Origin of the sequence: Actinoplanes sp. NPDC049598 (assembly GCF_040675435.1) — a bacterium.
In the GTDB taxonomy this organism is placed as follows: Bacteria; Actinomycetota; Actinomycetes; order Mycobacteriales; family Micromonosporaceae; genus Actinoplanes.
Map to the genome: position 1 here is coordinate 115343 of NZ_JBFAOX010000008.1, position 57083 is coordinate 172425.

50 protein-coding genes and 1 pseudogene (2 of these 51 running past the window's edge) are annotated in these 57083 nt (G+C 70.5%); 29 read left to right on the forward strand and 22 right to left on the reverse strand.

Annotation, left to right across the window (positions count from 1 at the left end; genetic code table 11):
• Positions 1 to 246: the final stretch of an SDR family NAD(P)-dependent oxidoreductase gene (locus AB0J66_RS19855; RefSeq protein ID WP_364662391.1), read on the forward strand. Its footprint begins 501 nt before the window's first position; 246 of the gene's 747 nt are visible here — the last part of the coding sequence; its start codon lies beyond the left edge, outside the window; it ends in the stop codon at positions 244 to 246.
• A 62-nt stretch (positions 247 to 308) separates the two neighbouring features.
• Here the strand turns inward: AB0J66_RS19855 and AB0J66_RS19860 are convergent, their stop codons facing one another.
• A complete protein-coding gene (locus tag AB0J66_RS19860; protein ID WP_364662394.1) occupies positions 309 to 764 on the reverse strand; it encodes a hotdog domain-containing protein in 456 nt (151 codons plus the stop codon).
• 149 nt (positions 765 to 913) lie between these two features.
• On the opposite strand from AB0J66_RS19860, the gene AB0J66_RS19865 reads away from it, so the two are divergent.
• Positions 914 to 2518: a thiamine pyrophosphate-binding protein gene (locus tag AB0J66_RS19865; RefSeq protein ID WP_364662397.1), complete on the forward strand. Its 1605-nt coding sequence runs from the start codon at positions 914 to 916 to the stop codon at positions 2516 to 2518.
• Positions 2519 to 2583: 65 nt separating this feature from the next.
• On the opposite strand, the gene AB0J66_RS19870 is transcribed toward AB0J66_RS19865, so the two are convergent.
• Entirely contained in the window at positions 2584 to 3918 is a 1335-nt protein-coding gene (locus AB0J66_RS19870; protein ID WP_364662400.1) for a glycoside hydrolase family 71/99-like protein, read from the reverse strand.
• 264 nt (positions 3919 to 4182) lie between these two features.
• Between AB0J66_RS19870 and AB0J66_RS19875 the strand changes: the two genes are divergently transcribed.
• The 11 genes from AB0J66_RS19875 (at position 4183) to AB0J66_RS19925 (ending at position 13880) form a co-directional block, all read left to right on the forward strand.
• A complete protein-coding gene (locus AB0J66_RS19875) occupies positions 4183 to 5055 on the forward strand; it encodes a branched-chain amino acid ABC transporter permease (protein ID WP_364662402.1) in 873 nt (290 codons plus the stop codon).
• Positions 5052 to 6065 carry a branched-chain amino acid ABC transporter permease gene (locus AB0J66_RS19880; RefSeq protein ID WP_364662405.1) on the forward strand — a complete coding sequence of 338 codons (1014 nt, stop codon included), beginning with the start codon at positions 5052 to 5054 and terminating at the stop codon, positions 6063 to 6065. Before AB0J66_RS19875 ends, AB0J66_RS19880 begins: the two co-directional genes overlap by 4 nt.
• Positions 6062 to 6799 carry an ABC transporter ATP-binding protein gene (locus tag AB0J66_RS19885; protein ID WP_364662407.1) on the forward strand — a complete coding sequence of 246 codons (738 nt, stop codon included), beginning with the start codon at positions 6062 to 6064 and terminating at the stop codon, positions 6797 to 6799. The genes AB0J66_RS19880 and AB0J66_RS19885 overlap by 4 nt, the downstream gene beginning before the upstream one ends.
• On the forward strand, positions 6792 to 7532 hold the full coding sequence (locus tag AB0J66_RS19890) for an ABC transporter ATP-binding protein (protein WP_364662410.1): 741 nt from the start codon (positions 6792 to 6794) through the stop codon (positions 7530 to 7532). The genes AB0J66_RS19885 and AB0J66_RS19890 overlap by 8 nt, the downstream gene beginning before the upstream one ends.
• Positions 7533 to 7541: 9 nt before the next feature.
• Entirely contained in the window at positions 7542 to 8711 is a 1170-nt protein-coding gene (locus tag AB0J66_RS19895) for an ABC transporter substrate-binding protein (protein WP_364662413.1), read from the forward strand.
• Between the two features lie 52 nt (positions 8712 to 8763).
• Positions 8764 to 9354: a TetR family transcriptional regulator gene (locus AB0J66_RS19900; RefSeq protein WP_364662416.1), complete on the forward strand. Its 591-nt coding sequence runs from the start codon at positions 8764 to 8766 to the stop codon at positions 9352 to 9354.
• 70 nt (positions 9355 to 9424) lie between these two features.
• On the forward strand, positions 9425 to 10630 hold the full coding sequence (locus tag AB0J66_RS19905; protein WP_364662419.1) for an MFS transporter: 1206 nt from the start codon (positions 9425 to 9427) through the stop codon (positions 10628 to 10630).
• Between the two features lie 18 nt (positions 10631 to 10648).
• Positions 10649 to 11431 carry an SDR family NAD(P)-dependent oxidoreductase gene (locus tag AB0J66_RS19910; RefSeq protein WP_364662422.1) on the forward strand — a complete coding sequence of 261 codons (783 nt, stop codon included), beginning with the start codon at positions 10649 to 10651 and terminating at the stop codon, positions 11429 to 11431.
• 158 nt (positions 11432 to 11589) lie between these two features.
• On the forward strand, positions 11590 to 12354 hold the full coding sequence (locus AB0J66_RS19915; protein WP_364662424.1) for an enoyl-CoA hydratase/isomerase family protein: 765 nt from the start codon (positions 11590 to 11592) through the stop codon (positions 12352 to 12354).
• An 80-nt stretch (positions 12355 to 12434) separates the two neighbouring features.
• A complete protein-coding gene (locus AB0J66_RS19920) occupies positions 12435 to 13034 on the forward strand; it encodes a TetR/AcrR family transcriptional regulator (protein WP_364662427.1) in 600 nt (199 codons plus the stop codon).
• Between the two features lie 33 nt (positions 13035 to 13067).
• The gene (locus AB0J66_RS19925) at positions 13068 to 13880 is read left to right on the forward strand and encodes an SDR family NAD(P)-dependent oxidoreductase (RefSeq protein WP_364662430.1); all 813 of its coding nucleotides are present in this window, start codon (positions 13068 to 13070) and stop codon (positions 13878 to 13880) included.
• A gap of 19 nt (positions 13881 to 13899) precedes the next feature.
• On the opposite strand, the gene AB0J66_RS19930 is transcribed toward AB0J66_RS19925, so the two are convergent.
• Positions 13900 to 14829: a hypothetical protein gene (locus AB0J66_RS19930; RefSeq protein ID WP_364662433.1), complete on the reverse strand. Its 930-nt coding sequence runs from the start codon at positions 14827 to 14829 to the stop codon at positions 13900 to 13902.
• Between the two features lie 160 nt (positions 14830 to 14989).
• Between AB0J66_RS19930 and AB0J66_RS19935 the strand changes: the two genes are divergently transcribed.
• Both AB0J66_RS19935 and AB0J66_RS19940 read left to right on the forward strand, forming a co-directional pair.
• Positions 14990 to 16513 (forward strand): GMC family oxidoreductase N-terminal domain-containing protein, encoded by a 1524-nt coding sequence (locus AB0J66_RS19935; protein ID WP_364662436.1) that lies wholly within the window; start codon positions 14990 to 14992, stop codon positions 16511 to 16513.
• 81 nt (positions 16514 to 16594) lie between these two features.
• Positions 16595 to 16858 (forward strand): hypothetical protein, encoded by a 264-nt coding sequence (locus tag AB0J66_RS19940; RefSeq protein ID WP_364662439.1) that lies wholly within the window; start codon positions 16595 to 16597, stop codon positions 16856 to 16858.
• On the opposite strand, the gene AB0J66_RS19945 is transcribed toward AB0J66_RS19940, so the two are convergent.
• Entirely contained in the window at positions 16828 to 17880 is a 1053-nt protein-coding gene (locus AB0J66_RS19945; protein ID WP_364662442.1) for a methyltransferase, read from the reverse strand. The genes AB0J66_RS19940 and AB0J66_RS19945 overlap by 31 nt on opposite strands.
• Before the next feature lie 161 nt (positions 17881 to 18041).
• Between AB0J66_RS19945 and AB0J66_RS19950 the strand changes: the two genes are divergently transcribed.
• A complete protein-coding gene (locus AB0J66_RS19950; RefSeq protein ID WP_364662445.1) occupies positions 18042 to 18623 on the forward strand; it encodes a nucleosidase in 582 nt (193 codons plus the stop codon).
• A gap of 66 nt (positions 18624 to 18689) precedes the next feature.
• Here the strand turns inward: AB0J66_RS19950 and AB0J66_RS19955 are convergent, their stop codons facing one another.
• The 7 genes from AB0J66_RS19955 to AB0J66_RS19985 all read right to left on the reverse strand — a co-directional run bounded on the left by AB0J66_RS19955 (position 18690) and on the right by AB0J66_RS19985 (position 25351).
• Positions 18690 to 20492 carry a right-handed parallel beta-helix repeat-containing protein gene (locus AB0J66_RS19955; RefSeq protein WP_364662448.1) on the reverse strand — a complete coding sequence of 601 codons (1803 nt, stop codon included), beginning with the start codon at positions 20490 to 20492 and terminating at the stop codon, positions 18690 to 18692.
• 250 nt (positions 20493 to 20742) lie between these two features.
• Positions 20743 to 21873 carry a helix-turn-helix domain-containing protein gene (locus AB0J66_RS19960; protein WP_364662451.1) on the reverse strand — a complete coding sequence of 377 codons (1131 nt, stop codon included), beginning with the start codon at positions 21871 to 21873 and terminating at the stop codon, positions 20743 to 20745.
• 107 nt (positions 21874 to 21980) lie between these two features.
• Positions 21981 to 22811 (reverse strand): alpha/beta hydrolase, encoded by an 831-nt coding sequence (locus AB0J66_RS19965; RefSeq protein ID WP_364662454.1) that lies wholly within the window; start codon positions 22809 to 22811, stop codon positions 21981 to 21983.
• Between the two features lie 59 nt (positions 22812 to 22870).
• A complete protein-coding gene (locus AB0J66_RS19970; RefSeq protein ID WP_364662457.1) occupies positions 22871 to 23791 on the reverse strand; it encodes a sigma-70 family RNA polymerase sigma factor in 921 nt (306 codons plus the stop codon).
• Positions 23788 to 24033, reverse strand: a complete 246-nt coding sequence (locus tag AB0J66_RS19975; RefSeq protein WP_364662460.1) for a hypothetical protein — start codon at positions 24031 to 24033, stop codon at positions 23788 to 23790. The genes AB0J66_RS19970 and AB0J66_RS19975 overlap by 4 nt, the downstream gene beginning before the upstream one ends.
• Entirely contained in the window at positions 24030 to 24647 is a 618-nt protein-coding gene (locus AB0J66_RS19980) for a sigma-70 family RNA polymerase sigma factor (RefSeq protein ID WP_364662463.1), read from the reverse strand. The genes AB0J66_RS19975 and AB0J66_RS19980 overlap by 4 nt, the downstream gene beginning before the upstream one ends.
• A gap of 134 nt (positions 24648 to 24781) precedes the next feature.
• Entirely contained in the window at positions 24782 to 25351 is a 570-nt protein-coding gene (locus AB0J66_RS19985; RefSeq protein WP_364662465.1) for a sigma-70 family RNA polymerase sigma factor, read from the reverse strand.
• 387 nt (positions 25352 to 25738) lie between these two features.
• Here AB0J66_RS19985 and AB0J66_RS19990 point away from each other — a divergent pair, with 387 nt between their 5' ends.
• The 3 genes from AB0J66_RS19990 to AB0J66_RS20000 all read left to right on the forward strand — a co-directional run bounded on the left by AB0J66_RS19990 (position 25739) and on the right by AB0J66_RS20000 (position 31525).
• Positions 25739 to 27382 carry a GDSL-type esterase/lipase family protein gene (locus tag AB0J66_RS19990; protein WP_364662468.1) on the forward strand — a complete coding sequence of 548 codons (1644 nt, stop codon included), beginning with the start codon at positions 25739 to 25741 and terminating at the stop codon, positions 27380 to 27382.
• A 211-nt stretch (positions 27383 to 27593) separates the two neighbouring features.
• Positions 27594 to 29621 carry a BTAD domain-containing putative transcriptional regulator gene (locus AB0J66_RS19995; protein WP_364662471.1) on the forward strand — a complete coding sequence of 676 codons (2028 nt, stop codon included), beginning with the start codon at positions 27594 to 27596 and terminating at the stop codon, positions 29619 to 29621.
• Between the two features lie 32 nt (positions 29622 to 29653).
• Positions 29654 to 31525, forward strand: a complete 1872-nt coding sequence (locus AB0J66_RS20000; protein ID WP_364662474.1) for a BTAD domain-containing putative transcriptional regulator — start codon at positions 29654 to 29656, stop codon at positions 31523 to 31525.
• A gap of 15 nt (positions 31526 to 31540) precedes the next feature.
• On the opposite strand, the gene AB0J66_RS20005 is transcribed toward AB0J66_RS20000, so the two are convergent.
• The 4 genes from AB0J66_RS20005 to AB0J66_RS20020 all read right to left on the reverse strand — a co-directional run bounded on the left by AB0J66_RS20005 (position 31541) and on the right by AB0J66_RS20020 (position 35389).
• Positions 31541 to 32254, reverse strand: a complete 714-nt coding sequence (locus tag AB0J66_RS20005; protein WP_364662477.1) for a flavodoxin family protein — start codon at positions 32252 to 32254, stop codon at positions 31541 to 31543.
• Positions 32255 to 32383: 129 nt separating this feature from the next.
• Positions 32384 to 33514 (reverse strand): beta-propeller fold lactonase family protein, encoded by a 1131-nt coding sequence (locus tag AB0J66_RS20010; RefSeq protein WP_364662480.1) that lies wholly within the window; start codon positions 33512 to 33514, stop codon positions 32384 to 32386.
• 109 nt (positions 33515 to 33623) lie between these two features.
• Positions 33624 to 34508: an alpha/beta hydrolase gene (locus AB0J66_RS20015; protein WP_364662482.1), complete on the reverse strand. Its 885-nt coding sequence runs from the start codon at positions 34506 to 34508 to the stop codon at positions 33624 to 33626.
• A gap of 47 nt (positions 34509 to 34555) precedes the next feature.
• Entirely contained in the window at positions 34556 to 35389 is an 834-nt protein-coding gene (locus AB0J66_RS20020; RefSeq protein ID WP_364662485.1) for a sulfurtransferase, read from the reverse strand.
• 178 nt (positions 35390 to 35567) lie between these two features.
• Here AB0J66_RS20020 and AB0J66_RS20025 point away from each other — a divergent pair, with 178 nt between their 5' ends.
• From AB0J66_RS20025 to AB0J66_RS20050, 6 genes are read left to right on the forward strand one after another with little or no spacing between them, the layout of a single operon-like run.
• A complete protein-coding gene (locus AB0J66_RS20025) occupies positions 35568 to 35969 on the forward strand; it encodes a nuclear transport factor 2 family protein (protein WP_364662488.1) in 402 nt (133 codons plus the stop codon).
• Between the two features lie 30 nt (positions 35970 to 35999).
• The gene (locus AB0J66_RS20030; RefSeq protein WP_364662491.1) at positions 36000 to 37043 is read left to right on the forward strand and encodes an aldo/keto reductase; all 1044 of its coding nucleotides are present in this window, start codon (positions 36000 to 36002) and stop codon (positions 37041 to 37043) included.
• Positions 37043 to 37993, forward strand: a complete 951-nt coding sequence (locus AB0J66_RS20035; RefSeq protein WP_364662494.1) for a hypothetical protein — start codon at positions 37043 to 37045, stop codon at positions 37991 to 37993. Before AB0J66_RS20030 ends, AB0J66_RS20035 begins: the two co-directional genes overlap by 1 nt.
• The gene (locus AB0J66_RS20040; protein ID WP_364662497.1) at positions 37990 to 38856 is read left to right on the forward strand and encodes an alpha/beta hydrolase; all 867 of its coding nucleotides are present in this window, start codon (positions 37990 to 37992) and stop codon (positions 38854 to 38856) included. Before AB0J66_RS20035 ends, AB0J66_RS20040 begins: the two co-directional genes overlap by 4 nt.
• Before the next feature lie 2 nt (positions 38857 to 38858).
• Entirely contained in the window at positions 38859 to 39248 is a 390-nt protein-coding gene (locus AB0J66_RS20045; RefSeq protein WP_364662499.1) for a nuclear transport factor 2 family protein, read from the forward strand.
• Positions 39249 to 39288: 40 nt separating this feature from the next.
• Positions 39289 to 39897 carry a GNAT family N-acetyltransferase gene (locus tag AB0J66_RS20050; protein WP_364662502.1) on the forward strand — a complete coding sequence of 203 codons (609 nt, stop codon included), beginning with the start codon at positions 39289 to 39291 and terminating at the stop codon, positions 39895 to 39897.
• A gap of 19 nt (positions 39898 to 39916) precedes the next feature.
• Here the strand turns inward: AB0J66_RS20050 and AB0J66_RS20055 are convergent, their stop codons facing one another.
• Positions 39917 to 40381: a nuclear transport factor 2 family protein gene (locus AB0J66_RS20055; RefSeq protein ID WP_364662505.1), complete on the reverse strand. Its 465-nt coding sequence runs from the start codon at positions 40379 to 40381 to the stop codon at positions 39917 to 39919.
• A gap of 90 nt (positions 40382 to 40471) precedes the next feature.
• On the opposite strand from AB0J66_RS20055, the gene AB0J66_RS20060 reads away from it, so the two are divergent.
• Positions 40472 to 41029 (forward strand): TetR/AcrR family transcriptional regulator, encoded by a 558-nt coding sequence (locus AB0J66_RS20060; protein ID WP_364662508.1) that lies wholly within the window; start codon positions 40472 to 40474, stop codon positions 41027 to 41029.
• 68 nt (positions 41030 to 41097) lie between these two features.
• Here the strand turns inward: AB0J66_RS20060 and AB0J66_RS20065 are convergent, their stop codons facing one another.
• From AB0J66_RS20065 to AB0J66_RS20090, 6 genes and pseudogenes are all read right to left on the reverse strand, one after another.
• Positions 41098 to 41538, reverse strand: coding sequence for a cupin domain-containing protein (locus tag AB0J66_RS20065; RefSeq protein ID WP_364662511.1), 441 nt, complete (start codon positions 41536 to 41538; stop codon positions 41098 to 41100).
• A gap of 138 nt (positions 41539 to 41676) precedes the next feature.
• A complete protein-coding gene (locus AB0J66_RS20070; protein WP_364662514.1) occupies positions 41677 to 42357 on the reverse strand; it encodes an alpha/beta hydrolase in 681 nt (226 codons plus the stop codon).
• A pseudogene (locus AB0J66_RS20075) lies at positions 42356 to 42532 on the reverse strand (alpha/beta hydrolase); the annotation flags it as partial. The pseudogene AB0J66_RS20075 and the gene AB0J66_RS20070, both read right to left, overlap by 2 nt.
• A gap of 113 nt (positions 42533 to 42645) precedes the next feature.
• Positions 42646 to 44271, reverse strand: coding sequence for an amidohydrolase (locus AB0J66_RS20080; RefSeq protein ID WP_364662517.1), 1626 nt, complete (start codon positions 44269 to 44271; stop codon positions 42646 to 42648).
• Positions 44272 to 44323: 52 nt separating this feature from the next.
• Positions 44324 to 45292, reverse strand: coding sequence for a class I SAM-dependent methyltransferase (locus AB0J66_RS20085; protein WP_364662520.1), 969 nt, complete (start codon positions 45290 to 45292; stop codon positions 44324 to 44326).
• 35 nt (positions 45293 to 45327) lie between these two features.
• Positions 45328 to 46128 (reverse strand): GNAT family N-acetyltransferase, encoded by an 801-nt coding sequence (locus tag AB0J66_RS20090; RefSeq protein ID WP_364662523.1) that lies wholly within the window; start codon positions 46126 to 46128, stop codon positions 45328 to 45330.
• 124 nt (positions 46129 to 46252) lie between these two features.
• On the opposite strand from AB0J66_RS20090, the gene AB0J66_RS20095 reads away from it, so the two are divergent.
• The 3 genes from AB0J66_RS20095 to AB0J66_RS20105 all read left to right on the forward strand — a co-directional run.
• Entirely contained in the window at positions 46253 to 47269 is a 1017-nt protein-coding gene (locus AB0J66_RS20095; protein WP_364662526.1) for an AraC family transcriptional regulator, read from the forward strand.
• 74 nt (positions 47270 to 47343) lie between these two features.
• Entirely contained in the window at positions 47344 to 48726 is a 1383-nt protein-coding gene (locus AB0J66_RS20100; protein WP_364662529.1) for an FAD-dependent oxidoreductase, read from the forward strand.
• Between the two features lie 136 nt (positions 48727 to 48862).
• Positions 48863 to 57083, forward strand: partial view of a hypothetical protein gene (locus AB0J66_RS20105; protein WP_364662532.1) — the 5' portion only. 92 nt of this gene lie beyond the right edge of the window; 8221 of the gene's 8313 nt are visible here — the first part of the coding sequence; the start codon lies at positions 48863 to 48865; its stop codon lies beyond the right edge, outside the window.

Genomic DNA, 57083 nt, shown 5'->3' on the forward strand with positions numbered 1-57083 from the left:
AAATCGTGGGCGGCGGAGTTCGGCCCGAGTGGTGTGCGGGTCAACGCGGTCAGTCCTGGCCCGACCCGTACCGAGGGGACCGCGGCCATGGGAGAGGGTCTCGACCAGCTCGCCGCCGCGGGCCCGGCCGGGCGTCCGGGAACGGCGGAGGAGATCGCCGAGGCGATCGTCTTCCTCGCGACCGACGCCGCGTCGTTCGTCCACGGCGCGGTTCTGCCGGTCGACGGCGGGCGCATCGCCGTCTGACCGGCGCGACGCCGGCCCGTCCGCCGCCGCGTGCGGGGGACGGGCCGGGTTTCGGTCCGGGGTCAGGCGGGCCGGTCGGCGGGCTGCTGCAGGGCGGCGTAGTTGGCCCGGGCCCGGGAGCTCCACGGCGCGGGCCGGCCGGTCCCGGGGCCGAGATTGACCATGGTGCGGTGTCCCTGGGCGTGCAGCGTGGTGCCGTCCTCGGCGAGCAGCCGGAAGTCGTACCGCATGCTGGTCGTGCCGATGTGGGACACCCAGAAGTGGACCAGCACCGGCCCGAACCGCCGGACCGGCACGGCGAACGTGACGCCGAGATCACGGACGACCTGGACGGTGTCTCCCAGAGATCCGTCCGCGTCGTACCGGATGCCCTTGCCGGCCCAGTATCCGAGGATCGCGCGGTCGACGAGGGCCGGGTAACGGCCGTGGTAAAGCATGTGCTGCGGGTCGAGATCGTCGAAGGAGACATCGACCGATCGGACGGCGCCGTAGCCGGGTGTGAAGGTGTCCGTGCTCATGCCGGGTCCGTCGGCGCGGCCGGTCCCAGGTTCAGCGCTGTGACCAACCCGGTCCGGCCCCGGCATGACCGGAATCTCACCGGTGAACCCTTCTGCCGTCCCGCCGACGAGCGGGAGGGATGCCAGAGGGCGCCCGGGAAGGACATCTCGTGAAACTCCATCTCGCGCTTGCGCGGTCCTTGCGGCAGTACGGGGTCGACACCATGTTCGGCCTCATGGGGGACGCGAACATGTTCATGGCCCACAGTTTCGTGCACGACACCGGCGGCCGGTACGTGGCGGGCGTCCACGAGTCCACGGTCATGTTCATGGCCGTCGGGTTCGCCGAGCGGACCGGATTGCCCGGTGTGGCTACCGTGACCCATGGGCCGGCTCTGACCAATACGGTGACCGGCCTGGTCGAAGGGGCCCGGGGCCGGATCCCGTTGCTGCTGATCGCCGGCGACACCGCCACGACCGCGCGCGCCAATGTGCAGGACATCGATCACCGGAGCGTGGTCCGGCCCACCGGGGCCGGCTTCGAGCAGGCCCGCACACCGCAAACCGCGATCGGCGACCTGGCGATCGCGATACGCCGGACGATGCTGGAGCGCCGTCCGGTGGTCTTCAACGTGCCGTCGGAGTTCATGTGGGCCGAGGTCGACGGCGAGGCCGTCGAGCTTCGTCGCCCGGCCCGGCAGGCGGTGCGGCCGGACCCGGATGCCCTGCGGGCGGCGGCGCGGGCGATCAGGGCGGCGCGCCGGCCCCTGGTGCTGGCCGGCCGGGGTGCGGTGGCCGCCCGGGACGAGATCCTGCGGCTGGCCGACCGCCTCGGCGCACCGGTCGGCACCACGCTCAAGGCCAAGGAACTGTTTCGCGACGAGCCGCACGACGTCGGCATCATTGGCGGACTGGCGGAGCCGGCCGGCCGGGCGGCCGCCGAGCAGGCCGATCTGGTGGTCGCGTTCGGCGCCGGTCTCAACTCCTACACCACCCGCCGGGGAAGCCTGTTGACGGGGCGACCGGTGATCGCCGTGGACGTCCGGCCCGAGGGGCTGCCGGCCGAGGTGGCGGTGCCGGTGGCCGGCGACGCGGCCGCGGTTGCCGGTGAGCTGCTCGCGGCGGTGGACGAGTTCGAGATTCCCGCCGGCCGTTTCCGCGAGAACCTCGCCGACGAGCTTGCGCGGGCCGGCCGGGCGCCCCGCCCCCGCACGGCCTCGGGAACCGTGGACATCGAAACAGCCTTGCTGAAGCTGGACTCTGTGCTGCCCGCCCCCCGCACGGTGGTCAGTGACGGTGGGCGTTTCATGATGGAGTCGCTGCGCCACATCCGAGTGCACCATCCGGCACAGTTCGTGTGGGCCGGCAATTTCGGGTCGATCGGCACCGGCATGGGCGCGGCCATCGGCGCGGCGGTGGGCCGGCCGGACCACCCGGTCGTGCTGGTCAGCGGCGACGGCGGTTTCATGCACGGCGGGGCCGCCGAGTTCGCCACCGCCGTTCGCGAGGGTCTCGATCTGATCGTGATCATCTGCAATGACGGTGGTTACGGGGCGGAGCACGTCCAGTTCGTCGAGCGCGGACTCGATCCGGCGATGTCCCTGTTCGCCTGGCCGGATCTGGCCCGGGTGGCCGAGGCGATGGGCGGGGACGCCATCACGGTGCGCCACCTCGACGATCTCGAGGTGGCGGCCAAGGCGATCGACCGGCGGACCCGTCCGTTGGTCATCGACCTGCGGGTCGACGTCGACCACATCACCGGAATGCAGCACTGACATCGCCGGGTGCGGGACCCGGGCGGATTCCGCCCGGGTCCCGCATCACACCGGTGCGAAGCCGGTCATCGCCGATGCCGGTGCCCACCTCGGGTCGGCCGGGCGGACGGCTGCGCCGAGGGCGAACTCGCGGCACTGCTGATGACCGGCGGGGTCGGGCGTACAGCGGTGAGGGGGATCTGGCCCTTGAGCATCTTGCCGCCGTCCGCGGTGATGCGCAGGTAGTAGTCGGCCGAGCAGGCGGTGCCGTCCTCGTCGAGGGCACGGATCCCGCTGCCGGTCGGGACGAACGCCGCCGACTCGGCGGTCTTCGCGATCTGGTTGCCCTCGTTGAACTCGTCGAACATCGACACGTACAGGCCCTGCGATCCCAGCCGGATCATGTTGTAGAGACTGCGCCAGTAGTAGTCGCCATGCCGGCGTGCGCCCGCCTGCAGGTCGCCGGGCAGCACGCACGGCAGGTAGTCGATGCCGTGGGCCTGGCAGTCCGCGTAGTCGCCGACGTTGGCGTTCTGGTAGTAGGAGTCGAGCTCGGCCGGCGAACCGGCCCGTCCGACCATCCACGGTGAGATCGCGTCGAACGCGTGATAGGCGTCGGAGAAGCCCGGCCGGGAGTCGTTGATGCCCTCTCGCCACCACGTCGGCACGCCGCCGATGACGTACACGCCCTGGCTTTTGAACCAGGTGATGACGTCGAGAGCCTGGGCCGCGGTGAACGGTCGTCCGCTGTCGTTGAAGCCGAAGCCCCAGATGCACACCACGGGCTTGCCGTTCTGCCGGGCGTAGGCCGGTGACGCCGTCATCGCCGACATCTTGGTGGTCCAGTCCGTCCGGATCTGCGATTGCACGGACGACCAGCCGGTCACGTCGTACATGATGTAGAACTTGCGGCCGGTCGCCTCGGCCGCCGAACGCACTTTGGCCGCCATCGCGTCGCGGGTGGCACCCTCGTCGCCGAACGGGTTGAACCGCTGCAGAGCCGCGGTGTCCACACCGTACTTCTGCATCCAGCCGAAGTGGGTTCGCACGGTCTGGTCGTCGTAGGAGGAGAACAGCTGGGCCGGTCCGCCGTTGCCCAGTCTCGCGTAGGCGGTGGTGTATCCCTTCGTGAAATCGCGCATGTCGGGCCAGGACGCCAGCGTGGTGTTCGACGGCGACGGGGGCTGGGACCGGTCGGCGCCGTAGTGCCACCAGCCGCCGATCGGTGCGCCGTCGCCCGGACAGGCGAACCAGCCCTGGTAGCCCACCGTGATCTTCCCGACGACGTCGCCGGCGGGTGAGGCGCCCGCGGCCGGAGCGGCGACGGTGTCCGCGTGGGCGCGCAGTGTGACACCGGCCGCAGTGGCGACGGTGCCCGCCACGGCGGAGCCCAAGAGGGCCCGGCGCGACAGCTTCTTCATGACCGTTCTCCTTCGTCCACAGGACCCACGGCGCGTAGGCATCCCTTCGAGAGGGCGCAGACGAGTGGCCCGCGTTCACCGCTTAACCATCCCCTAAGGATGCGCAAAGCCGGTTTTGAGGCGAGGCGCCCGGTACGCCGTCCCGAGCGCTGTGACTGCGTGTGACGCACGCGACGAGCGGTTCCGTGAATGTCGTCGCTTCTGTTCCGACACTACCGGCGGCACGGAAGGCAGCCGTGCCACCACCGTCAGGGGAGGCAGCGAGTGCACCATGTGCTGAGCTACGTCGTCATCGGCCTGGCCGGCGGTTGCCCGTACGCGGTGGTGGGTCTGGGAATCTCGCTGGTCTATCAGGTCAGCGGTGTCATCAACTTCGCGCAGGGCGACTTCGTCATGCTGGGCGGTCTGACCTACGCCGTGGCCGGCGAGGCCGGTTTGCCGGCGGTCGTCGCCGCGGTCGTCGCCCTCGCCGTGACCGCCGCCTGCGGTGCGGTGCTGCAGGTGGCCGTCCTGGCGCTGGCGGCCGGCGCCGGTCCCGATCGGCTCATCACTCTGACGATTGGCGCCTCGATCCTGATCCAGGGGCTGGCCCTGCTGTGGTTCGGGGCGGATCAGCACTTCGCCGCCCCGTTCTCCGGCGACCGGGAGGTGCGGCTCCTCGGCGTCACCCTGTCCGATCAGTATCTGTGGTGCGCCGCCGTGACGCTGTCAGCCGTGGTCGCCGTTCGCCTTCTGCTGTACCGCTCGTCGTGGGGACGCGGGATACGGGCCGTCGCCGCCGACCGCCAGACGGCCCGACTGGTCGGCGTCTCTCCCTTGTGGATGGCCACCGTCACCCTGGTGTTGGCGGCCGTGCTGGCCGGCCTGGCCGGCATCGTCATCGCACCGCTGCAGCCGCCGGACGCGGCCGTCGGTCTCGCGCTGGGGCTGAAGGGCTTCACCGCCGCGGTTCTGGGCGGGCTCTCGTCACCGATGGGCGCCATCACCGGCGGCCTCGTCGTCGGCGTCGTCGAAGCGGTCGTCACCGGTGTGGTGAGCAGCGGCTACCGCGACGTGATCGTGTACGGGCTGCTGGTGGCCGTTCTGCTCCTGCGGCCGACCGGTCTGCTCGGCCGCGCCGTCGCGGAGCGGGTATGACGACCATGCGGAGCCGGACCGGGCCGGTCATGGGCTTCGCCGTCTTCGCCGCCGTGTTGCTGTCGGTGCCCGCGGTCTTCACTCGCGTGCCGCTCTACACCATGTCCACCGCCGTGCTCATGGTCCTGCTCGCCCTGGCCGCGCTCGGTCTGGTCCCGCTGGCCGGCCGGGCTCGGCAGGTCTCGCTGGGACAGGCCGCCTTCTACGGCATCGGTGGTTACACCTCGGCCATCCTGACCACTCGTTACGGTCTCGGAGGGTGGTGGGCGCTGGTGGCCGGAGCTCTGCTCTCGGCCGCGGTGGCGTGGCTGCTCGGTTCGTTGATCTTCCGAGCGCAGGGCCACTACCTGAGTCTGGCGACGCTCGCCTTCGGGCTGGCGTTGGCTGCCCTGGCCACCCAGTTGCCAATGACTGGGGGCAACGCCGGGATCACGGGAGTGCCGGCCCTTTCGGTTCTCGGCATCGAGCTCTCCGACGACCTGTCGATGTACTACGTGTTCGCCGGGATGCTGTTGGTGGCCACCGTCGCCGTGCAGGTGCTGCTGCGCTCGTTCTGGGGCGCCGCGCTCACCGCGGCCGGAGACAGCCCGGTCGCGGCCGCTGCCAGCGGCGTCGACGTCGCCGGGCTGCGCCGTACCGCCTTCGTGGTGGCGGCCGTCCTGGCCTCCGTCGCCGGTAGCGGCTACGCCTGCTGGTACCGCTACGTCGATCCGGGCGTGCTGGGACTGCTGTCCTCGGTGGAGCTCCTGGTCATCGTGAGCGTGGGCGGCCGGGACAGCGTGTGGGGCGCCCCGCTCGGCGCCCTCGGCGTCGTCACGCTCACCCAGCTCTCGAAGGAGCAGATCGGGCCGGCGTCGGGTGCGAGCTTCGAACTGACCGCCTACGGGGTGATTCTGATCCTGAGCCTGCTCCTGCTGCCGCGGGGCCTGGCCGGGCTGCCGGCGATCCTGCTCGGCCGGTGGCGCCGCCACCGGCTCACCACCGGCCGGATCCCCCGGGAGGCTCGATGACCGCCGCCCTGCTCGAAGTCAGCGACGTCAGCGTCCGGTTCGGGGGCGTGTGGGCCCTGCGAAATCTCTCGGTACGCCTCGACGGCGGCGGCATCGTGGGGCTGATCGGGGCCAACGGCGCGGGCAAGACCACGCTCATCAACGTCGTGACCGGCGCCGTGCGGCCCGCACAGGGCCGGGTGCTTCTCGACGGGCACGACCTGACCGCGATGACCGCTCACCGCGCGGCCCGGCTGGGACTGGCCCGGACGTTTCAGAACATCCAGCTGTTCGGCTCGCTCAGCGTTCTCGACAACGTGCTGATGCCGTACCGGATCCGCCACCGCTCGACGCTGCGCCAGGGCCGGGCCCGAGCGCTCGCACTGCTGGAGCAGGTGGGTCTGGCCGACCGGGCGGACGGGCGCCCCTACGAACTCGCGTACGGCCAGCAACGGCGCCTCGAACTGGCGCGGGCCCTGGCCATGGCACCTCGGCTGATCCTGCTGGACGAACCGCTGGCCGGCATGGCCGGCCGGGAGAGCGAGGAGATGCTCACCCTCTTCGGCCGCCTGCGCGAGCAGCGGGTGACCCTCCTGCTCGTCGAGCACGATGTCGCCAGTGTCCTGCGGATCAGTGACCGCGTGCTCGTGCTGGACCACGGGAGGCTGCTGGCCGACGCCCCCGCGGCCGAGGTCGTCGCCAACCCGGCGGTGCGTACCGCGTATCTGGGTGATGCGATGGGCGCCGATGACTGACCCGATCCTGCACGTCAGCGGGCTGGTCGCGGGCTACGGCGGCCTCGAGGCCCTGCACGGGGTCGACCTGCACGTCGCCGCCGGCGAGATCGTCTGTCTCATCGGCCGCAACGGGGCCGGCAAGACCACGCTGCTGAAAACGATCGCCGGGCTGCTGCCCGCGCGCGCGGGCCGGATCCGGCTGCAGGGCCGGGACGTCACCGCCTGGCCGGTGCAGCGGCGGCACCGGGCCGGCCTCGCCTCGGTGCCGGAGGGCCGCCGTGTCTTCGCCTCTCTGACCGTGCGGGACAACCTGCTGGTCGGCGGGTACGGGCGACCCCGCCGGGCTCTCACCGCAACGCTGGACGACGTCTACGGCCGCTTCCCCCGCCTCGCCGAACGGAGCGAGCAGCCCGCGGGCACATTGTCCGGCGGGGAACAGCAGATGCTGGCCATCGGCCGGGCACTGATGTCCGGGCCGGCGGTCATCCTGCTCGACGAGCCGTCCCTGGGCCTGGCGCCGCAGGCGGTGGCGCGGGTCGGCGCCGTCATCTCGGCGTTGCGGGGCACGCGGGCGGCGGTCCTGCTGGTCGAGCAGAACGCCGACGTCGCGTTCCGTCTCGCCGCCCGGGGCTACCTGCTGGAGCGGGGCCGCATCCGGGCCTCCGCGACGAGCGCGGCGCTGCGGCGCGATCCGCGGGTCCGCTCGGCCTACCTCGGAACCGAATCCGGTCTGGGAAAGACCACACTGTGAGGAGAGAACATGCGACTGCAAGCTGCGCTGACGGCGGCCGTTGCGCTTGTCCTGGCGGCGACCGCCGCCGGTTGTGCCGCCGATGAGAAGCCGTCCGGCGCCCGCGCCGACGAGATCGTGATCGGCGCGAGCCTGGAGTTGTCCGGGCCGACCGCGTCGATCGGCACGGCGTACCGTAAGGCTCTCGAGCTGAAGGTGAAGCAGCTCAACGAGGCCGGCACCCTGGGCGGGCGCACGATCCGGCTGGTGGTGCGGGACAACCGGACGGACACCAGCGCGTCGGTCGACAACATCAACCAGCTCATCCGCAACGACCACGCCTCCGCGCTGATCATGGGCGGGTGCAGCGCGTGCGGTGCCGCGGCCATCCCGTCCATCAACCAGAGCAAGGTCCCGGCCATCGCGCTGGCGTCGGCCAGCGCGCTCACCCAGCCTGTCGCCGACCGCCGGTACATCTTCAAGATTTCCCCCAATCCGGGGCAGGACGCCACCGCCATCACCGCCGAGCTCCAGCGCACCAAGGTGACCAGGGTGGGCCTCCTCTCGGTGAACAACGTGTACGGCCAGGAGGGGCAGAAGGCGGTGACGCAACAGGCCGGGCGGGCCGGCATCGCCGTGGCCGACGCCGAGCAGTTCGGCCAGGCGGACACGACCGTGAGTGTCCAGGTGTCGAAGATCGCCGCCGTCAAGCCGGACGCGGTGGTGGTCTGGGCGGTGATGCCCGCGGCCGCCACCATCGTCAAGGGACTGCGGGACGCCGGTTACCGGGGCTCGGTCTATCTCGACGCCGGTGCGGGCGCCGAGTTGTTCGTCAAGGGCGCCGGCGCGGCCGCCGAAGGCACCGACATGGTCTTCCCGAAGGTGCTGGCGTCCGGCGACATCGATGTGAGCACCCCGGCCGGTGCGGCCCAGAAGGCGTGGGTCGAGGCGTACGAGGCGGCGAACGGTGACTACTCCGGTTTCGCGTCCTTCGCCGCCGACGCCGTGCAGGTGATCGCCGACGCCGTGGTGAGCACCGGGAGCACCGATCCCGGCCGGGTCCGCGATGCGATCGAGACCGCGAAGCTGGACGGGGACAGCGGCCCGCTCGCGTTCAGCGCCGCCGAGCACTCCGGTCTGCAACCGGCGGCCCTGGGCATCCTTCAGGTCCGGCAGGGCGCCTGGCGCCTCGTCAAGTGAGCTGAGCGGCCGGACGGCTCTTGACCAACGGGCGCGTTGCTACGCTGCGCTGATGGCTCGTAATCCGCAGGAAACCCAGCGAAAGATCCTCGAGGCGGCGACCGGCGAGTTCGCCGCCCGGGGGCTCGCGGGCACGCGTATGGAGGCGATTGCCGCGCGGGCCGGCGTCAACAAGGAACGTGCCTACAACTATTTCGGCGGCAAGGAGCAGCTTTTCACGGCGGTGCTGGCCGAGGAGCTCGAGCGGATCGCGGCTGCGGTCCCGATCGACGCGATCGGCGTCGACGGGATCGGCGAGTTCGCCGCTCGATGCTTCGACTACCACCTCGACCATCCCGTTCTCGTCCGCCTCCTGCACTGGGAGGCGCTCGAGCTCGACGGGGACATCGTCGACGAGGTGGGGCGCACCGAGCACTACCAGCGTAAGGTGGCGGCCATTGCCGACGCGCAGCGGGCGGGGGAGGTGACCGGCGACATCCCGGCCGCCGAGCTGTTGTTCCTGGTGCTCGCGATGGCGGCCTGGTGGGCGGCGGTGCCCCAGGTGGCGCGGATGGTCGCCGGTGCCGCTGCGAGCCCGGACGACCGTGCGCGCCGGCGTGACGCGGTGGCGGCCGCGGCCAGAAAGGTGAGCGCGATCTCCTGATCCAACGTTTCGGTTGGTACGGCGGCTGGGTACCGTTAGCAACGCAAACGTTGGCGTTGTTGGGAGAGTCATGACTGTCACCTCCGCCCCGCCGTCCGTGCCGGTCGCCAGTGTGCGACGAGCCTGGACGGCTGTGATCATGCTGGCCGTGGCGTTGTTCGCCTTCGTCAGTACCGAATTGATGCCGATCGGCCTGCTGCCGCAGATCGCCCACGGCGTGGGCGTGGGCGTCGGCGTTGCCGGCTTCCTGGTCACCGGGTTCGCCTTCATCGTCGGCGTCCTGGCCGGGCCGATGACCGCGTTCACCAGCCGCCTGAACCGCCGGGTGCTGGTGGTGGTGCTGCTCGCGGCGTGTGCGGCCGGGAATCTGGTCGCCGCCGTCGCCGGCAACTATGCGGTGCTGCTGGCCGGGCGGATCGTCATCGCGCTGGCCATCGGCGTCTTCTGGTCGATCGGGGCCTCCACCGCGGTGCGCCTCGTGCCGTCGGAGCACGGGGTCCGGGCGACCTCGGTCGTGCTCAGCGGCCTGTCACTCGCCTCGGTTCTAGGCGTCCCGCTCGGCACCGCGCTCGGGGAGCACACGTCGTGGCGGGTCACCTTCGCGGTGCTCGGCCTGCTGGCCGCGCTCGCGCTGATCGGCGGAGTCGTCGTCATCCCGTCGGTGCCCGCCGCCCGGCCCGCCGGCGACGCCACCGCCGCCGCCGTGTGGCGACTCCCGGCCCTGCGGGTGGCCGTCGCGGTGACCGGCCTCGTGATGGTCGGCAACTTCCTTGCTTTCACCTACATCACCCCGTTCCTGACCGCGGTGAGTGGAATTCCGGCTGGTTCGGTGGGCGCCGTGCTGGTGATCTGGGGACTGGCCGGCCTCGCCGGCAACTTCGCCGTCGGCCCGCTTGTCTCCCGATCGCTGCGGCGGACCCTGCTGGCGACGGTTCTGTTGCTCGCCGCGTCGCTGGTGACGCTGTGGGCGGGCGGCGCCTCGTTCGGTGTGCTGGTCGGGGCGCTGGTGGTCTGGGGCGCCGCGTACGCCGCCCTGCCCGTCGTCCTGCAGACCTGGGTCTTCCGGGTCTCGGCGCGCACCGGTCAGGCCGACAAGGCCACCTCGCTGTACGTGTCGGCGTACAACATCGCGATCGGGCTCGGCGCCCTCGTCGGCGGGCTTCTCATCTCCGGTACCGGGCCCGCGGCCATCATGCTGCTCGGCGGGATCGTCGCGGCGGCCGCCCTCCTCGTCCTGCTGCCCACGGCGAAGCATCAGCCGGCCACCGATCACTGACGAAGAAAGGCTTCGACCATGGCACGTGTCTTCATCACCGGCTCCAGCGACGGGCTCGGCCTGAACACCGCCCGCAAGCTGATCGACGACGGTCACGACGTCGTCCTGCACGCGCGCAACGCCGCCCGGGCCCGGGATCTGCGGGAGCGGACCCCGGGCGCCGCCCAGGTGCTGACCGCCGACCTCGAGCGGCGTGACGAGGTCGTCGCGCTCGCGGCGGCGGCCGACCGGACCGGCGCCTTCGACGCCGTGATCCACAACGCGGGCATCGGTTACCGGGAACGGGAGCGCGGTTGCACCCCGGAAGGCCATGCCCGGGTCCTCGCGGTGAACGTGCTGGCCCCGTACATCCTCACCGGCCTCATGCGCCGCCCCGGTCGGCTGGTCTATCTCAGCAGCGGCATGCACCAGGGTGGCCAGGCCTCGGTGGCGGACATCGACTGGTTCGAGCGGCCCTGGGACGGCGTGCAGGCCTACTCCGACAGCAAGCTGTTCGACACCACCCTGGCCTTCGCCGTCGCCCGCCGATGGCCGGACGTGCTGTCCAACTCCGTGGAGCCCGGGTGGGTCCCGACGAAGATGGGCGGGGCCGGGGCGCCGGACGACCTCAGCCAGGCCCACCTCACGCAGGCCTGGCTGGCCGTCAGCGACGACCCTGCGGCCACGGTCACCGGCCGGCACTTCTACCACCTGCGCGAGCGCAAGCCGGCCGCGGCGACCGGGGACACCGCCTTCCAGGACGCGCTGATCGAGAGTCTGGCCGGACTGACCGGGGTCAGCATCGGTGCGGAGGGCCGGTGATCAGCCCCGCGGCGGATGAACTGCTGCGACACCGATCCGACGCAAAGGGCGTGCGCTGCTGTACGTCATGAGAGGCGTCACGTTGCATTAGCTGAACAGGTCTGTACAGTTAGCGCTAGAACTGAACAGATCTGTTCAGCTACACGAGGAGAGAGATCATGACGGACCCGGACTACGCCAAGAAGTACGAGAACTTCGCTTTCACGCGCGACGACGAGGGCGTGCTGGTGCTCCGGCTCCACACCGACGGGGGGCCGCTGACGTTCACGGGGCAGACCCATGAGGACTTCCCGAAGGCGCTCGAGGACATCGCGCTCGACCCGGAGAACACGGCACTGGTGATCACCGGCGTCGGGGACCACTTCATCAAGGACATCGACGGCCCGAGCCTCGGTGAGATCTTCAAGCCGGCTTCCTGGGAGAAGACGCGGACCGAGGGCACGAAGGTGCTGCAGCGGCTGCTCGATCTGCCGATCCCGGTCGTCGGCGTGGCCAACGGCACCGCGACCATCCACTCCGAGTACCTGATGCTGGCCGACATCCACATCGCCTCCGAACGGGCGACCTACGGTGACCAGCCGCACCCGGCCTTCGGCATCACCGGTGGTGACGGCGTCCACGTGGTCTGGGAGGAGATCGCCGGCACCGCGCGCGCGAAGTGGCTGTTGTGGACGGGCGAGTCGATCGACGCGCAGACCGCTCTGCAGTGGGGGGTCGTCAACGAGGTCGTCGCGCACGACCGCGCCGTCGAGCGCGGTATCGAGATCGCCCGCAAGCTGGCCGCCAAGCCCCGCCTCTACCGGTCGCTGCAGAAGCAGACCCTCAACCTGAACCTGCGCCGCCGGATCACCCAGGACGTCCCGTACGGCATGGCGCTCGAGGGTCTCACCGCGGCCGACCTGGCCTACCAGCAGCAGGCCTGACCCGAGGCGCGCGGAGCCGTGCGCGACGGCGTGCGGCTCCCGCCGCGGCGTAACTTGAACAGATCAGTTCAAGGAGGCAAATGGTGGCCACACAATCGTCGACGCGGCGCCGGCCCGCGCTCGAGAGAGTTCTCCGGGCCGCGGACCGGCTTTTCTACGCCAACGGCATCCATGCGACGGGTGTCGACACCATCGCCGAAGCCGCCAACGTCTCCAAGGCCAGCATGTACACGTACTTCCGGACCAAGGACGATCTCGTCGGGGCCTACCTGGACGGCCGCAGCCGGGATTGGCGTGAGCACGTCCTGCGATCACTCGCGGACAAGCCCGGAGAAGAGGAACGCAGTCCCGTCGACAAGGCCCTGCTCGTTTTCGACCTGCTCGGCGAGTGGTTCCGCAGCGACGGCTTCCACGGGTGCCCGTTCATCAACGCGGAGGCCGAGAGCAGCCCCACATCGCCCGCCCACCTCGCCAACGTTCACCATCGCGCCTGGATCCGCGGGCTGTTCGCCGAGCTGGCCACGGCGGCCGGCGTCGCCGATCCGCACCCGGTGAGCCTCCAGTTGGCCATGCTCTACGACGGCGCGATGGTGGGCGCACATACCGAACCTGACCTGCCCTGGGCGGCGCAGGCGCGCGCGGCGGCCGGCAGCTTGCTGCGATCGGCCGGCGCCACCTGAGCCCGAGAGCTGAACGATCCAAGGAGCGATCTCGTGAACCTGCAGAACCGACGTGGCGTGATCACCGGCGCCGGCAGCGGTATCGGCCGCGAACTGGCCCAGGCCTTCGCCGAGCGGGGTGGCGCCCTGCTGCTCGTCGGGCGCCGCCCCGAGCCGCTGGAGGAGACCGCGGAAATGGTGCGAACTGTGGGTGGCGAGGCACATATCCTGGCCACCGACGTCAGCGCGGGCAACGCCGCCGAACACGTCGTCAGTTCCGCGCTGGCCCAGCTCGGCGAGCTCGACCTGCTCGTGAACAACGCCGGTAACGTGCGAGCCGGGCGGCTGGAGGACACACCGGAAGACGACATCAGGGCGATGCTCGCCCTCAATCTGACCGCTCCCATCCTGCTCACCCGGGCAGCGCTGCCCACCCTGCGCCGCCGAACCGGCTCCCGGCCGCTCGTGCTCACCATCGCCAGCGGAATGGCCTTGACGCACCTGCCGTTCTACTCCGCCTACGCGGCGTCGAAGGCCGGCGTCGCCGCCTTCGGTCACTCGCTGCGCCGAGAGCTGCTCGACACCGACGTGCACGTGGCCACGGTCTATCCCGGAGCCACCGCGACCGCCATGATGGCGACCTCCGACGCCGGCGAGGAACTGGGATTCGGGACCCGTACCACCGCCGAGGTGGTCGCGGACATCCTCACCGCGCTGGCCGCCGATGAGCACGAGATCAACACCTCGCTGCCCTCCCGGCGCGAGCTGCAGCGCCTGCAGGCGATCGATCCGCTCGCCGTGGACGCCAAGCTGGCCCCTCAGTTGGCGAGACTGGAGGCGGCGGTCCGCAACCACAGCAGCATGTGATCGGCGGCGGACGGTCGACTCACCCGCCGGCGAGCGCCGCCCGGATGGCGGCCGTGGCCGCGCCGAGGAGAACCGCGTCCCCGTCCACGCGCCCGATCTCGACCGTAGGCTCGCGGCGAAACGCGGCCCCGCCGAGGCTCCGGCGTACGTCGGCCACCATTCTCGCGGCCCCGACCGTCCCGATGCTGTCCGGGCTGACGACGATCCGTCTCGGGTCCAGCAGGTAGGCGGCCGCCAGGACCAGATAATCCCAGCCCAGTGGGGCGGCGCCGGCCCGGCCGTTGGTGCCTTCGACAGGCCGGCCGCCGACGACCGCAACGAGATCCACGGCCGTGCCGGCGTGGATCAGCAGCGCCGGCGGCGCCGCGGCCGACTCCGTGAGCCCTTCGGCGACGGCGACGAAGGCGGAGGCCGGTTCGACGGCCACCGGGCAGGGCAGGCGCTCGAGCGCGGCCCGGAGAAGCTGCCGGCCGCGCGCGAAGTCCTGAGCCGGCGCCCGGTGCAGCCCGATCCGGACCTGCGCCATGGCCCGGCCCCGGCCCGATCTCCGGACCAGGCGGCGGATCACGTCGGCCACCTTCGCCGGAGCGTGCGCCTCCAGCACGGCCGCCTCAGACGTCGCGGCGACGGCTCCGTCGAGGTCGCACAACCGGGCGCGAACCGCATCCGTCATGACCTCCACCGCGATCACGGAGGTGCCGCCGGCGTTCAGGCCGTAGAGCGCCGCCCGGGGCCCACGGGTCCCGGCCCGCTCGCCGGCGAGGCGCACGATGCCAAGCGACAGCAGGCGCCGCACGATGGCGTGGGCCGAGACCCGGCTGACGCCGATGGCACGGCTGAGGTCGGGGACGGTCATCGGCCCGTCCGACTGGAACACTTCGATCGCGAGCCGGTTGTTGTGGTCGGCAATCGACTGGTTTCCCCGGATCGGGGCTGGCGTCAGGCCCATATCCAGTGTGTCGGCTATAGATCGCCGTCGTTCACCGGAGTGCTCGAGGGCCGAGGCGCGGGCGGGTGCGGCTGAACTCCGACCCCGGCCGGCCGACGTCATGGGACGTGACGCCCGCGCACCTGCGCGCGAGTGTCGATCACGAAGGTATCGGTGCCCCATGAAGACCCCTGACATCCGCGAAGCCGACTACGTCGTCGTCGGTGGCGGAACGGCCGGATCCGTGCTGGCCGCCCGGCTCTCCGAGATGCCGGACACCACGGTCGTTCTCGTCGAGGCCGGAAGCGCCGCACCGCCCACGGCACCGCCGGCACAGTGGCCGAGCCTGCTGGCCACCGACGCCAACTGGGCCTTCTCCTCGGTCCCGCAGCCTGAGCTCGCCGGCCAGACCGTGCCCTACCCCCGGGGCAGAGGACTGGGCGGCTCGACCGTCATCAACGCCATGGCGCACATTCGCGGTCATCGGCAGAACTACGACCAATGGGTGAGCGAGGGTGCCACCGGCTGGGGATACGACGATCTCCTGCCCTATTTCCGGCGGTCCGAGACCGCTCGCGGCGCCGACCCTCGCTACCGGGGGACCAACGGGCCCATGACGGTCGGGCCGGCCCCCGTCGTCCATCCGTTCATGGAGATCGCCCGGGCCGCCGTCGCCGAGCGGGGCATCCCGCTGTCGCCGGACCTGAACGGCGCCGACCAGGAAGGCGCCGGATTCTTCGAGTACACCATCGTCGACGGTGAGCGCCAATCCGCCGCCGACGCCTACCTCCGGCCGATCCTCGCCGAACGGCCGAATCTCGGCGTGGTGACCGATGCGACGGTCACCCGGCTGGTGGTCGAGGACCGGGCCTGCACGGGTGTCGAGCTGCGGGGCCGGGACGGTGCCACGTCGCGGATCCGCGCCGGCGAAGTGATCCTGTGCGCCGGCGTGTTCGGGTCGCCGCAGCTGCTGATGCTGTCCGGCATCGGCCCGGCGGCCGACCTTCGTGGCCACGGCATCGATGTCGTCGCGGATCGCGCCGGCGTCGGAGCCCACTTGCAGGACCACCCGGTGTGCACCTTCGCGTTCGGCGCCACGCAGGAGATTCCCCGCCGCAGCGGCACCGGCACGCTGATCGCCGTGGTGCGCTCGAGCGCCGGACTGCCCGCTCCCGATCTGCAGTTGTCCTTCGTTGAGTATCCGTTCTTCCCGTTGACCGGCACCGATGTACCCGGTGGGTTCAGCATCTCGATGCAGGCCGTACGCCCGTTGAGCCGCGGCCGCGTCACCCTGGCCTCGGCGGATCCCCTGCGGGCGCCGCTCATCGATCCGGGCTTCTACCGCGAACAGCGGGACCTGGACACGATGCTCGCCGGGTTCGGCCTGATTCGTGACATCGCCGCGGCCGAGGCCTTCGACGCGATCCGGGCCGGCGAGCTGGTCCCCGGCCCCGCGGTCATCACGGCCGCCCAGCAACGCGAGTTCCTCCGGCGGGCCACCCATTCCGCGGCCCACCCGGTGGGCACCTGCCGCATGGGGTCGGACGCCGGCTCGGTGGTCGACACCTCGCTGCGCGTTCACGGCGTCGAACGCCTCCGCGTCGCCGATGCCTCCGTCATGCCGTCGCTGATCGGCGCCAACACGAACGCCACGGTACTCGCCATCGCGGAGAAGGCTGCCGACCTGATCCGGGCCGGGCAGTGATCACCGGGCCGTGCGAGCCGGCCGGCGAAGCGGAATTCGGGCTCAGGGTAAGTTCCGCCGGTGTCGGTGACACTTAAAGCAGTGCCCCTCAGAAAGAAATGGCCGGTCCTCGATCGGATGCTGCGCAGCGATCCGGCCGATGTCGGCTGTGCCGAAGCCATGGCCGGCATGGATGTCTTCGCCGAGTCGGTGGCCGGGAGCCCGTCGGCGGCGACCCGCCGCGATCCCGGCGTCTCGGCGCATCTCACGGCGTGCGCCGCATGCGCTCGGGACCTCGACGGGCTCCTCGCCCTGATCCGGGCCGTTCCCCCGGGTTATACGGCCTCGAGCTCGATGAGCCAGTAGAGGGTCCGGGTGGGGGTCTGCGCCACCCGCCGCCACCCGGCGGCGGCGAACAAGGTGTCGTACTCCGCCAGCGAGCGCTCCTGGCCGTCGGAGACCGAGAGCATGTTCATGTCAAGCAACGCGATCGGATCGGGTCCTTCGGCCGCGCCGATCAGGGCCTCCACGACCAGCACCCGCGCCCCCGGACGGGCCGCCTCACGGCAGTTGCGCAGGATCTGAACACACTGCTCGTCCGGCCAATCGTGCAGGATCCACTTCAGGAGGTAGTAGTCGGCCGCCGGCACGGTCTCGAAGAAGTCACCACCGACCGCGGTGAAGCGCTCCGTCACCCCGGCCTTCTCCGCGGCCTGTCGAGCACCCTCGACGACAGTCGGAAGGTCGAACACCGCTCCGTGGATCGCGCGGTTGGCCCGCATCAGGGACAGGAGCAGCTCACCGTCGGCGCCGCCCAGATCGACGACCTGGGCGGCGTCGCCGAGATCGAGCAGAGTGACGATGTCCCGGGAGACGATGGACGTCGAGTTGGACATGCTCCGCGAGAACAGTGCCGACTCCTGGGGGTTTCTGGCGAAATAGTCGAAAAGGTGACGTCCCCCTACCGCCTGCTCCACCTGGTTGCGGCCGCTCCTGACCGCCTCCGGGAACAGTCCCCAGCTCTGCCAGTGACCGCGGGCGCCCTGGACCATGACGCCATCACGCATGGAGACCGGCGTGTCCGTCCGCAGCAGCTCTCCGACCGGAGTGAGGAAGAAGCCTTCCTCGTCGGAGTGGCCCAGGATGCCCACCGTCACGCAGGCCCGCATCAGGCGGTAGGTCGAGCGCGGATGGCTCGACTCGGCCGCGGCGATCGCTTCGGCCGTGACGCGGCCCTCGGCGACGTGGTCGGCGATGCGCAGATCCGCCGCGGCCCGGGTGATCTGGGTGACCCAGTGACTGGTGGAGAGGGCGTACATGGTGTGGATGTGCCGCGTCATCTCCGCCTCGGTGCCGCTGGGCGGCGGCAGGGTGCCGGTGAAGGGCATGGAGGGCTCCTCGGGATCGGTGCGCGCGCTGAGATCGCGCAGTCAACGACCACCTCATCGTTTTCCCGAGCACCGAGTTCACCGCTGAACCCGAGGCCGATCGTTGCGACCTTCAGATCGGGCCGGCAGGACGGCCTCATCTCGTCGGGAAGGTTTTCTTCATGCACCCTCAGCTCAACGGCACGGTGGACCCGGACCGGCCCCTGCTGGTAGTGGCGACCAAGGAGGAGGCCCAGTTCCTCCGGTCCGAGCTGCCCGTGCTGATCACGGGTATCGGAAAAGTCAACGCCGCCGTCGCCGTGGCCGGGGCCCTAGCCGGTGCCGTCCGCCCCAGCGAAGTGATCAATCTTGGGACGGCCGGAGCTTTGCGACCGGGACTGCAGGGCCTGTACGCGGTCACCGGCGTGATCGAGCACGACCTGGACCATCGCCTGCTGTACGAGATGACCGGTGAGGTCTTCGGTGACCGGGTCGAGCTTGCCGGTGGCGACGGGCTGACCCTTGCGACCGGCGATGTGTTCGTCGCCGGCCGGCCGCACCGGGACACGCTGGCGGCGCGGGCCGACCTCGTCGACATGGAGGGCTACGCGGTCGCCGTGGCGGCCGCCCGGTTCGGCGTACCGGTGAGAATGATCAAGTACGTCAGTGATCAGGCCGACGAGAACGCGGCCGTCACCTGGCTGGACAGCGTCACGGACTGCGCGCGGGCCCTCGCGGGCTGGGTCGCGGACGAGCTCGGATGATCGGCCCGGGTGCCGTGGTGTGATCCACGGCGGCCCGGCGCGTCCGTCCTGCGGGCGCGCCGCCGATCACGCGGTGGTGACGGTGAAGCCCGTGGAGTTGTTGATGATGGCCGGAACGCCGGCGCGCAGACCGGTGAGCGTGTTGCCGGTGATCAGCGCCGATCCGCTGGGCGCCGGATAGAACGGCGGCGCGACCACGATGCCGTTGCGGGCCGGCGAGATGATCGTGTTGCCCCGCAGCGTGGTACCGCTGGAGGTGGAGAAGCCGACTGCGTCGTAGAGGGCGTCGGTGATGGTGTTGCCGGTGACGGTGACGCCGGTGACCGTGCCCGTGTTCTGCCCGTCGCCCCCGTTGCCGACATGCACGGCCGGCTGCCCCTGGTTGTAGCCGTTGCCGCCCGAACGGACGACGACGTTGCCGGTGAGGGTGGCCGAGACCAGGTCGTCACCGTTCACGCCGAAGCGGCCGGCGCTGAGCCCGATGTACCGGGCCGTGTCGGCGATGTAGTTTCCGGACACGACCTGGCCGCTTCCACCATAGACCCCGAGCCCCTTGCCGCCCCACGGCGCGATCATCGTGTTGTGGCTGAAGGTGATGTCCGACATCGGCGTGTAGCGGATGGGCCCGTTGCCGTAGTCGTTGTAGGCCACCGAGTTGATCGCCGTCGCGTCGTCGCCGGTTCCCCTGACGAAGTTGTTCGTGGCGGTCAGCCGCCGGCCGACCGACGTGCCGAGGGCGACGTTGTTCAGGTTGATGCCGTCGGCCCAGACGCTGGTCACGCGGCAGTTGCGGACCGTTCCGCCGGTTCCCGACGCCCAGAAGCCGGAGAGGGTGTGCTGGGTCCAGATGTCGTCGGCGACCCAGTCGGTTCCGGTCGTGTCCATGCCACCGCCCGCACCGTCGGCGGTCGCCCGCCCGATGGCGTTGGCATCGAGATGGAAGTGCTCGACCCGGGCCGATGTCAGGTCGAAGATCGCGCCCAGCGGCTGCGGGTTCGGCAACGGAACCATGCGGTACACGGTGCTGTACCAGACACCGGCGCCAGTGATGGTGATGCCGCTGGCGTGCAGTCCGGCCGTGCCTTTCACATAGAAGGTGCCCGCCGGAATCCACAGCGTTCGTTTCTCGGACTGCGCCCGGTCGATGCATCTCTGGATGGCGGCGGTGCTGTCGGTTGCAGGGTCGGTCGACGCCCCGCACTCGGTGATGGGAAGCGAGCCGGCCGGCTGGGGAAGCTCCGCGGGCTGCTCCACGTCCACGACGTCGATGTCGTAGAAGGCCGCGGTGTCGGCCGCGCCGACTTTGAGGGAGAACGTGCTGCCGGGCGCGATGGGAGCACCGGTCAGTAGGGCCCGGGCGTCGTCGAAGAAGGCACGGGGGTGACCGTCGGCCGGGTTCTGGCTGCCGCTGTTGTAATTGCCGTTGCCTTCGTACAGCCAGCTCTGCGTGGAGGTCATCGGGATCTCCTGCCGGAAGGCCCCGTCGACCAGCAAGGAAAGGGAGGCATGCAGGCCGGCGCCGGTCGTCGAGTCCGGAATGCTCGCGCGGACGGTGAGCGCCGTCACCGGGTGGCCGGTCGTGTTGGTCCACCACACTTCCTGACCTTTTCCGGCCAGGCGGACGTAGGCGTGACCGGACGCTTCGAGGGCCGGGCTGGAGAACTCGGTGGTGGGCGACGCTGTCAGCGACACGGTGCTCGCGCCGTTGTTCGTCGTGCCGGCTTCGGCCTCGAAGCTGGTGAAAGGCGTGCTGGCACCCGCGGCCGCGGCGGCCGGAGGCTCGGATCCGAACACCGGCAAGGTGACCGAAGCGGTGACGCCGGCGGCGACGAACAGGACCGCCGTACCGGCGATGGTCTTGAATTTCACGTCAGCTGTATAGCACCCGGACCCATTCCGGAACGGGCGGTCTTAATACGCTTTTCAGGTAACTCGAAGTAATGGCGTGAACCAATCCGGTCAAGGCCCCCGGTCATTCGCGCCGGTCGCCGGTGATACCACGGGGCACCTGAACTTTCGCTCGTTTGGTCCGACAGTGCCCGGCCGTCTCGGAGCGGATTCTGGAATAAGCAAGAATTAAGAAGAACTTCGCGGTGGCCCGGCCGCGCGCCGGGATCCGTCATCCGATGGCCAACCACACCTTCGATCGGATCAGCCCGTCGGCGGTGTGCACGTCCCACCCGGTGATCTCGTTCCACCGATGGAGGCGGTACTTCACCGTGTTGGTGTGCACGTGCAGGGCCCGGGCGCAGGCCGGTACGGACAGGCCGTGGGCGAGGTAGGCCCGGACCGTGTCGACGATGTGGTCGCTCGGCACCTCCTCGAGCTGCAGCAAGGGGGCCAGCCGGCCGCGAAGCGGCAGCAAGGTGGCAGCAAGCCACTGATCCGCGAAGAACACCACCGACCGCTGCCTCTCGGCGAGCACGAAGGCCCTTTCCGCGTCGGCGATGCTCTCGGCCGCGCCGGCCAGCCCGTGCCGGGTGAGCCCGACCGAGGCCAAGGGGTCCGTCGCCCGCAGGCACGACTCCGCCGGGGCGTTCTGCACCAGAGTGACGCTGACCGCCCCGCGCCTGGTCGTCACCAGCGATGCCGGGCGCTGTCCGGGCCGCACGGACGTCACGACGACCGGCTCCGGCTCCGACTCGCGAGCGGGCCGGCAGACCGCCTGGAAGGGGCCGCGCGGGTCGAAGCCCAGGGCGCGGGCGGCCGACTCGACCGCCTCGCCCGTCACGTCCCCGCCGTAGAGCCCGTTGAACAGGGTCTGGGCCAGCGCCGTCCGGGAATGCTCGTAGGCCCGCGCCGCGGTGGCGTATCCGTCGGCGGCGGCGCTGGTCGTCGCTCGCAGCCAGGCCCAGAGCAGATCCACCATGGCGAGCAGGGGCCGGGCTCCCGCCGGGTCGCAGGCTTCGGCGCGTTCCCGGATCTCGTCCCACAGGATGCGGTACCCGATGTGGTAGGCGCCGATCACGGTCTCGACCGGAATCCCTTGAGTGGCTCGCATCCGGCCCACCTCGCGAGCGATGTCGGCCTCGGCGGCCCGCGGGGTCCGGCGTTCCAGCAGCCCTCGGGTCAACGACCGCAGCTGATCGGCGACCAGATGCGCCTGACCGGGTCCGTCGACGATGGCGTAGAGGGGAAACTCCGTACGTATCTGGGCGGTGACGCGCCGGCCGATGAGTTCGGCGTCGTCAGCCAGTTTCTGGTAGACGGCGCCGACGAGCTCGGATTCCGGCGACGGGGGCTGGGTCATCGATGAACTCCATCGGCAGGGGAGGATCGGCCGGAGGCCAGGAGAGATCGGTGTCGCGCCGGCCGCGGGCGCGCCGGTTCCGGCCGGCGCGCGCCCGCGGGATCAGCTCACTGCTCGAGCAACCCGGTCGCGGCGGCGGCGAAGGCCCCCGGCTCCTCGAGATGCCCGAAGTGCCCGCTGGCCTTCAGCTCCACCAGCCGCGAATCCTTGACCCCGGTGTGCAGCAGACCCGCCCACCGCGGACCGCAGATGAAGTCGTGCGCTCCCACGATGACAACCGTCGGCGCGGTGATCTCGGGCAGCCGTGAGCGTACGTCGAAGGGCGCCGGGTCCTGCGCGACGGCCCAGGCCCGGATGCCGGCGACGAAGGGCTGGAACTCGTCGCGCCGGGCCGGGAAGTCGGCGAAGTACACCGGTACCGCCTCGCGCAGCGCCGCGCTCATCGTCTCGTCGTCGCCGGCGGTCACCGCGCGCTGGAAGGCGGCCGGAACCTGCGGGTCGACAGCGGCGTAAGCGGCGACGCCGGTCATCGCCGACTCCCAGAACTCCGGGCCGGTAACCGGGGAGGTGTCGTACAGGATCAGGCCGGCGACGCGGTCGGGGTGGTCGAGGGCGTACTGCAGCACGACGAAACCACCGTGCGAGTGGCCCAGCAGGTACACCTGGGGCTGCGCCAGATCGTCGACGACCGCTGCGAGGAAGGACGCGTAGGTGTCGATGCCGTACTGGTCGAGGCGTCCGGAGTCCCCGGTGCCGACCGGCTCGAGGTAGACCATCGTGTAGGCCGCCTCGAGCCGGGGCATCCGCAGGTACGCCGAGTCGATGCCCGGGCCGCCGGAATGCGCCACGCACAGAGGCCCTTGGCCAGCCACGTGGTAGACCTGCCGTACGCCGTCGACGGTGATGACGTGGGTGCCGGGGGTGATGGTGCCGTTCAAGCTCTTCTCCGATCAGGACGGGTGACCGGACAAGATGCGCGAGCGTCGGAGAAGTTCGCTCAGTCCGGCGAAATTTCCGGGTGAAACAGCGTGATCGAGCTCACTCGCCCCTGTCGCAGGGTGTGCAGCCAGACCGCCGTCGGCGGGCAGTGGCCCGGGTCCGAGGCCGGACTCTGCAACTCGGTCTCCCAGATGAGCACGTTCTTTCCCGCCACCACGGACAGCAGTCGTTGCCGCACGCCCGACTCGAGGTCCCCGTTCATGCCGCTCAGGGCCAGGTCGACCCCGCCGCGCAGGCCGGGCGAGCGGGCGACGAACTCGGCCTGAGGCCACCACAGGTCGTCCACGACCTGGTGGAAGTCGCCGCGCATGGCCGCCGCCATCGCGTCGGCCGCCTCGCGCCGGCGGGCCTCGGCGTGGGCCGCGCTGTCGGGATGCTGCTGGCCGGCGGTCGCGCGCAGCGATGCCACCAGGGTGCGACGGGCATGGCTCAGCCGGCTGCGGACCGTGCCGACCGGAACGTCGCACATCCGGGCGATCTGGTCGTACGAGGTGACGCTGCTGAAGTAGCGCGCGAGCACGACCAGGCGATCGACCTCCGACAGGCCGTCGATCGCATGCCACACCCAGTCGCGCGTCGTGACCTGCTCGAGCAGTTCCTCGGGCCCCGGCTCGCCGGTCGGCACCTGGAAGAACTCGGGGTCGGCGACGGGCACCGCCCGGCGGTCCCGCAGCCGCATCCGGCAGTTGTTGCGGACGACCGCGCGCAGCCAGGAGCCGGCCGCCGCGCGGTCCCGCAGGTCTCCGATCCGGCGGATCGCCGTGATCATCGCGTCCTGGACCGCGTCCTCGGCGTCCGGCCCGTAGCCCAGCAGGCTCAGGGCGACCGCGCGCATGCCGGCTTCGTGGCGCTCCAGCAGAACGCCGAGGGCCGCCGCTTCGCCGCCTTGAACGCAGCTGAGCAGCTCGGCGTCGTTCACCGGTCGCTTCCCGGCGCCGGGCCGGGCTCGTCTGCCAGGAGCGCCAGCAACCCCTGGAAGTCGACCGCGCAGGGACCGCAGAGGGCCATGTGGGCGGCGATGTGAGGGTAACGGGCCGAGGCGGCGGCGGGGTCGGCCGCGTGGAGCTCCGCATACACGTCCAGCAACTCCATCACCTCGCCGCAGGCCACCTCTCGGGGGTCGGTGCGCAGGAACGTGTCCAGGTCCATGGCGTGGCTCATGCGGACTCCTCGAGCAGGCCCTTGGCGACGAGAGCGGCCCGAAGGCGCCGGCGGGCATCGAACATGGTCTTGTAGACGGCGTTGCGATTGGTGTCCAGTTCGACGCAGACAGCGTCCATCGGCGTGCCGTTCACGACGACGGCCGTGAAGACCTGCCGTTGCCGCTCGGTGAGGTCATACTCGATGGCGTGGCGGAGCGCGGCCATGAGTTCACGCCATTGCGCCTCGTTCTCGACCGAGAATCCGAACCGGCCCGGAAGGGCCTCCCAGTCCGCTTCGTCCAGCGGTGTCGTCGGGTGCCGGGTCCAGAAATGCCGGCCGAGCTTGCCCGAGACCTCGAACATCGCGAACTTGTACGCCCATGTGGTGAACCGGCTCTCACCGCGGAAGGTCGGCAGTTGCCGGAGTACGGACAGCATGGCGTCGGCCGCGGCCTGGTGGGCGAGGTCGTCCAGCTCGGCGCCGTTGAGCCGGGAGTGACCGGATCGCCGGCCCAGCTCGGCCCGGGCGGCGGCCAGCAGAAGGCCGTGCAGCCGGGTGTGGGCCTGGTCGCGGACGGCGCCGTCGGCTTGCAGTGCGGCAAGCCACTGCGCGGAGGTGTCGTCAAGGGGCACGTCGCAAGGTTACGTACGAAATCGCTGTCCTGCCGCCGACAACGGACAGGAGCCCTCTCACATTCGGCCACCGGGGTGAACTTCGGCGCCGGCTCAGCCGAACCGGGTCGTCGTCGTCGGCTGAGCCGGCCGGGTCAGTCGGTGGCCAGCGCGGCTTTGACCGTCTGCAGGGCGTAGTGCACCCGCGACTTGACCGTGCCGACCGGCACCCCCAGGATGCCGGCGATCTCCTCGGCGTTGCGGCCGTGCAGGTACATCTCGGACAGGGCGGTCCGGTGAACATCGCTCAGGGAGCGAAACGCCTCTTTCAGGGACTCGGTGGCGATCGCCATCTCGGTGGTGTCCCCGAGCGTGGGGGTGACTGCCATGTCGGCGAAATTGATCTCCACGGGGCGCGAGTTACGCATGCGCAGGAAGTCGATGGCCGCGCGCCGAGCGAGCGTGTAGAGCCACCGGCGGGCGTTCTCCGTCTGCTCCGGGATGGAGTCGACGTTGCGCCAGGCTCGCAGCAGAGTCTCCTGCAGGAGATCCTCGGCGGTGGCCTTCTGAGTCCGGGTGTAGGCCCGGAGGTACCGCAACAACGGGCGTGAGTGCTCGGCGTGCAGAGCCCGCATACGTTCCGCGACTCGGCGTCGTTCGTCGTGATCGAGGGGGGCGCCACCGGTTGCCGGAATGCCGAACGCTGCCGTCATCTGACTGGTCATGGGGGTACCGCCTGCTTCAGTTCCTGGGCGGCGACTCGAATGGGCGCACCGGGCCGCCGCCGAGCCGTGGTTCAGTGCGGCGCCGACGCTACGAGCGGCGAGTGGCACTTCAGTGTCGACTTCACTGACGACGGCCTCCGCCGCTGTCAGTACTGCCCGGAGACGGCGGATGAGCTGGGTGTCGGTGACCCCTGCAGATGAAGACGTAAATCCTCGGCCCGGGTTCAACCGGGCGTCGCGATTCTTGTGACGCGCGCGACGCCCTGTTTCCGGCTTCGGGTGATCGGCGATGAACTATGCGGCCGGCCGGCCGTCAATGAGGTCACGCCAATCGATGGGCCGGCGGTGGGAGCGGCCGGAACCCCGTCAGTCAGGAAAGGGTGATGAATGCCTAGGAACCGAGGGATCATCGTGGCGACGGCTGTCACCGGGGCCGTCGCGGCCGCGGTGGCGGCGACGTCGTTGCTGCCGGCCAGCGCGGGCACCCGCCCGGCGGTCGCGTCCGACGCCTGGACCGGCACCTGGGCCGCGGCGCCTCAGGCCGGCGGCGCGTCCTTCCAGCGGCAGACGCTGCGGCAGATCGTGCACACCAGTATCTCCGGATCGGCGGCCCGTGTCGAGCTGTCGAACGCGTTCGGGTCCGCGCCGGTCACGGTGTCCGACCTCCATCTCGCGCGACGGACGAGCGGGTCGTCCGTCGACTCCAGCACCGACCGCGCGGTCACCTTCGGCGGCTCGGCATCCGTCACCATCCCGGCCGGAAGCAAGGTGGTCAGCGACAGCGTCTCGTTCACCGTGGCCGCTCTCACCGACGTCTCCGTCAGCTTCTATCTGCCCGGTCAGGTCAGCAATGCCACCGGGCACCAGCTGGCCGAGCAGACGAACTATGTCGCGAGCGGCGACCAGGCCGGCAGCGCATCCTTGTCGAACTCGCAGACCAACGGGAACTACACCCTTCTGGCCGGGCTGGACGTGCAGAACCCGGCCGCGAGCGGCGCCGTGGTGACCCTCGGCGCCTCGATCACCGACGGCATCGCCTCGGCCGGGGACCAGAACCGGCGCTGGCCCAACGACCTGGCGGTACGGCTGGATCACAGCGGTCGTACGGTCGGCGTGCTGAACGAGGGCATCAGCGGCAACGCCCTGCTGCGGGACGGGGCCGGCCAGAGCGCCGTCAATCGGTTCGACAGGGATGTCCTCCAGCAAACCAACGCCAAATGGGTCATTTTCGCCGACGATCCGATCAACGACGTCAACGTCGCCGACCCGCCCAGTGGGGCGCAACTGACCGCGGCGCTGACGCAGATGATCAACTCTGCGCACGCTCACGGCATCACCTTCATCTGTGCCACCCTGACCCCGTTCAAGCCTGATGCCGGGTGGTCCCAGGCCGGTGAGGACAGCCGGGAGGCCTATGACTCGTTCGTCAGAAGCCCGGGGAGCGGCTGTGACGCCGTGCTCGATGTGGACGCGGCCACCCATGACCCAGCCAGCCCCCAGCAGTACCTGCCGGCCTATGACGCCGGGGACCACCTGCACCCGAACACCGACGGGCTGCAGGCCATCGCCGACGCCGTGGATCTGAGGGTCTTCGGCTCCGCGATCGCTCCGTCGGCGTCGCCGACGCCGGAACCCGACGCGGTCGTCGCTCTTCGAGCGCGGGTCAACGACAAGTACGTCACCGCGGAGGACGCCGGTGCCCAAGCCCTGATCGCCAACCGGGACGCCGTCGGCGACTGGGAGAGCTTCGACCGCATTCCGATGGGCGACGGTACGTTCGCCCTGCGGGCCCACTCGAACGGTGAGTACGTCACCGCGTCGCCCGATAGTCCGCTGATCGCGTCAGGCCGCACGGTGAGTGACGCGCAGCGATTCCGTCTGGTCGCCAACGGTGACGGTTCCTCGAGCCTGCTGGCGGTCGTCGACGGCGACTACGTCACCGCGGAGAACGCGGGGGCCGACCCCCTGATCGCCAATCGCACGGCTGTCGGCCCTTGGGAGGAGTTCGACGTCTCTATGGTCACCTCCTGACCTCCCACCCCGCCCGGGGCCGGGGCCAGTGTTCTCGAAGATTGCCCGTCTTTTGTGTTATCCGACAGCGAATCCCCGGCCGCGGGCTCCAGCGCGCCGGGGTTTGTCGTACCGGCGCCCCGATCGCGATCTTTTTTGTCGAAACGACGAAGGTGACCGGCGCCGGAGCGGGTTAGCGTTCATCCCCGGACAACCCGGTGAGGAGGACGCGATGACCACGACATCGCCCGCGGCGACCACGACGACCGGTTTCGCGATCCTGGGGCCGCTGCGCGTGCTCCGCGCGGGCGACGACCTGACGCTGCCGGCCCGCATCGAGCGGGAGATCCTCGCGCTCCTGCTCGCGCAGGCCGGTCATCCGGTCAGTGCGGCCGATCTGATCGCAGCCCTGTGGGGCCAGTCGCCGCCCCTCAACGCCGCCAACACCGTCCACCGCCATATCGGCAATCTTCGCCGCGTGCTGGAGCCGGGCCTTGCGGTACGCCGGCCGGGGGCCCTGCTTCAGGGCCGGTCGGGCGGCTACCGCCTGCACGTCGATGCCGGCACGCTCGACCTGGTCCGCTTCCGGCGGCTGGCCGGCGAGGCCGGCCGAGCGGCGGAGCTTCACCAGGACGAAGCCGCGACCCAGCTGTACGCGCGGGCCCTGCACCTGTGGCGGGGGCGGTGCGCCGACGGCTTCGACCGGCTACGACAGGAAAACCCGATCTTCGACGGTATCGACCGCGAACACGCCGCGGTGGCACGCCGTGCCGCCCGGGCGGCACGCGGCAGCGGGCGTACCGACATGGTCATGACCTATCTGAGCCGGGCGGCGCAATGGCACCCTCTGGACGAGCCGCTGCAGGCCGAGTATCTGCGGGCACTGTCCGCGCAGGGCCGGCGAGGTGAGGCCCTGGCTCGTTACCGGCAGATCGAGCAGCGCCTGGCCACCCGATTCGGGATCGACCCGAGCGCCGAGCTCCGGGCCGTCCACGACGATCTGCGGCGGTCCCCGTCATTCACCCGCGCCGTGTCCGCCGGGCCGGCCGGCACGGGTTCGACGGCGACGTTGCCACCCGCTCAACTGCCGGCGGACCAGCGGTACTTCGAGGGCCGGGCCCACGAGATCACCCAGGCGCTGACCGATCTGACCCCGGGCGACCGGCCGCGGGTCGGGCCGGCCGTGCTGGTGATCGAGGGGATGCCCGGGGTGGGCAAGACGACCCTGGCGGTGCGCCTGGGCCACGGCGTCGCCTCGGCGTACCCGGACGGTCAGCTGTATGCCGAGTTGCGGACCGGCCCGGAATCGGGACCCACGAGCACCGGTGAGATCCTGCAAGGCTTCCTCACCGCGCTCGGCGTGCCCCGGCCCGAGATACCGGACTCCGTGCAGGCGCGGGCCGGGCTGTACCGAACTGTCCTGCGTGACAAGCGGGTGCTGGTCGTGCTGGACGGCGCCGCGACGGTGGACGAGGTCCGGGCGCTGCTGCCGGTCTCGGCCGGCAGCGCCGCCATCGTGACCGGCCGGGGTGGCCTCGCCATGCTGGCGAGTGAGGTCGGTGCGGTACGACGCGTCCTCGACGTGCTGCCCGTCGAGGAGGCCCGGCGGGCGCTGCTGACGCGGATCGCGCCGTACCGGGAAGTGGTCGAGCCGGCCGCCGTCGACGGCGTGCTCGACCTCACCGGCCGGCTGCCGCTCGCCCTGGCCGTCGTCGGCGCGCGGGTGCTGGCCTGCCCGGAGGCCGAGCTAACGGAGATCGTGGCCGACCTGCGCAACCGCGACGGCCGCCTGGCGCTGAGCGCGGGCGAGAGCTGTGGCGAGATGCGATCGATCTTCGCCTCCGCCTACCGGGCGCTGGCTCCGCGGGCAGCGGCACTGTACCGGCTTCTGCCGCTGGAACCCTGCGAAGAGATCTCCGTGGCCGCGGCGGCCGGCTTGCTCGGTGTGGCGGTGCCCCAAGCCCGAGGACTGCTCGGCGCTGTGGCCAACGGGGGACTGATCAGCGAGACCCGGCCGGGGCGGTTCCGCATGCACGGGCTGGTCCGCGACCACGCCGCCGAACTGAGCCAGGAACTCGACGACGACGACGTCCGTTCCGGCGCGCTCGCCCGCCTCCTGGAGCACTACCGGCACAGCGGCGATCGGGTCGGTCCCGGCGTGCCGCCGCGCCGGCATCCGGTCGAACCGGCCGGTTCCGGTTTCCGGGGCGGCCGCATCCATCGTCCGGAGCGCCGGCCCCACCTCGTATCCCGTCCCTGAGAGACGCTGAGAAAGGTCGGTAGGTCGTCGACATGGCACCATCATCGATGTCGGCCGAAGCCCCGGCGGTGCACTTCGAGATCCTGGGGCCGGTCAGCGTGCGGCGGGGGCCGGAGGAACTCGTCGTGGCGCCGGCGCCGCGCCGGGCGATGCTCGCTCTGCTGCTCGCCCGGGCGGGTAAAGCCGTCACCGTCGCCGAGCTGATCGATCTCCTCTGGGGTCAGAGCCCACCCGTGCACGCGGCCAACCTCCTGCACCGGCACATCGGTGCGTTGCGAAGGCAGTGGGAGCCGGAGCTGCCGAACCGTTCGGCCGGGCGCTGGCTGCTGCGGCAGGGCGACGGTTACCGCATGGCCGTCGATCGGGACACGCTGGACCTGCTGCGGTTCCGCGACCTGGTGAGACGGGCCCGCACGCAGGATCCGCCGACCGCGTTGGCCATGCTGGCCGACGCGGTGTCGTTCCGCCGGGGAGCCGCCGGGACGAATCTCGATCCGGGCCCGCGGTCACATCGCAGTCTCGGTGCCATCGAACGGGAGTACGGCGCGGTCGTCGACGAATTCGCCGCCCTGGCGCTCGGACAGGGCCGCGCCGAGGCGGCGCTGCCCGTGGTGCTGGCAGTGGCCGCCGATCACCCGCACGACGAACGGGCGCAGATTCGCGCGCTTCGCATGCTGGCCGCCTGCGGCCGTCCGGCCGAAGCCGTCGCCCGCTACGACGACATCCGCCGGTATCTGCACGACCACCTCGGGGTCGCTCCCGGGTCCGCGCTGCGGACCGCGTACGCCACGGTGCTGCGTCAGGAGATCGCCGGGCCCACCGGCTCGTCCGCCACCGTGGCGGCCGACCCAGGTGACTCCGCGGAGCCTGGGAACGCCGATCCCGTCCTGCGGCCGGCCCAATTGCCGCCGCGATCGCCGTTCTACGCCGGCCGCGATCGTCTCCTCGAACCGGTGATGCGCGCGGTGACGGCCGACCCGGACGCCCGGATCATCGCCCTGGACGGGATGCCGGGCATCGGCAAGACCACATCGGCTGTACACCTGGCCCACGACCTCGCCCCCGACTATCCGGACGGTCAGCTCTACCTCGACCTGCAGGGTTTCGGCGACGAGGAGCCGGTCACCGTCGAGGAGGCGCTGCGAGACCTGATCAGCGGTCTCACCGATGCCCCGGTCCCCTCGACACGCCGGGAGATGAAGCAGCTGTACGCCAAGGTGACGAACGGACGCCGCGTCCTGATCGTGCTGGACAACGTCCGGGCGTCGGACCAGCTGAGTGATCTGCTGCCCGGCTCCTTCGGATGCCTGACGATCGTGACGAGCCGGTGCCCGCTGACCGACCTGCGCGCGGGGCGCGGCACGCACTGGTCATCGCTGGGACTGTTGACCCGCGCCGAATCGCGGAGTTGCCTGGTGCGCCACATCGGTGCTCACCGGGCGGCCGAGGACCCCGCCGCGCTCGAGGCCGTCATCGACCGTTGTGGCCGTCTTCCGCTGGCGCTCACCGTGGTGGGAATCCGGGCGGCGTCGTTCACCGGCTTGCCGTTGTCCGAGGTGGAACGAGAACTCCGAGAGGTCGGGGAGAGTCTGGACGTGCTCAACGGCGGCATCGAGCACGGCGGTGTCCGCGCCGTCTTCGAGAGCTCGTACCGTCTTCTGAGCCCGCCGGCGGCCCGGTTCTTCCGGTTCCTGTCGACCGTGCCGGGCGACGAGCTGACCTCCGCCGCGGCCGGCCCGGAGATCGGCAACCGGTCGGCCGAGTCGCTGATCGCCGAGCTGCTGCGGACCGGCCTGGTCCAACGGCGACGGTCCGGGCGGATCGGCTGGCACGGCCTGGTCAAGACCTATGCGCGGGAACTGTCGACCCCGGCCGGGAGCGAAACCGGCGATCGGTGGCGATGACCCACCCCGTCGTTCTCACCGGTACTCGGGATTGGGGAAATCGAACCGGGCCCCGGCGTCCCAGGCGCTGCGCTGGTTGCCGTGCGCGGGTACGCCCCCGGCGTCTTTGAGCAGGCGGGCCGCGTGCAGCAGGTTCCACGTCATGAACGTCGTGTTGCGGTTCGTGAAGTCGTTCGACGGGCCGCCCGAGCCCTCGTCCAGGTAGGAAGGGCCGGGACCGGCCTCACCGATCCAGCCGGCGTCGGCCTGTGGCGGAATCAGGTGGCCCAGGTGCTGCAGGCTGTACAGGATGTTCTGCGCGCAATGCTTGACGCCGTCCTCGTTGCCAGTGATCAGGCATCCGCCGACCCGGCCGTAGTAGGCGTACTGGCCGGCGTCGTTGAGCAGATGGGAACAGGCGTAAAGCCGCTCGATGACGCGTTTGGTGACCGAGGAGTTGTCGCCCAGCCAGATGGGACCCGCGATCACCAGGATGTCGGCCGGTAGCACCTTGTCCCGGTAGATCTCCGGCCACTCGTCGGAGCTCCAGCCGTGCTCGGTCATGTCGGGCCACACCCCGGTCGCGATGTCGTGGTCGACCGCCCGGAGCTCCTCGACCTGAACACCTTGCTTCTGCATGATGGCGCGACTGATGTCGATGAGCCCGCCGGTGTTGCTGATCTCCGGTGAGCGCTTGAGCGTGCAGTTGACGAACAACGCGCGCAGGTCATCGTAACGAGTTTCGGTCATGGTTGTCCTCCCACCCGGTATGTCGGCGCCCGTACTGCGAAGTTCACCGTGCGTCCATGGGCGGACGCAGACGTGGGCCGTGCCGTGCCTGACGGCACGACACGGCCCACGCGGCCGGGAAGGGTCCGGTCAGAAGGCCGCGATGCCCTCGGCATCGGCGCCACCCGGGATGGTGGCCGTGCCGCGCGAGGTCAGGGAACCGTTGTGGCCGACCGTGAAGGCGGTGACGCCATCGGTGCCGCCGCCGTTCTCGGAGTACAGGGTGCGCCCGTCGGGGCTGATCGCCGCGTCGATGGTGCCGGCGCCGGCCGTGGTCGTGGTCAGCTTGGTCAGCGAGCCGTCGCGGCCCGCACGGACCGAAGTCAGGGTCGCCGAACCGGCGTTGGCCAGGTAGAACTTGCCGTCGGCGCCGACGACCCAGCAGGTCGCGGTGCTGCCGGTGGCCACCTCGGCCACCTTGGTGAGGCGGCCGTCGCGGTGGATGTCGAAGGTGGCGACCGCGTTCGGTCCCGCTTCGGCGACGACGGCGCGACCGAAGTGATCGAAGCTCACGGCGAACGGCACGGCGCCGGCGTCCACGTTGCGCACCGGCTTGGCCGAGACACCGCCGTCGGCGCTCACCGCGAAGACGTCGATCTCGTTGGTGTTGGCCTTCGTGGTGACCAGCAGGTGCTTGCCGTCCGGGGTGAAGGCGACCTGGCCGGGAGTGTGGGTGAACTCCGGCGTGGCGGCGGCGTCCAGACCCAGCGCCCGGTTCCACCGGGGGATGAGCACGAGCCGGCTGCCGATGCGCTTGAAGCCCTGCACAGAGCCACCGTTGCGCGCGTTGAGGACGTACACGGCGTCGCCGTGCACCGCGACGCTGACCGGGAAGGTGCCGCCGCTGGCGATGACCTGCAGGCGGTTCAGCCGGTCGCCGTGCACGCCGAACACCGTGATGGTGTTGCTACCGGCGTTCACCGCGTAGAGGAGGCCGTGCTCGCGGTCGAGCACGAGGCCACCCTGCGAGGCGAGCGGGTCGACGACGGCGCCGCCCAGAGTCCCGCCGACACCACCGGTAGCGTAGCTGCCGACCTGATCCAGAGCCTTGTCGTAGACGACGACGCGGTTGCCGCCGGCGCTGTTGGTCTGAACGAACACGCCGCCCGGCTGGTGGTGAGCGGGTGAGGCCACAGCCGCTCCGGCGGTGGTCGCGGTGGCGGCCGCGGTGGCGGCGAGGACGGCGCCGGCGATGGCGGCGACGCGGGTGGACTGCTTCATTGTCTCCAACTCCCAGGGGTTGTTTGTCTGACAGTGCCTTGGTGGCAGCACCCCGCGTTTCTCTTACGCGGCGTGCGGAAGATGTGATGTGCGACTTACGAAGACCGGATCAGGGCAGCTTCCGGTCGTTGCGGGGCATGCGGTCCAAGAAATCGAGAATCAGCTCGGCGACGTCATTGCCGGCGCTTTCGAGCAGAAAATGGCCGCCTTCCAGAAGATGAATCTCGGCGTTCGGCACGTCATCGGCGAACGAGCGAGCGCCTGCCGGCCCGAAGATCTGATCGTTCTTCCCCCATACGGCCAGCAAGGGCGGCTGGTGTTTACGCAGATACTCGTGCAGCGCCGGATAGAGAGGGGAATTGGTGGGATAGTCCAGGAAGAGCTTGAGCTGAATGGCGTCGTTGCCGGGACGCGACAGCAGGGCGAAGTCGTGGTGCCACGTGTCCGGGCTCACCAGTGATTCGTCCGGGACGCCGGTGAGATATTGCCACCGGGTCGTCTCCAGCGTCAGGGCGTTACGGATGTTCCGGTCCGTCTCGGGTGTCTGCTTTTCCTGGTAGTCCCAGACGGTTCGCCAGAACGGCTCCTGGAAACCGGCGTCGTAACCGTTGCCGTTCTGGGTGATGATGGCGGTCACGGCCGAAGGGTCGCGCAGGGCCAGTCGCCAGCCCACCGGTGCGCCGTAATCCTGCACGTACATCGCGTATCGCTCGACGCCCAACTGGTGGAGCAGATCTCCGGTGAGATCGGTGAGCGCGTCGAACGTGTAGTCGAATTCGTCGGCCGGGGGCGCGTCGGACAGACCGAAGCCCAGGTGATCCGGTGCGATCACGTGATACCGGCCGGCCAATGCCGGTATCAGGTTGCGGAACATGAACGAGCTGGCCGGGAAGCCGTGCAGCAATACCACGACGGGGGCCTCGGCCGGCCCGGCCTCCCGATAGAACAGCTGCCGACCTCGGACTTCGGCGTAGCGATGGTGAACGGAAACCATTCCGGCTCCTTCGGGACGTATAGGCTGGTGGTCGCTTTCGCTGCTGTTCAGTCCCCGAGGGCGATGGGCACGCCGATGAGCGAGCCGTACTCGGTCCAGGAACCGTCGTAGTTCTTGACGTTCTGCTGGCCGAGCAGCTCCTTGAGCACGAACCAGGTGTGCGAGGAGCGCTCGCCGATGCGGCAGTAGGCGATGGTGTCCTTGCTGCCGTCGAGGCCTGCCTCACCGTAGATCTTGGAGAGCTCCTCGTCGGACTTGAAGGTGCCGTCCTCGTTGGCCGCCTTGCTCCACGGCACGCTGATCGCGGTCGGGATGTGGCCACCGCGCTGCGACTGCTCCTGGGGCAGGTGGGCCGGGGCGAGAAGGCGGCCGGCGAACTCGTCGGGGCTGCGCACGTCGACCAGGTTCTTCACGCCGATGGCCTCGACGACCTCGTCGCGGAAGGCGCGGATCGACAGGTCGGGCGCCTGGGCCGTGTACGTGGTCTTGGCGCGGACCGGCACGTCCTTGGTGTACGGCCGGGCGTCGAGCTCCCACTTCTTGCGGCCGCCGTCGAGCAGTTTGACCTGGTCGTGGCCGTAGAGCTTGAAGTACCAGTACGCGTACGCGGCGAACCAGTTGTTGTTGCCGCCGTAGAGCACCACGACGTCGTCGTTGGAGATGCCGCGCTCGGACAGCAGCGCGCCGAACTGCTCCTGGTTGACGAAGTCGCGGCGGACCGGGTCCTGCAGGTCCTTCTTCCAGTCGATCTTGATGGCGCCGGGGATGTGGCCGCCGTCGTAGGCGGTCGTGTCCTCGTCGACCTCGACGAAGACGATGCCCGGGGTGTCGAGGTTCTGCTCGGCCCAGTCGGCCGAGACGAGTGCGGTGTCGCGACTCATCCGTTCTCCTCTCTCATTGGTCTCGTCGGGAACGTCGGGTGAGCGTCTGGTGAGTTCAGGTGACTGCCCTCACGCTGCAGGAACGTGGTTTCGCCGCGCGATGTGAACTCCGGCCCGGGACACCCGATGCCTCTCTGTGGGCCCCGTCCGGCGGCTCACTGAGACGAGGAGAGGTCAGTTGACTCACAGCAGCGACGCGGCGCACGTCATGTCCCTGGAAATCGATCTGCAACGGCCGGTCGTGCGCCGCGACCGCGCCGCGGTCCGGGCCCTGCTGCATCCGGACTTCCACGAGGTCGATTCGACCGGACGGGTCTGGACGGTCGACACAGTCGTCGAGGCGCTGGCCGTCCAGACCGGCTACGTCCAGCCCACGGTGACCGATCTGGTGGCCGCGGAAGTGACTCCTGACGTGCTGCTGCTGACCTACCGGGATGCGAAGGCGGTGCACAGCTCGTGGTGGGTGCGTGCGACGGGCACCTGGAAGCTGCGGTTCCACCAGCAGACCCGCGACGTCGCCGGCAGCTCTGTGACCGCTCCCACGGTGGTTGAACCCGCTGCACCGCGCATCGACAAATGAGCACAGGACCTCTGGGCAGAAAGCGGGATCATGAAATATCGCACTCTTGGCAGTACGGGCGTCTACGTATCGGAGATCTCGCTCGGGGCGATGTCCTTCGGCGGCGCCGACGACCCGATCTTCGGTACGGTCGGCGGTCTCTCGGTCCAGGAATCCGAGAAGGTCGTGAAGACCGCCCTGGACGCGGGAGTCAACCTCATCGACACGGCGGACGTGTATTCCGCCGGTGAGTCGGAGGAGCAACTCGGTCAGATCCTGCAGGGCCGCCGGGACGAGGTGCTCATCAGCACGAAGGCGCTGGTTCGTTCGGGCCCGGGCCCGAACGACCTCGGTGCGACCCGCCTGCACCTGACCCGCAGCATCGAGCGGAGCCTGCGGCGTCTGCGTACCGACTTCATCGATCTCTACCAGTTGCACAACTTCGACCCGGTCACCCCCCTGGAGGAGACGCTGCGGGCCCTCGACGACGCGGTGCGTCAGGGCAAGATCCGGTACCTGGGTGCCTCCAACTTCGCGGCCTGGCACGTCGCCAAGGCGCTGGGCATCTCCGCGCTGCGCCAGCTCTCCGGTTTCGTGGCCTTGCAGGAGCACTACTCGTTGCTGGTGCGCGACATCGAGAACGACGTCGTCCCGCTGGTGGAGAGTGAGCAGCTCGGCCTGACGATCTGGGGACCGTTGGCGGCCGGCTATCTCACCGGCAAGTACGACCGCAGCGGCGCCTCGACCGACCTGGACGCCCGCCGCGTTCAGGCGCCGCTGGCCAGCATCCCGCCCGTCGACCCTGAGGTGGCCCACCCCATCGTGGAAGTGGTCCGCGAGGTGGCCGAGCGCAACCGGACGAGCCCCGCCAACGTCGCCCTGGCCTGGCTTCTGGCGCGTCCCGCGGTGACCAGCGTGACCATCGGCGTGCGCAACGTGGAGCAGCTGACCGGCAACCTCGGGGCCATCGACCTGGAACTATCGGCGCAGGACCTGGCTCAGCTCGACGCGATCAGCGCCACCAAGGTGCCGTACCCGAAGTGGATCAACGACTACAGCGGCGCCGTCCGCGGACCCGTTCCGCCGCAGGACTGATGACCGTCGCCGAAGGCGGGGCCGCGGCGCGCGAAAGCGAGTTGCATCGGCTGAGAGAGACGATCGCCCGGTTCGTGGCGCTCGACACGGTGACCGGATCACGAGCGCTGTACCGGACGGCCGTCGGCGAGTTCCGCCGGGGCGTTCGGCGGCTTTCCCGCCGCGGCGCGGGAACCGTACCGGCCGACCTCGCCGCCGCCCTGGCCGAACTGGGCGAAGTAGCCGCGTGGTTGTGTTACGACAGCGAGCAGCAGGCGCTGTCGTGGCGTGTGTCCGGGCAGGCATTGCCGCTCGCGCGCGCGGCGGGGGACAGCGCCATGACACGGTTCCTGCTCTCGCACCGATCCATGCAGGCCGCCTACCTCGGTCGAGGGCGCACCGCGCTCGATCTCGCCGACCGGGCTCTGGCCGAACGGCCACGCTCGCGGCGGGTCACCGCGATGATGCGGGTGCGCCGGGCCCGGGCCCTGGGCGTGCTGGGCGACGGCGGGGGAGCGCTGGCCGAACTGGACCGGGCCCGAGCCGGTCTCGACGGCGGTGTCACCGCGGACGACCCGGTCTGGACCTGGTGGTTGCACGATGCCGAGCTGGCCGCCCACGAGGCGGAGATCCGCAGCGTGGTCGGTGACGTGCGCGGGGCCGTACGGGCGTCGTCGGCCGCGGTGGCGTTGCTACCGGCCGGGCAGGGCCGCGACCAGGTTCTCTACCGTGCGGCCCGGATCGACGATCTGATCAATGCCGGGGCCTGGAGCGAGGCGGTCGAGGTCACCGAGGAGATCATCGCGAGTCCGGCCGCCGTCGGCACGGAGCGGGTGCCCCGGATGTTGCGCGTCAGTGCCGGGCAAGCCGGCCGGAGCCGGGCACCGGGCCTGCTCCTGGACGCCTTGCGCCATGCCGCGCAGATAGCCGGCCCCCCGCGACCGGCACCGAAGACTGAGGAAGAGACATGACGGCAGCCGTTCAGCACCACACCGCGAACCTCAACGGGATCCGGCAGCACTGGGTCAGCGCCGGCGACGGCCCGCCGGTGTACCTCCTGCACGGCTTTCCCGAGACCTGGTACGCCTGGCGAAAGCTGATCCCCGAGCTCGCCGGCCGATACACCGTCGTCGCGCCGGACCTGCGGGGCTACGGTGACAGCGGCAAGCCGGCGACCGGGTACGACAAACGGACCATGGCCGGCGATCTGGCCGCCTTGATGGATCACCTCGGCCACGAGCGGGCCGCCGTCGTCGGTCACGATCGCGGCGCGCGGGTCGCCACCCGCTTCGCCAAGGACCATCCCGAGCGCATCGACCGCTTCGTCGCCCTGGACAACGTTCCGACCCGGGCCCTGTTCGAGAACGTCAGCCTGCCCCTGGCCCAGGCCGGCTGGTTCTTCGCGTTCCTGGCGGTGCCGGACCTGCCCGAGGCGCTCATCCGGGACCGGGAGGAGGTGTGGCTCAACCACCTGTTGCGGAGTTGGTCGTACAACCCCGACTTCCTCAGCCCGCAGGAGTTCGACGTCTACGTCGAGGCCCTGCGGCGGCCGGGGGCGATCCGGGGCGCCGCGATGGACTACCGCGCCGCGGGTGAGGACCTGCGGCAGGACCTGGCCGACGCGGCGACGTTGATCGCCTGCCCGGTGCTCACGCTGTGGGGGGAGAGCTTCGAGCCGAACACCGCGCACTTCGACCTGCTCGAGGTCTGGCGTTCGATGGCCCACGACGTACGAGGCCTCGGCATCCCGCGCTGCGGACACCTGTGTCACGAAGAGCGGCCCGAGGTCGTCAACACCGAAATCATCGACTTTCTCCAGGACTGGAAGGGCTGACCATGACCGACCTCATCCCCGCGCCGCGGCAACTGGCTCTGGCGCAACGGTTCGCGGTGGCGCTGGCGGCTCGTGACGCCGACGCACTCGGGGCGGTGTGCACCGACGACGTCTCCTGGACCGTCCCCGGTACCGGCGCGGTCGCCGGTGTGCACACCGGTGTCGGCGGCATTCTCGCCGTGCAGGCGGCCTTCGGCGGCATCACCGCCACGATCGAGAAGATCCTGTACGGCCGCGACAGCGTCATCGCCCTGCTCCACGAGACGGGTGACCGCGACGGCCGGCATCTCGACGTCCACGTCGCGCTGGTCCTGAGCCTGCGCGGTGACCGCATCCGCGCTCTGACCGGACACATCTCCGACCTCGAGGCGTTCTCCGCCTTCGTCGGCTGATCCCGGGCGCCGGTCGCGCGCCCCGAGCGAAAGAGGCGCCATGCCGTACTCCGGTCACCCGCCCCATCACCTCGGCAGCGGACCGGGTGGCCGCGCGCCCCTCGGCATCGAGGTACGGCCGTGGCGGGAGACCGACGTCATGCTGCTGCATGCCGCCGAGCCGACCTTCTCGTCCGGCTCCCTGACCCGTCGTTTCCGGTCCGGCACCACCCGGTTTCCGCCGGCCTACCTGCGGTCGCTGAGGCAACCCGGCGCCGGCGGACGCCGGTGGATGGCGACGGTGGTGACCGCCGGCGGGCGACTGGTCGGCCTGGCCGAGGTCGCCTGGCTCCCGGGCGTCGCCGAGCCGCCCGATCTGGCGGTGCTGGTCGCCGACGCCTGGCAGTCTCGGGGCGTCGGCGACCGCCTGGTGCGGGAGATGCTTCGTCAGTGCGCCGCGGCGGGCGTCCCGGTCGTCACCGCGGAGGCGGACGCCGTCAATGCGCCGGTGATCCGGTTGGCGGACCGGCTGATCGGCCGAGCGGCCGCCGGCCTGCCGTGGCACCTCGACGCCCGGGTGCGGGGCGGGACACGGCATTTTCTATTCACCTACCGGGGCGATCCGGCCGGCGGCCGGTCGGATCGCCCGGCATCGTGGTCCGGCCGGTAGTCGCCGGCCGCGGGACGGGTCAGGGGGTGGACCGGCGGGTCTCGGCCCAGTCGACCACGAGGTTGCGCTCGGCGAACAGCCACTGGCCGTCGCGCTTGGTGAAGGTGTCGAGATAGCGCAGCGCGGCGACCATCATCTGGCGTTCGCCGTCGGCCGTGAACAGGTGGTGGGCGAGGGTGTAGCTCTCGCCGGTCGCGGTGTCGCCATCGAGCGTGACCGTGCTCTGGCCGTTGAAGTGGGTCGTCACGTCGTACTGCCGGAGGCCCTCGAAGACCGGCGTCAGTGCTTCGCGGCCGGTCAGCGCGTAGGTGGGTTCCGATCCTTCGCCGTCCATGAACACGACGAAGCGGCAGTCCTGCGCGAACAGGTCTTTCTGGCCGTCGGCGTCGCGCCGGTCGGCACAGTGCGCGTAGGCGTCGAACAGCTCCCGGATCGCCAGGCGGTCAGCCGCCTCGGCCGCGGTGATCTCACGGTGAACGGACATGCCGTCTCCCCTTATAGTCAGAGGTGGGGACTTCCCCACTTACAGATCGAGACTAACTGGGGAACTCCCCACTTAGCAAGGGGGCGGCCGGTGGTGGCGAGCCGACGACGAGCGGACGCTGAGCAGAACCGGGAGGCGATCCTGTCAGCGGCGCTGGAAGCGTTGACCGAGTCGCCGGAGGTGTCGCTGAACGCGATCGCCAAGCGAGCCGGAGTCGGCAACGCCACCCTGTACCGCAACTTCCCGACTCGCGAGGCGTTGATCCTGGCCGCCTACCGCCATGAGGTGCGACAGGTTGCCGACTCCGCCGCCGAACTGCTCGCCTCGCATCCGGCAGAGCGGGCGCTGCGGCTCTGGATCGGCCGGGTCGCGCGGTATGCGATGACCAAGCAGGGCCTGGCCGGTGCTCTGCGAGCCGCGGCCTACGCCGAGGACGACCTGTTCGCGGAGACGTATGAGCCCATCGTGGCGGCCCTGGGGACACTTCTGTGCGCCGCCGAGGCGGACGGCGCGGTCGCGGCCGGGGTGGATCCTGATGACGTCCTGCTGCTGTTCGCGGGTCTCTGGCAGCTCAACCCGGCCGGCGACTGGGAGGCGCAGGCCGATCGGCTCTTCGATCTGGCCATGCGCGGTCTTCGGTCCCGCTGATCACCGGCGGCCGGTACGGCCGGTGCCGGCGGACGAGGCCGGTGACCTCGTCCGCCGGGCTCACGGCGTCACTGGAAGTCGCAACCGGGGTTCGGCGCGTCCTCGGACAGCGGAGCTCCGTGCGGAAGCACGTAGAGCACGTCCAGGACAACCGGGGTGGTGCCGCGGTTGACGCCGATATGGACGTGGCTCTGGCCGTGCGGCTCGTGGATGTAACTCCCGGACGGGTACACCCCGTCCGACTGGCACGAGCTGTCGAAGTGGCTGAGGGTGCCCTGCTTGACCCAGCCGTACAGGTCGCCGTCGTGGAAGTGCCACCCGGTGCTCTCGTGCGCCGGGATGGTGATCTCCCGCAGGATGTAATCCGTCTTGCCGGCGGTGTATTGGGTCAGCACCTTCCCGCTGACGTCCGGGCCCGCCGGTGTGGCCAGAGCCGGCGAACCGGCGGCCACCGTGGCCACCGCCGCCAGGACGGCGACGGCACCGGTGCGAACTGCGTGCTTACGCATCGACGTGTACTTCCTCTCTGAATGACTGCTCGACAATTTTTGATGGGGACGGTGTGGCGGTGGATCAAGGCTCGTGAGTCAGTTGGGGTGCCGTGGTGTCATCGCGTCGTGGCTCCCCTTCGAAATAATCGCCACCCGCTAGAACCTGGTCAAAGGCGTCGACTCGATGAAGGGCCTGATTGCCGCATTGACTGCGGCGGCGTTTTCCATGATCACCATGTGGCTGCCGCCGTCGCGCGCCGAAATCACGTGCGTTTTACTGTCAGGAATAGCCGCGCTGAGATCTTTGATGTACTGGACGGCAAAGAGGCTCGCCTCTCCTCCGATAAGCAGGGTGGGAATGGTGATCTCAGCAAGAATGTCGCGCCAGTCCAGTGCGATCTGACTGAACATCAACGCGCTCGCCTCTGCGCGACCCGTGAGCAGCATCTGTTGGACAACCGCTGCCTTTTGTTCCTTCGGCATGGCCGAGGTAAACATGGTCTCCACTGCGCCGGCGGCCAGTTCCTCACCGTGAGCGCTCCTCAACGCCACGATGAATGCTGGTACATCCACGGCCTCATGGGGCGCCCCCGACCGGATCACCATGTCTTCGGGCCAGTCCGGGAAAGAGGCGAGCACCGGAGGCTGGTCGATGAGGACGAACCGTTGCAGATACTCGTCCCGATAGAGATCCCAGTAGGCCCAGGCGACGCCGCAACCCATCGAATGAGCAACCAACGTGACGTCCGTGAGATCGAGACGCTCGATGACCCTGATGGGCATCGGCGGCGAGACGGGATATGCGATAGCCGTAGGACGGTCGATCCGACCGGCCATGCCCGCGATGGTCGTACGCGATCACATGGTGGGTTGTCGAGAACTCTTCGATCTGCTGTCGCCAGGCGTCCACGGTGAGTGTCCAACCCGAAACAAGCAGAAGATCAGGCCCCGATCCGGCCTCCACACAGTGAATATTGACACCGTCGTTTGTTGTTACTGTTCTGTCGCGCACGCCCGTGGATCCGATCTGTGCGTTTACAAGGTTTCCCAATAGCGGCAAGCCGTCGCCGTCGGGTCCATCAAGAGCAGGATCGGCCGCCCGGCACGCGCGCCGCCCGGGACGGCTCAGCCGTGCACTAGCCGGCCGGTGAACCAGGTCTGCCGCACCTCGGTGCGGCTCACCTGGTTGATGGGGATGTCCAGCAGCCGGCGATCGAGAACGACGAAGTCGGCCGACAGGCCGGTCTTCAGCCGGCCGGTCTCGCCGCCGAGACCGATGGCCGCGGCGGCCGCCGACGTGTGAGCCGTCAGTGCGGTGGGCAGGTCGAGAGCCTGCTCGGGGGCCAGCGCACCGCGGACCAGCGCGCCCGGGTGACGCCGGGTGACCATGGTTTCGATGGCCAACCACGGGTCCGGGCGCTCGACCGCGCTCGGCCAGTCGGTGCCGGCCGCGATGGTCACCCCGGCCTCGTGCAGCTCCCGCAGCGGCCAGATGCGCGACATGTACCGGTCGCCGACCTGCTGACGGATGACATCGTTGATCGGGTTCGGGAACCACAGGGTCGGCGACGCGTCGGCCACCACGTTCAGTTCCCGGAAACGCCTGATGTCAGCCGGATCCACGAATTCGGGGTGGGCGACATGGAAGATCGCGTCGTGATGCCCGCGGTCGCGGATCACCTGAACGGCGTCGAGGACCTGACGGACCGTGAAGTCGCCGGTGGCATGCGCCTTGACGTGCAGACCCCGGTCGACCGCGTCCTGCAGGACGGCGACCAAGCTCGGCATGTCGTACAGCGAGGCCCCTCGGAAATCGGCCTCGCCCGCATAGGGATGGAGCATGGCGGCGGACCGGCTCATCGGGATGCCGTCCAGAAGGATCTTGACGAAGTCGGGCCGCAAATGTCGGCTGCGGAGGGTGGCCGCGTACGGCGCCAGCTCGGGGAAGACGGCGCTGGCGACCATGTAATGGATGTTCGGCATCGAAGCCACCAGCCAGGCCGTGAGCTCGCCCCGCTCGTCCAGTGAGTGGAAGGTGTCCAGCCAGGGCCCCATCGTGCCGGCGTCCTGCACGGCGGTGACGCCGTACGAGTTGAGCAGGCGCAGCGCGGTACGGGCCGACGTCAGGTCCCGCTCGCGCTGGTCGGGGATGCTCTCGCGCGCGGTCTGTTCGGCGAACTGGGACGCCTGCTCGAACAGGACACCCACCGGGCGGCCGTCGTCGTCGCGAAGGTAGGAGCCTCCCGGCGGGTCGGGAGTCGCGGCGGTGATGCCGAGAATCTCCAGCGCTCTCGAGTTGACCCAGCGGTGATGGGTCGATACGTCCCGCAGCATGACCGGATGGCCGTGGCTGACCGCGTCCAGTGCCCGCAGGTTCTCCGCGGTGCCGATGCCGTTGAAGAGGTCACTGCCGACGGCTCCGCCGATCACCCAGTCGCCCGCGGCGGCGGCCCGGGCCGTGGCGCCGACCCCGTCGAGCAGCTCGCGGAGGCTGAGAACCGGTGGCAGGGACAGTTCCCAGGCGGCCTGTTGACCGCCGGTCGAGACGTGATTGTGGGCGTCGACGATACCGGGCATCACCATGCCGTCGCCGGCCTCGACGATCAAGGTGCCGGGACCGGCCAGCGGCCGAACGGCGGCCGCGTCCCCTACGGCGGTGATGCGGCCGCCGGTGACCGCCATCGCCTCGGCCCACGGGGCGGCCGGGTCCATCGTGTAGATCGGTCCGCGTACGACTATGTCCGCGTGCATGGAACCTCCCGGGTCCTCAAGCTTTCTGGCGTCGGCGGCGTCATCTGGTCGCTCATGCCGGCTTACGCACGATCACAAGGCGGCCGAGCGGGCTCTCGCCGATCCGGTCGAGCCGGAAACCGACTTCGACCGCCTCGGCCGCGAGATCCTCGGCACTCCGGGCGAACGGCACGTCCCAGCCCGAGAAGACCAGACCCCGCAGGGCGAAGGCGATCCGCTCGTCCGGGTCGTCCGGCGGCCGTTCCATCTCCTGCATGACCAGCGGAGCGCCCGGTTCGAGCGCGCGCCGGATAGCGGCCAGCGTGTCCGCCCGGACCGCCTCGGGAAAGAACGGCTGCGCCCAGAAGGCGCAACCGAAGGCCGCGGTGTCGGCCATCGCCCGGGCGTCCATGCACCGGATCTCGACCCTATCGGCGACGCCGATGTCCTCGGCCCGGCGCTGGGCCTCGGCGGCCACCGTGGCCACGACCTCGACACCGACGCCGTGCATCGTGGGGTACATCGAGGCGCAGCTCAGCAGGAACCCGGCCACGCCGCAGCCGACGTCGAGATAGCGGCCGCCGGCCAGCACCTCGGTGAATTCCGGCAACGCCGCCAGCAGCGACCGGAACACCTCGGCCGCAACCGGTGTCGGCCGCAGACCGAAGGCGTCGGCGACCACCAGGGCGTCCTGTGCGTCCGGGGCGGGCAGCGGGCCGGCCACAGCCTGCCCGGCCAGCCGGCGCATCATCCGCGCGTCGGCGAGCCGGTCGGCCATCGAGAAGGGCGCGCCGGGCGCCATCATGGCCGCGTACGCCGCGGTCAGCCGCACCTCGTCACCCGTCGAAGCGGCCACGCCGATCTCCGTCAGCACCGCCACGACGACCCGGACCCGGTCCACCGGCAGACCGGCGAAGTCGGCCAGGGCCGTGACATCGCGGGGCTCGGTCAGAAAGGCGATCCAGCCTCGCTCGTACGCCGCGTCCAGCACCGCCAATGACTGCGCGGCCGCCGACCACTGCTGTATCTTGTCCGTCTCCATCAAGGATTCCGTTCTCCTGGCTGTCGGCGGCCGGGCTATTGCGCGGACCAGACCCAGTTGCGCCGCGCGTAGACCGGCTGGAGGCCGGCCCGCCGCATGTTGTTGAGCGACGGGTTGTTCTGGCCGGGGCTGGGCCGGCCCGTCTCGGCGACCACGATGCGGCACCCGGCCGCCCGGGCCGCTTCGATGCGGGCGTGGATCAGAGCGGTCTGGGCGCCCCGCCCCCGGAACTCGGCCGCCGTCGCCCCGGTATTCAGTGAGGCGACATCGCCGGTGATGAACAACTGGCCGCCCGCCACGAGGGTGTCGTCGATCCAGACCCCGAACGGCTGGAAGCGGGACGCCGTCCCAGCGGTCGCGACCATCTCGACCAGCCCCGGCGCCGTCATCCCGAAGGCGGTCGTGATCAGCCGGGCCCAGTCGGCGACGTCCTGCGGCCCGACCGGGCCCACGCGCAGCGCCGGTGTCGCGGGGGCCGGCGCGACATCGTCGATCTGCGCGACCAGCTTGACCATCTCCGCTCCGGCTCGTAACCCGCGGGTGGCGCAGATGTCGTCCCAGCCGGTGGGCAGCGCGTCCGGGGCGATCTGCAGAACGGCCAGGTCGTTTTTCTGTTCGCGGTAGAAGTCCAGCACCTCGTCGATCAGACCGGCGGTGACCGGCGCGGTGAAGCCGAGCGCCTTGCTCCAGTAGCGGGAGGGGTCGTCGCGCATCGACACGAGGGCTCCGCCGCCGATGCGAGCCAGCCCGACGCCCAGTGTGTCGGCCGGGGCGCAGCGGCCGTACTCGTACATGAAGTCCGCCTCGACGGTCTCGGTCAGGGATTGCGTATGCACGTCTGGTTGTGTCGTCCGGGGGAGCGCGGAAGTTCACCGGCGGGCCGAAGGCTTCATGGCCGGCCGTGAACTTCGGCCACCGCCCGGCGACGGTCACTGCTGGACACGACGAAAGGCGGCAGAGATGGCCCCGAAGGTGAACCACCGGCGATTCGACGTCGACATCGCCGTGGCCTACGCGGACGGGAACCGGGACCAGGTGCTGCTGGCCGAGTGGCAGCGGCAGGCGGGCGGGACCGTACCGCCGCCGCCGTTGCGGCTGCCACGGCACAGCGAGGGTTCGTACGCCGTGCGCATCCGGCGGACGATGTTGCACGACCTGGTGATCGAGGACCAGTACAGCGACTCCGTCGCTGGGCGTACCGGTGGTCCGGACGGCCACCTCGAGGACCGGTTGGTGAGCCACTTCACGCTGAGCGGGCTGTGGCGTTTCCAGTCGGCGCGCCGGGCCGCGGTGGTCGGGCCGGGCTACGCCTACGTCCGCCGCAACGATGAGCCCTGGGATTTCGAGGTGAGCCGCGGTACCCGGGCGCTCATGCTGCACGCTCCGTTGGAGGAGGTGCGGGTGGCCCGGGGAGCCATGGCGGCCGAGCAGGACTCGCCGCCTGCGCGGCTGCTGCTCGCCCACATCCGTGCCTGCATGGAGATCGGGGACGACCTCGGGATCGCGGCGCGCAACGCCACGCTGGAATTGTTCCGCGGGCTCCTGGCCCAGCAGGTCGTCGACGACGAGCCGTTCTATCCGGCCCTGGTCCGGGCAGCTCAGGAGTGCATCGACGCCCGCCTGCTCACCGACCCGGATCTCAGCCCGGCCGCGATCGCCGATCTGCTGCACGTGTCCGTACGGACCCTGCACCGCGCCTTCGCGGCCGAGGAGATCTCGGTCATGCAGTACGCCCGGGAGCGGCGCCTCGATCGGGTGCGCACGGAGCTGGCCACCACGGCCCTGACCGTCTCCGAAATCGCCGCCCGCTGGCACTACGCCGACGAGAGTCACCTGATCCGCGCCTATCGGCGGCGATTCGGTGAAACGCCCGGCCATCGGCGCGCCGGCGGGGGAGAGGCGAGCCGGCCGCGGGGCCGGGTGGCCGGCGACCTCGCCGATCGGACGGGCACGGGCGTACAACCGACGAGGCACTGAGATACCGGGGCGGCGCCGGCGATCCTCCTAGATTCGGCGTAGATGATCTTTCCTGCGCACTCCGAGGTGGCACAGTGACCGAACCACTGATCTCCGGCTTCGACGATCTCGTCCGGGCGCGCCCGCCGGCCGAGCCCCGGCACCTGTTCGAAACCGCCGTCGTGCTCGGTGGCAGCATCGCCGGGCTGCTGGCGGCCCGGGTGCTCGCCGACCACGCCCGGCGGGTCGTCGTCGTCGAGCGCGATGATCTGCCGGCCGAGTCCGGTGCCCGGCCCAGCACCCCGCAGGACCAGCAGGTGCACACCTTGCTCCCGGCCGGCCGGCTGTGGATCGAGCGGTGGCTGCCCGGCTTCACCCAGAACGCGCTGGAAGCCGGTGCCCTGCTGTCCGGACCGGAGCAGACGGCCACCATGCTGGACGGGCGCCGGCAGGCGAGCGGGCGCGACGACGTAGCGCTGCTGGGCGCCAGCCGGCAGCTGATCGAGGCCGGCATCCGCGCGCAGGTGACGGCGCTGCCGAACGTCTCGATCGTGCAAGGCCGGGCCACCGGCCTGCGGTACACCGACGGCGCAGTGAGCGGGATCGGCTACGTCGCCGCCGGTGTCGAGCGGGTTCTGGAGGCGGACTTCACGGTCGACGCCATGGGACGGGCGAGCCGGCTGTCGGACTGGGTCACCGCGGACGGCTACGACCGGCCCCGGCTGACCCGGCTGGAGTCGCCGATCAACTACGCGACCGCCATGTTCGCCCGCCGCGACAACGGCACCGACCTGCCGGTCATCTGTGCGCTGGGCCTGTTCTCGCCGGAACACACCGTCGACGGGGTGTCCGTGGCTGCGGCCAACGCGATCGAGGGCGATCAGTGGATCGTCATGCTGATGGGATACGACGACGCCCGGCCCGGCCGGACGCTCGAGGAGTTCCGCGCGGCCTGTGCCGACCTGCCCAGCGTATTCAGTACGGCCGTGAGCGGCCCGCTGACGCGGGACATCGTGACCTATCACCAAGCGGAGAGCCGGCGGCGCGACTTCGCCCCGCTGGACCGTTTCCCGGCCCGCCTGGTCGCGGTCGGCGACGCTGTCGCGTCGTTCAACCCGATCTACGGGCAGGGCATGAGCTCGGCCGCGCTGCACGCCTCCTGTCTGTCCGCCTACCTGACCGGCGCCCCCGACCTGTCCGTCCCGGCCACCGACTTCTTCGGCCGTCAGCAGATGGCGGTGGACGCCGCCTGGGCGATCTCCGCCGGCGGTGACTCCGAGCGTCTCGACGCGCTGCGGGGCGCCGAGGTGCCCGAGGAGGTGAGCCAACAGCGCTGGGCGCTGCACCAGATCATGGCGGCCACGCTGACCGACCCCTCCGTCGCGGAGGCGTTCAACAGCGTCTCGTTCATGCTGCGGCACCCGGCCACCCTCGGTGACCCCGCCCTCCTCGACCGGGCCGTCGCCGCGAACGCCTGACCCCGGGCGCCGAACTCGGTCACGGCCCGGTTTCGATCGTCCGGTCCTGTCATGAAAAGGAAACCTCGATGAATTCTTCGCCGTTCGCTTCGACAACCTGTACGGGAGCGAACATCGGGTAGGCGGTGATGCCGGGATGGCACTCGAGGTGAGCGACGAGCTCAACCAGTTTCAGCGGTGGCTCACCGGCGAGCAGTTCCCGAGCGCGAACGAGGATCTCGTCCGGGCCTTGGCCCAGACCTACCACGACGTGGCCGACCAGCTCGCCGGCGTGCTGCCGCTGTTCACCGCGGCGGTCGACAGCATCCGCGCCGGAGTCTCCGGCGAGTCCGAGCAGGCCTTCGCCGAGGCCATGGACGACTACCTGGGCGACGACGGGCTGTTGGCGTTCTCCGGGAAGTACGTGCATCGGCTGGGTGACAGCCTGGCCGACACGGCGACCGAGGTCGAGTACGTCAAGCTCATGATCATCGTGATCCTGGTCGAGCTGCTCATCGAGTTCCTCACCGCGATGGCGGTCGCCTGGCTGTTCCCGGGTGTCCTGACCGGACTGGCCGCCCGGCTGGTCGCCGGTCGTTCGCTGATCACCGCGTGGCTGCTTCGGGCCGGCGTGGCGATCGCCTCGGCCGAGCTGGTCGGCATCGGCATGCAGGTGCTGATGGACCTGATCGTGCAGGCGATCCAGATCAGGCAGGGCCATCGCCGACGCCTCGACGTTCGCAAGACGCTTCAGGCCGTCGAGGTCGGTGCCCTCGGCGGAGCCGTGGGGCTCGCCGTGGGCGCTCTGGGCGACGTCGCCGGGCGCCTCGTCCGGAACATGGGTCTGTCCCTTCCCCGGACGGTCGCGGCGGCGCTGGCCGACTACGGCCACTTCGCCGCCCACGCCGGGCAGGAGTCGACGGCGGAGGCCCTCACCGAGGGGCTCTGGGGGGTGATGACGGGCCAGGGCTGGTCGTCGCCGCAGGCGGGCGGCGGCTTCCTGTCGGGCCTCGTCTCCAGTGCCGCCTCCCTGGCCGGCGAACATACGGGAGTCGTGCTCCGTCACCGGACCGGCTCGGGCGCTCACCAGGGACCGCGGGAGCACACGAGCGGAGCACCGGGCTCGCCCGCAGCGGTCCCGGTCCGGCCGGCCGAGGTGGCACCGCTCGACCTGATGGCCGCCGCCGACCCCGCACCGGATGCCGTGATGACGGAACACCCGGAGCCACCCGGCCGGCCGGTCGAAGCCGCCGGCGAGGCCGCTCCGGTGGATCCCGGCCGAGACGCCGGGGCGGAGTGGGCCCACCAGCCGGCGTCGAGACCACCGAGTGTCGCCTCCGTGGCGACGTCGTCCGGTACCGCCGAGTCGTTCGCGACCGCCGAGTCGTTCGGAAGCGCCGAGTCGTTCCGGACGGCAAGGTCGTTCCCGGCGTCGCAGCGGAGCGAGGAATCGCCGGCCGGTCATGGTGGTGCCCCACCGGAACTCGGCGGAACCCGGCATCCGGCGGTCGGCCGGTTCCGGGTCGAATCCGCGGGGGACGCGGGCCGTTTCACGCCGCTGCGGACGCTGCTCGACGGCCTGACCGGGGGACAGGACATCGGATTACCCAAACCGGAGGTGCTCGATGAGCGGTTCGCGCGCGTGAGTCTCCCGGAGCCGCTTGCGGTCACCCGGGGGCCGGGCATCACGCCGATGCTCGCCCAGGCCCGGGCCGCGGCGGACCGGTCAGCCGGGCCGGTCCCGGTCCCGGTCCCGGTGCCGGGCACCGGGCCGAGTATCCCCTCCGTCCTGACCGACACCCAGTGGCAGCATCTGGTCGATCGGAACCGGGCGGCCGTTCGGACGTCCTCGGGAGTCGACTCGCTGTTCGACGCCGTGGCTTTCGCCGGGCGTCACGATCCCGGGTCCCATCGGCTCGCCGGTGTGGCCGGCATGTCGGCCGCGGACCTGAGATCGTCGTTCGCGGCTGTGCTGCGGGCCGACCTGGCGCTGGCCGGCACCTCCTGGCCGCTGCTCGGCCTGTCCGAGGCCGAACTGCCCGAAGAGCGGGCCCGAACGCTCGCTGCGGTGACGGCGCTCGCGACCCCCGGCGTCCCTGGTCCCCAGCTGACCCCGGACCGGCTTCTGCCGGCGATCGCCGAGGTCTTCGGCGTGCGGGTCGTGCTCGTCGGACCCGACGGCGAGCCCTCGACAGCCGGTCTGGCCGGCGATCCCGAGCTGCTCCTGGTCGCCGACGACACGGGGTCCGTCATGACCACGGTCCCGTCGGCGGCCCGGCCCGGCACGGTTTTCGCACCGCGCGAGCAGGCGGGGCAACCGTCGCGACTGCGGCCACCGGATCCGGCCCTCGTCGTGCCCGGTCCCGGAGGCACTGTGAGCCTGAATCCCATCGTCTACCCGGCCGGGACCCCCAAGAACACGTTGCCTCACCTCAGCCGGCTGGTCGAGCACGTCGTCGAACAGGTCGCCCGGCACGGCGGGACCGTCTCGGCGAGCGCGCGCGACCACCTGGCCCAGCGCCTCCTCGGGAACTACCGCGCCCTGACCGGCGGTGGACTGATCATCCCGTTCGGCACCGTCGAAGCCCTCTTCGTGCTCACACCGGGCAACCCTCGCGTGGCACCTGGCCCGGCGCCCCGGGACGGGTCGATCTCGGGCCGGCTAAACCCGATCGACGAAGCCGGCGAGACGGGAGAACCCGGCCCACCGCGGCCGGTCCTTCGGGCCACCGAAGTCATCCAGGGCAACTTCCGTACGGGAGCCTACGGGCACGCCTCGTCGTCGTCCTTGGGCGCCACCCGGGTGCAGCTGGGCTTCTCCGGTCAGGTCAGCCTCGACGGCGGCCTCCTCACCTCGGCCGGCGGCAGTATCTCGGCCTCGGCGACAATCAATGCGGTCAACCGGAGCGTCGGCGGCGCGCTCGACTCCGAGGTCGGTCAGGTCGAGGACACCCGGGGGCCGGCCACGTTGATCGAGGCCGACGCCGTCTGGCACCTGAAGATCCGTACGACCGGAAGGTCGTCCACGTCCCGTGGGGCGGACAGCTGGGCCGACATCGAAGCGACGCGTCCGGACCTGACGGGTGCCCCGCCGGAGTCGCTGTCCGTCTGGATACCCGACCAGTACCTGACGCCGGAGCCCCCGGTCGTCACCGCGTTCGCGCACGGGGCCGCCGGGCATGACCGGCCGGTGACCCTCGACCGCATCCCGCGTACCTACTTCGCCTCCCATGTCACCGGCATGCCGGCCGTCCTCGACGCGGCGCTCACTCAACTGCACGCGGAGGGCCTGCACCTGGACACCGGCACACCGGCTCGCCACCAGCTGACGCAGGCCGTCTGGGCGCTCGACGCCAACCTCGGCGAAGCGATCAACGACCCTCGGGGATACCGGTTCACGATCTCGCGACGGGGCCGGGTGCAGGCCGAGATCACCATCCGCAGCCGACTGACCTCCGCGAGGGCCTCGCCGGTCGGAGCGACCAGCGAGCGGGCGCACATCGAACGGGTGCACACCGCGATCTCGGCGTCGAACGGCTCCTTCACCCTCGGCAACGGGAAGGCGCTGCAGATCTCGTTGAGGGCCGGGTTGCGGGCCGGCCCCGCGCTCAGGATCGGGCCGTCTGTCAGCGGCAGCATCTCCACCGATACCAGCGAGACCGCCAGCGCTTCCCGCAATGCCCTGTGGGTGCACGTCAACCGCTTCACGGGACCGACCGCGGCCTTTCGTCTCGACCTGACTCACGAGGTGTCGGTTCAGGTACACGCGCGGCCGGTCCGCCGGGCCACGCCGGCCAGCGTCGCCGGGTCGGCGCTGGTCCGCATGCCGGAGGAGGAGGCCTTCCGGCACGGACTTCCCGTCCGCCTGTCGCAGATATCCGAGAGCTGGCGTGACTCCGTGGCCGAGCTGCGCCGTGGGCGCACCATGGTTCCGTTCGGTTCGCAGGTCCTGCCGAGGCGAATCACCCATGTGGACGCCGGCGGAGCGCCCCTGCGCGGCGTCCGGCTGCCGCGGCACGTACTGGACGGCCGCGGCATCGGTCAAGGTCTGACCGAGGTCGACGAATCGGTGGCGCGGCGTCTTCTCGAGGCGGTGATACCCCCTTTGCAGCGCCACAACTTCATCCCGCGCGATCTCGGCCGGCCGTTCGACCGCCGCGGTGGGGGGCGACTGCTGAAGCGGCCGGGTGATCCCGACAGCCACTTCGCCAACCTGGAACTGCTGTACAAGATGATCTTCCCTGGCGCGCTCAACGCGTTCTACAACGACATCCACCAGGACGGCATGTCGTTCACCCTGACCCGGCACGGCTTCGGGCGCACGAGCTACGCCCGGATCACGATCACAGCACGGCCGTTGTTCACCGCGGAGGTCGACGCCCGCGGCAACTCGGTCAACTTCCGGGGCCGGTCCGCGGATCACCACACCGTCAATCTGGCCATGGGCCTCGACGTCGCCGGGCGCGGCACGGCCGACGGCACCCGGGTCGGCGTGACGGGGCGGGCCGGTCTGGGTTTCGGCATGGCCCCATGGCTGCGGGACATCGGTTTCTCCGCGGGCTACCGGTTCGCCCGAGGGGCCTCCGCCTCGGTCTCGTGGATCACGAACACCCCGCAACTGCTCGAGTACTCCGGTGCCGTCGACGAGTTCGCCCTGCCCAGCCGGTACACGGTCACGGTCGACTTCAGTGACGGCCCCCCGGCGACCTGGACCGCCGGCCGGAACGTGGTCGACGGCACCGCCCTGGTTCGGCTGGTGCCCGGCATCAACCAGCCGGGACCACCGGCGGCCACCGGGCCGGCGACCACACCGCCGTCCGTCCTCGATCAAGCGGTGGTCTATCACCTCGACGGCACGGGCGTGCTCGCCGCTACGCGCGCCCAGCTCACCGGCCTGGCTGGGCCGGCCGAGCGGTCCGACCAGGCGATCGTCAACTTCACCAGCGTCGTCTCGCTCACCGCGCACATGAAGGAGATCGCGAACAGTCAGTACACCACCGACCTGCCGTTCCGCGCCGGTCTGATCGGGAACAGCCTGGCCGGGATATCCATCGCGGCCGGGCTGGGTCCCACGACGTTCGTGGGAGTCCAGGACCAGTACGTCCTGGGCCTCATCCGGTTGCGGCTCACCCAGGCCGCCCAGAACTCGAGTGCCCAGCACGGCATCGAGTGGTCACCGCTGGACGTCCGGTCGGGGGCCGGCTCGCCAGTGGACGTCCTGAGTGAGCTGAGCACCCACCAGGGCGTCTCCTGGCAACACGGCTGGGAACGGGTCCAGGGCGCCCGCCAGACCGGCGGCAAGGAGTTCCTCGATCTCAACTTCCAGCGTGTGTACGCGTTCCGGACCGAGGTGACGTTCGAGATCCGCAGCGTCCGCGAGACGCAGGCGAAGGTTCTGCCGGAATCCGTCCGGGTCCCGGAACCCGCCCTGGTCGGCCCGCGCGAGATGGTCTTCCTGCTCAGCGAGCCGGACGCGCTCGAGCAGTACGCGCAGGGCAATCTGCCGGTCCCCGGCGCCCAGCTGGCGGACCTCTTCGCCCGCTGGAGCGGCGCGCCGCTGCCCGGCCCGGCGTTCAGCTCGTCGATGCTCGCGCGGACACTGGCCCGATGGCAGCTGAGCGAGGATCCGGAGTATGCCGGGCAGCGGGCCGGGTGGGCGGACCGGATCGCGGCGGCCCACCGGGCGGCACCGGACGGCTACATCCTCGACGCCGGCGCCCGGGCGCAGTTCGCCCGGGCGTTCCCCGACACCGATCTCAGCGGGGATGCCCGTCCGGTACCGACTTTCATCCCGCCGTACCTGACAGGGGGCGGTGTGAAGGCTCTCGGGCACTCCGGGTTCCATCACCTGGTCTACGAGCAGGCCGGCACGTCCACCTTCGACCTGGTGCACCAGGCCATCGAACAGGCCGTTCCGGGGCTGCTGGCCAAACGTCACCGCGACTGGGCCGTCCAGCTCGAGCGGGGTTATCTCACCGGCCCGCGCCGGGTGACCGGGCGGCAGCCCGGTGGCATCGACATGCTGCAGGCGATGCTGTCCGGTGGGCGCGACCTCCCGCTCGTCGAGGACATGGTGAGCGAGCACGGGGTGCAATTCTCCCTCATCAACAAGATGAACGCCCTGACCGCCGAGGGTGTCCTGGTCACCCTCAAGGCGACTCTCGGGGAGCCGCACGTGCGCGACCATCTGCCGGGCAGCGGCCTGGAGAACTACGGGCACGCCTATGCGGAGCTGAGTCTCAGCCACGCCCGACACGACGGCGTCTCGATCGGGCTGGCTCAGCTGAACGTCGGCGGCGCCGAGGGGACCACCGCGAGCATGGCCCTGACCAACGGGCGGGCGAGGCACCGCAGCAGCCGACGGGCCGACGAGAACATCGTCGAGCAGACCGTGTACGACTGGAACTCCAGTTATCGCGCGGACCTTCCGTTTGTATTGACCATCACTGTCGAACGCCTCGACATGCCTCATCGGGAGCTCAACAACGCGGTCGCCCGGTTGCTACGGGGCCCGGGCGGGGAAGCGGTGGTCCGCCGCCATCAGGGTACCCTCGCCGTGAAGCTGCCGCCCTCGCTGTTGCGGTCGCCACCCCTGCACGGACCCGCCCCGCTGCCGGATCTGTCGCCGCTGCCCGGTCTGCCGGCCGATGCGATGGTCAGCGCCGCCCTTCTCGACGACGCGCTGCCGGCCGCCCGGCGGCTGTTCGCCGAGGCCTTCGGCCGGTCGATGGGCGACGGATATCTGCCGAGTCTGTCCCTGCCGGTGCTGCTGTCCCGAAGCCATCTCGCCAACCATCTGCCCCGGGCCGTCGGCGGAAGCACCCTTGTGCTGGCCGAGGAGCTGCCGGTGCCGGGGAGATCCCATCGCCGGGCCAAGCTCTCGTTGCACGGTGAGTTGTACGACCTCACCGTCGTCACCCCGATCGAGCGGGGCACCGGGACCGGTCGGTACGCCAAATACCTCAGTACGGACAGCGTCGGGCTCTCCACCGATCTCTGGTCCTCGTCGCTGTCGGCCAATGTGGCGCAGGGTCTGCCCGCCACCGCCGCCGGCGGCGAGAGTCTCTCGACATCCCTGAGCCGCCAGACGGCGAACAACGTCAGCGGCGGCCCGGCCAACAATCCGCGGCGTGAGCAGCACGGTAAGCGTCAGGGGCCGGTCCATCTGGTCCGCCTTCACGGCCGGTTCTTCCTCGACCTGGTCGTCGCCGACCACCGCCGGCCGTCCACTGCTCGGATCGCCGCGACCCACCGCAGCGAGCCGATCACCGGCGAGGTCTATCTGACCGCCTACGCCGACCAGATAGATCAGCTCCGCCGTGACATGCTGTCCCGCCGTCGAACCGCGCCGGAGGCCGGTTCGCCCGCCTGGCCCGCTGATGTGCTTCCCGCGCCGCTCGTCGACCTCGACCGGGCCGGCATCGCCTGGGACGCGCACCGGGCGGCGGCCCAGCTCGCCGGGCATCTCCGGACGATGATCGGCTCTCATCGCGCCCTGTCCCTCTCGACGCGCGGCGGTCTGCCGGTCGACGCCCCGCACCTGGTGCGCCAGGTCGCCCACGCGCTCGACACCTATCTCGAGATCCGCGAACACCGGGGCGACGGGCTGACCCTCGTCCATCGAGCCGACCCCCGGGGCCGACTTTACGAGCTCGGCCCGGACGGCCTGCCGCTGAGTGCCGACCAGGCACTGCGGCGGCTGCCGGACGGCCTGCACCGGCGCGTCGAGGCGGCCCGGTCGCGCTTCCGCCGGCTCGGCCCCGCCGAGATCGTCCGGCTTCACGAGAACTCCTGGAGCCGTCAGCAGACCTTCGAGCAGGCAGTTCGGGCCGCCCTCGCCGAACTGCCGGCGGAAACGCCGGAACCGGCCGGCCCGCCCGTTCCGGTGCCCGGGCGACTGGATGCCGCGGTGGCCGACGCCGCTCAGGTCCACCACCGCCGCATCACCGCCCGGTTCGGGCGCCGGGAGGCCGTCACCTTCCGGCCGGGGCCGGACGACGCCGGCCATCGTCTGGTCGGGGCCATGGGAAACCCGGTCGTCCACCAGCTGGCCGCCGGTTCCGACGGCGTGTTGCGCCGGCTCGACGGCGGCGAGCGGGCGCCGTGGGCGGGCCTGCGCAACGTTCTCTTCGTCGACGTCGAGAGCCGCGACGGCAGCTTCGTCGTGCACGACGACCGGCATCGTGATCCGCGCCCGGTGGACGGCCGGGAGCTGGCCCGGCTCCTGAGCGACCTGACGGCGGTGCCGCAGCTCACCGATCAGGGCGCCATCGTTCTCCTCTCGTCGCGGGCTGCGGTGCCCGGCGCGAACGGCCCGGCTCCGGCGCAGGCCGTCGCGGAAGCCACCGGCAGGCTCGTCCACGCGCCGACCGCCGCTG

Coding starts and splice junctions, on each gene's coding strand:
- AB0J66_RS19920 (WP_364662427.1), top strand. CDS start 12,435: ATGGTGGCCACACAATCGTCGACGCGGCGCCGGCCCGCGCTCGAGAGA.
- AB0J66_RS20000 (WP_364662474.1), top strand. CDS start 29,654: ATGGCACCATCATCGATGTCGGCCGAAGCCCCGGCGGTGCACTTCGAG.
- AB0J66_RS20010 (WP_364662480.1), bottom strand. CDS start 33,514: ATGAAGCAGTCCACCCGCGTCGCCGCCATCGCCGGCGCCGTCCTCGCC.
- AB0J66_RS20050 (WP_364662502.1), top strand. CDS start 39,289: ATGCCGTACTCCGGTCACCCGCCCCATCACCTCGGCAGCGGACCGGGT.
- AB0J66_RS20005 (WP_364662477.1), bottom strand. CDS start 32,254: ATGACCGAAACTCGTTACGATGACCTGCGCGCGTTGTTCGTCAACTGC.
- AB0J66_RS19960 (WP_364662451.1), bottom strand. CDS start 21,873: ATGACCCAGCCCCCGTCGCCGGAATCCGAGCTCGTCGGCGCCGTCTAC.
- AB0J66_RS19990 (WP_364662468.1), top strand. CDS start 25,739: ATGCCTAGGAACCGAGGGATCATCGTGGCGACGGCTGTCACCGGGGCC.
- AB0J66_RS19985 (WP_364662465.1), bottom strand. CDS start 25,351: ATGACCAGTCAGATGACGGCAGCGTTCGGCATTCCGGCAACCGGTGGC.
- AB0J66_RS19995 (WP_364662471.1), top strand. CDS start 27,594: ATGACCACGACATCGCCCGCGGCGACCACGACGACCGGTTTCGCGATC.
- AB0J66_RS19910 (WP_364662422.1), top strand. CDS start 10,649: ATGGCACGTGTCTTCATCACCGGCTCCAGCGACGGGCTCGGCCTGAAC.
- AB0J66_RS19905 (WP_364662419.1), top strand. CDS start 9,425: ATGACTGTCACCTCCGCCCCGCCGTCCGTGCCGGTCGCCAGTGTGCGA.
- AB0J66_RS19900 (WP_364662416.1), top strand. CDS start 8,764: ATGGCTCGTAATCCGCAGGAAACCCAGCGAAAGATCCTCGAGGCGGCG.
- AB0J66_RS19975 (WP_364662460.1), bottom strand. CDS start 24,033: ATGAGCCACGCCATGGACCTGGACACGTTCCTGCGCACCGACCCCCGA.
- AB0J66_RS19880 (WP_364662405.1), top strand. CDS start 5,052: ATGACGACCATGCGGAGCCGGACCGGGCCGGTCATGGGCTTCGCCGTC.
- AB0J66_RS20085 (WP_364662520.1), bottom strand. CDS start 45,292: ATGGAGACGGACAAGATACAGCAGTGGTCGGCGGCCGCGCAGTCATTG.
- AB0J66_RS20065 (WP_364662511.1), bottom strand. CDS start 41,538: ATGCGTAAGCACGCAGTTCGCACCGGTGCCGTCGCCGTCCTGGCGGCG.
- AB0J66_RS19935 (WP_364662436.1), top strand. CDS start 14,990: ATGAAGACCCCTGACATCCGCGAAGCCGACTACGTCGTCGTCGGTGGC.
- AB0J66_RS20035 (WP_364662494.1), top strand. CDS start 37,043: ATGACCGTCGCCGAAGGCGGGGCCGCGGCGCGCGAAAGCGAGTTGCAT.
- AB0J66_RS19895 (WP_364662413.1), top strand. CDS start 7,542: ATGCGACTGCAAGCTGCGCTGACGGCGGCCGTTGCGCTTGTCCTGGCG.
- AB0J66_RS19885 (WP_364662407.1), top strand. CDS start 6,062: ATGACCGCCGCCCTGCTCGAAGTCAGCGACGTCAGCGTCCGGTTCGGG.
- AB0J66_RS20070 (WP_364662514.1), bottom strand. CDS start 42,357: ATGGCCGGTCGGATCGACCGTCCTACGGCTATCGCATATCCCGTCTCG.
- AB0J66_RS20045 (WP_364662499.1), top strand. CDS start 38,859: ATGACCGACCTCATCCCCGCGCCGCGGCAACTGGCTCTGGCGCAACGG.
- AB0J66_RS19870 (WP_364662400.1), bottom strand. CDS start 3,918: ATGAAGAAGCTGTCGCGCCGGGCCCTCTTGGGCTCCGCCGTGGCGGGC.
- AB0J66_RS19950 (WP_364662445.1), top strand. CDS start 18,042: ATGCACCCTCAGCTCAACGGCACGGTGGACCCGGACCGGCCCCTGCTG.
- AB0J66_RS20015 (WP_364662482.1), bottom strand. CDS start 34,508: ATGGTTTCCGTTCACCATCGCTACGCCGAAGTCCGAGGTCGGCAGCTG.
- AB0J66_RS19890 (WP_364662410.1), top strand. CDS start 6,792: ATGACTGACCCGATCCTGCACGTCAGCGGGCTGGTCGCGGGCTACGGC.
- AB0J66_RS20095 (WP_364662526.1), top strand. CDS start 46,253: ATGGCCCCGAAGGTGAACCACCGGCGATTCGACGTCGACATCGCCGTG.
- AB0J66_RS20030 (WP_364662491.1), top strand. CDS start 36,000: ATGAAATATCGCACTCTTGGCAGTACGGGCGTCTACGTATCGGAGATC.
- AB0J66_RS20080 (WP_364662517.1), bottom strand. CDS start 44,271: ATGCACGCGGACATAGTCGTACGCGGACCGATCTACACGATGGACCCG.
- AB0J66_RS19945 (WP_364662442.1), bottom strand. CDS start 17,880: ATGCCCTTCACCGGCACCCTGCCGCCGCCCAGCGGCACCGAGGCGGAG.
- AB0J66_RS20055 (WP_364662505.1), bottom strand. CDS start 40,381: ATGTCCGTTCACCGTGAGATCACCGCGGCCGAGGCGGCTGACCGCCTG.
- AB0J66_RS19930 (WP_364662433.1), bottom strand. CDS start 14,829: ATGGGCCTGACGCCAGCCCCGATCCGGGGAAACCAGTCGATTGCCGAC.
- AB0J66_RS19860 (WP_364662394.1), bottom strand. CDS start 764: ATGAGCACGGACACCTTCACACCCGGCTACGGCGCCGTCCGATCGGTC.
- AB0J66_RS20020 (WP_364662485.1), bottom strand. CDS start 35,389: ATGAGTCGCGACACCGCACTCGTCTCGGCCGACTGGGCCGAGCAGAAC.
- AB0J66_RS20040 (WP_364662497.1), top strand. CDS start 37,990: ATGACGGCAGCCGTTCAGCACCACACCGCGAACCTCAACGGGATCCGG.
- AB0J66_RS19915 (WP_364662424.1), top strand. CDS start 11,590: ATGACGGACCCGGACTACGCCAAGAAGTACGAGAACTTCGCTTTCACG.